The organism is Deferribacter thermophilus, assembly GCF_049472675.1.
Taxonomy (GTDB): Bacteria; Chrysiogenota; Deferribacteres; order Deferribacterales; family Deferribacteraceae; genus Deferribacter; species Deferribacter thermophilus.
This window is the reverse complement of the sequence record NZ_JAPNXM010000006.1, coordinates 1-57,671: the sequence shown is the minus strand read 5'-3', so window position 1 is coordinate 57,671 and position 57,671 is coordinate 1. Positions and strand designations below refer to the sequence as shown.

60 protein-coding genes, 1 tRNA gene and 1 pseudogene (1 of these 62 running past the window's edge) are annotated in these 57,671 nt (G+C 29.4%); 16 read left to right on the top strand and 46 right to left on the bottom strand.

All coding sequences use genetic code 11. The features are described 5' to 3' along the window. Positions 1–387, top strand: the end of a protein-coding gene (locus OWM07_RS06990; protein ID WP_423303058.1) for a PAS domain-containing protein. 663 nt of this gene lie to the left of the window's left edge; only the last 387 of its 1,050 coding nucleotides appear in the window; its start codon lies off the left edge, out of view; it ends in the stop codon at positions 385–387. 176 nt (positions 388–563) lie between these two features. On the opposite strand, the gene OWM07_RS06985 is transcribed toward OWM07_RS06990, so the two are convergent. The 11 genes from OWM07_RS06985 to OWM07_RS06935 all read right to left on the bottom strand — a co-directional run bounded on the left by OWM07_RS06985 (position 564) and on the right by OWM07_RS06935 (position 8,626). Beyond that, a complete protein-coding gene (locus OWM07_RS06985; RefSeq protein ID WP_423302964.1) occupies positions 564–1,013 on the bottom strand; it encodes a C-GCAxxG-C-C family protein in 450 nt (149 codons plus the stop codon). A 294-nt stretch (positions 1,014–1,307) separates the two neighbouring features. Beyond that, positions 1,308–3,086: a Na(+)/H(+) antiporter subunit D gene (locus tag OWM07_RS06980; protein ID WP_423302963.1), complete on the bottom strand. Its 1,779-nt coding sequence runs from the start codon at positions 3,084–3,086 to the stop codon at positions 1,308–1,310. After that, positions 3,076–3,324, bottom strand: coding sequence for a hypothetical protein (locus OWM07_RS06975; RefSeq protein WP_423302962.1), 249 nt, complete (start codon positions 3,322–3,324; stop codon positions 3,076–3,078). The genes OWM07_RS06980 and OWM07_RS06975 overlap by 11 nt, the downstream gene beginning before the upstream one ends. Position 3,325: 1 nt before the next feature. Next, positions 3,326–4,807 (bottom strand): monovalent cation/H+ antiporter subunit D family protein, encoded by a 1,482-nt coding sequence (locus OWM07_RS06970; protein ID WP_423302961.1) that lies wholly within the window; start codon positions 4,805–4,807, stop codon positions 3,326–3,328. Further along, positions 4,804–6,291, bottom strand: coding sequence for a monovalent cation/H+ antiporter subunit D family protein (locus OWM07_RS06965; RefSeq protein WP_423302960.1), 1,488 nt, complete (start codon positions 6,289–6,291; stop codon positions 4,804–4,806). Before OWM07_RS06965 ends, OWM07_RS06970 begins: the two co-directional genes overlap by 4 nt. Positions 6,292–6,308: 17 nt before the next feature. Further along, a complete protein-coding gene (locus tag OWM07_RS06960) occupies positions 6,309–6,671 on the bottom strand; it encodes a cation:proton antiporter subunit C (RefSeq protein ID WP_423302959.1) in 363 nt (120 codons plus the stop codon). Next, complete coding sequence (locus tag OWM07_RS06955; RefSeq protein ID WP_423302958.1) at positions 6,661–7,083, bottom strand: Na(+)/H(+) antiporter subunit B; 423 nt, start codon at positions 7,081–7,083, stop codon at positions 6,661–6,663. Before OWM07_RS06955 ends, OWM07_RS06960 begins: the two co-directional genes overlap by 11 nt. Beyond that, a complete protein-coding gene (locus OWM07_RS06950) occupies positions 7,080–7,610 on the bottom strand; it encodes a DUF4040 domain-containing protein (protein ID WP_423302957.1) in 531 nt (176 codons plus the stop codon). Before OWM07_RS06950 ends, OWM07_RS06955 begins: the two co-directional genes overlap by 4 nt. Further along, positions 7,594–7,902: a monovalent cation/H(+) antiporter subunit G gene (gene mnhG, locus OWM07_RS06945; protein WP_423302956.1), complete on the bottom strand. Its 309-nt coding sequence runs from the start codon at positions 7,900–7,902 to the stop codon at positions 7,594–7,596. Before mnhG ends, OWM07_RS06950 begins: the two co-directional genes overlap by 17 nt. Next, on the bottom strand, positions 7,899–8,156 hold the full coding sequence (locus tag OWM07_RS06940; protein ID WP_423302955.1) for an MrpF/PhaF family protein: 258 nt from the start codon (positions 8,154–8,156) through the stop codon (positions 7,899–7,901). Before OWM07_RS06940 ends, mnhG begins: the two co-directional genes overlap by 4 nt. After that, positions 8,153–8,626, bottom strand: coding sequence for a Na+/H+ antiporter subunit E (locus tag OWM07_RS06935; protein WP_423302954.1), 474 nt, complete (start codon positions 8,624–8,626; stop codon positions 8,153–8,155). Before OWM07_RS06935 ends, OWM07_RS06940 begins: the two co-directional genes overlap by 4 nt. 283 nt (positions 8,627–8,909) lie before the next feature. Here OWM07_RS06935 and OWM07_RS06930 point away from each other — a divergent pair. Beyond that, positions 8,910–9,164, top strand: a pseudogene (locus OWM07_RS06930) (IS256 family transposase); the annotation flags it as partial. 106 nt (positions 9,165–9,270) lie between these two features. Beyond that, the gene (dmpI, locus tag OWM07_RS06925; RefSeq protein ID WP_423302953.1) at positions 9,271–9,471 is read left to right on the top strand and encodes a 4-oxalocrotonate tautomerase DmpI; all 201 of its coding nucleotides are present in this window, start codon (positions 9,271–9,273) and stop codon (positions 9,469–9,471) included. Between the two features lie 8 nt (positions 9,472–9,479). Here the strand turns inward: dmpI and OWM07_RS06920 are convergent, their stop codons facing one another. From OWM07_RS06920 to OWM07_RS06805, 24 genes are all read right to left on the bottom strand, one after another. Further along, positions 9,480–10,385, bottom strand: a complete 906-nt coding sequence (locus tag OWM07_RS06920; RefSeq protein WP_423302952.1) for a formate dehydrogenase subunit gamma — start codon at positions 10,383–10,385, stop codon at positions 9,480–9,482. A gap of 36 nt (positions 10,386–10,421) precedes the next feature. Further along, entirely contained in the window at positions 10,422–11,009 is a 588-nt protein-coding gene (fdh3B, locus tag OWM07_RS06915) for a formate dehydrogenase FDH3 subunit beta (RefSeq protein ID WP_423302951.1), read from the bottom strand. Between the two features lie 12 nt (positions 11,010–11,021). Then, positions 11,022–13,805, bottom strand: coding sequence for a formate dehydrogenase subunit alpha (locus OWM07_RS06910; protein ID WP_423302950.1), 2,784 nt, complete (start codon positions 13,803–13,805; stop codon positions 11,022–11,024). An 11-nt stretch (positions 13,806–13,816) separates the two neighbouring features. After that, positions 13,817–13,996, bottom strand: coding sequence for a twin-arginine translocation signal domain-containing protein (locus OWM07_RS06905; RefSeq protein ID WP_423302949.1), 180 nt, complete (start codon positions 13,994–13,996; stop codon positions 13,817–13,819). Continuing rightward, positions 13,986–14,606, bottom strand: a complete 621-nt coding sequence (locus tag OWM07_RS06900; protein ID WP_423302948.1) for a TorD/DmsD family molecular chaperone — start codon at positions 14,604–14,606, stop codon at positions 13,986–13,988. Before OWM07_RS06900 ends, OWM07_RS06905 begins: the two co-directional genes overlap by 11 nt. Continuing rightward, positions 14,596–16,287 (bottom strand): 4Fe-4S binding protein, encoded by a 1,692-nt coding sequence (locus OWM07_RS06895; RefSeq protein WP_423302947.1) that lies wholly within the window; start codon positions 16,285–16,287, stop codon positions 14,596–14,598. Before OWM07_RS06895 ends, OWM07_RS06900 begins: the two co-directional genes overlap by 11 nt. Before the next feature lie 74 nt (positions 16,288–16,361). Continuing rightward, the gene (locus OWM07_RS06890) at positions 16,362–18,452 is read right to left on the bottom strand and encodes a CHASE2 domain-containing protein (protein ID WP_423302946.1); all 2,091 of its coding nucleotides are present in this window, start codon (positions 18,450–18,452) and stop codon (positions 16,362–16,364) included. A gap of 2 nt (positions 18,453–18,454) precedes the next feature. Continuing rightward, complete coding sequence (locus OWM07_RS06885; protein ID WP_423302945.1) at positions 18,455–19,480, bottom strand: FecR domain-containing protein; 1,026 nt, start codon at positions 19,478–19,480, stop codon at positions 18,455–18,457. Next, positions 19,461–20,327, bottom strand: a complete 867-nt coding sequence (locus OWM07_RS06880) for an ROK family protein (RefSeq protein ID WP_423302944.1) — start codon at positions 20,325–20,327, stop codon at positions 19,461–19,463. Before OWM07_RS06880 ends, OWM07_RS06885 begins: the two co-directional genes overlap by 20 nt. Next, the gene (locus tag OWM07_RS06875) at positions 20,324–21,346 is read right to left on the bottom strand and encodes an SPL family radical SAM protein (RefSeq protein ID WP_423302943.1); all 1,023 of its coding nucleotides are present in this window, start codon (positions 21,344–21,346) and stop codon (positions 20,324–20,326) included. Before OWM07_RS06875 ends, OWM07_RS06880 begins: the two co-directional genes overlap by 4 nt. Beyond that, positions 21,333–22,151: a hypothetical protein gene (locus OWM07_RS06870; RefSeq protein ID WP_423302942.1), complete on the bottom strand. Its 819-nt coding sequence runs from the start codon at positions 22,149–22,151 to the stop codon at positions 21,333–21,335. The genes OWM07_RS06875 and OWM07_RS06870 overlap by 14 nt, the downstream gene beginning before the upstream one ends. Then, positions 22,141–23,250: a signal recognition particle-docking protein FtsY gene (ftsY, locus tag OWM07_RS06865; RefSeq protein ID WP_423302941.1), complete on the bottom strand. Its 1,110-nt coding sequence runs from the start codon at positions 23,248–23,250 to the stop codon at positions 22,141–22,143. The genes OWM07_RS06870 and ftsY overlap by 11 nt, the downstream gene beginning before the upstream one ends. A 1-nt stretch (position 23,251) precedes the next feature. Further along, positions 23,252–23,551 (bottom strand): hypothetical protein, encoded by a 300-nt coding sequence (locus tag OWM07_RS06860; protein ID WP_423302940.1) that lies wholly within the window; start codon positions 23,549–23,551, stop codon positions 23,252–23,254. Next, the gene (locus OWM07_RS06855; RefSeq protein WP_423302939.1) at positions 23,544–26,912 is read right to left on the bottom strand and encodes an AAA family ATPase; all 3,369 of its coding nucleotides are present in this window, start codon (positions 26,910–26,912) and stop codon (positions 23,544–23,546) included. The genes OWM07_RS06860 and OWM07_RS06855 overlap by 8 nt, the downstream gene beginning before the upstream one ends. A 90-nt stretch (positions 26,913–27,002) precedes the next feature. Next, the gene (locus OWM07_RS06850) at positions 27,003–27,221 is read right to left on the bottom strand and encodes a hypothetical protein (RefSeq protein WP_423302938.1); all 219 of its coding nucleotides are present in this window, start codon (positions 27,219–27,221) and stop codon (positions 27,003–27,005) included. Positions 27,222–27,237: 16 nt separating this feature from the next. After that, positions 27,238–27,310, bottom strand: a tRNA-Arg gene (locus OWM07_RS06845). A 236-nt stretch (positions 27,311–27,546) separates the two neighbouring features. Beyond that, a complete protein-coding gene (locus OWM07_RS06840) occupies positions 27,547–27,810 on the bottom strand; it encodes a hypothetical protein (RefSeq protein WP_423302937.1) in 264 nt (87 codons plus the stop codon). 17 nt (positions 27,811–27,827) lie between these two features. Continuing rightward, complete coding sequence (locus tag OWM07_RS06835) at positions 27,828–27,986, bottom strand: hypothetical protein (RefSeq protein WP_423302936.1); 159 nt, start codon at positions 27,984–27,986, stop codon at positions 27,828–27,830. Next, positions 27,983–28,705, bottom strand: coding sequence for a FadR/GntR family transcriptional regulator (locus OWM07_RS06830; protein ID WP_423302935.1), 723 nt, complete (start codon positions 28,703–28,705; stop codon positions 27,983–27,985). The genes OWM07_RS06835 and OWM07_RS06830 overlap by 4 nt, the downstream gene beginning before the upstream one ends. Then, positions 28,695–29,930 (bottom strand): (Fe-S)-binding protein, encoded by a 1,236-nt coding sequence (locus tag OWM07_RS06825; RefSeq protein ID WP_423302934.1) that lies wholly within the window; start codon positions 29,928–29,930, stop codon positions 28,695–28,697. The genes OWM07_RS06830 and OWM07_RS06825 overlap by 11 nt, the downstream gene beginning before the upstream one ends. Beyond that, complete coding sequence (locus OWM07_RS06820; RefSeq protein ID WP_423302933.1) at positions 29,930–31,303, bottom strand: FAD-linked oxidase C-terminal domain-containing protein; 1,374 nt, start codon at positions 31,301–31,303, stop codon at positions 29,930–29,932. Before OWM07_RS06820 ends, OWM07_RS06825 begins: the two co-directional genes overlap by 1 nt. A gap of 14 nt (positions 31,304–31,317) precedes the next feature. Continuing rightward, positions 31,318–32,643 (bottom strand): TRAP transporter large permease, encoded by a 1,326-nt coding sequence (locus OWM07_RS06815; protein WP_423303057.1) that lies wholly within the window; start codon positions 32,641–32,643, stop codon positions 31,318–31,320. After that, positions 32,643–33,143, bottom strand: a complete 501-nt coding sequence (locus OWM07_RS06810) for a TRAP transporter small permease subunit (RefSeq protein WP_423302932.1) — start codon at positions 33,141–33,143, stop codon at positions 32,643–32,645. Before OWM07_RS06810 ends, OWM07_RS06815 begins: the two co-directional genes overlap by 1 nt. 53 nt (positions 33,144–33,196) lie before the next feature. Beyond that, positions 33,197–34,276, bottom strand: a complete 1,080-nt coding sequence (locus OWM07_RS06805) for a TRAP transporter substrate-binding protein (RefSeq protein WP_423302931.1) — start codon at positions 34,274–34,276, stop codon at positions 33,197–33,199. Between the two features lie 162 nt (positions 34,277–34,438). Between OWM07_RS06805 and OWM07_RS06800 the strand changes: the two genes are divergently transcribed. Both OWM07_RS06800 and ldhH read left to right on the top strand, forming a co-directional pair. Beyond that, positions 34,439–34,903 carry an LUD domain-containing protein gene (locus OWM07_RS06800; RefSeq protein ID WP_423302930.1) on the top strand — a complete coding sequence of 155 codons (465 nt, stop codon included), beginning with the start codon at positions 34,439–34,441 and terminating at the stop codon, positions 34,901–34,903. A gap of 9 nt (positions 34,904–34,912) precedes the next feature. After that, positions 34,913–37,039, top strand: a complete 2,127-nt coding sequence (gene ldhH, locus OWM07_RS06795; protein ID WP_423302929.1) for an L-lactate dehydrogenase (quinone) large subunit LdhH — start codon at positions 34,913–34,915, stop codon at positions 37,037–37,039. A gap of 28 nt (positions 37,040–37,067) precedes the next feature. Here the strand turns inward: ldhH and tpx are convergent, their stop codons facing one another. The 11 genes from tpx to OWM07_RS06740 all read right to left on the bottom strand — a co-directional run bounded on the left by tpx (position 37,068) and on the right by OWM07_RS06740 (position 47,284). After that, positions 37,068–37,574: a thiol peroxidase gene (gene tpx, locus OWM07_RS06790; RefSeq protein ID WP_423302928.1), complete on the bottom strand. Its 507-nt coding sequence runs from the start codon at positions 37,572–37,574 to the stop codon at positions 37,068–37,070. A gap of 74 nt (positions 37,575–37,648) precedes the next feature. After that, complete coding sequence (gene nusG / locus OWM07_RS06785; RefSeq protein WP_423302927.1) at positions 37,649–38,140, bottom strand: transcription termination/antitermination protein NusG; 492 nt, start codon at positions 38,138–38,140, stop codon at positions 37,649–37,651. Positions 38,141–38,148: 8 nt separating this feature from the next. Beyond that, on the bottom strand, positions 38,149–38,472 hold the full coding sequence (locus OWM07_RS06780; protein WP_423302926.1) for a DUF1634 domain-containing protein: 324 nt from the start codon (positions 38,470–38,472) through the stop codon (positions 38,149–38,151). Further along, the gene (locus tag OWM07_RS06775) at positions 38,472–39,290 is read right to left on the bottom strand and encodes a sulfite exporter TauE/SafE family protein (RefSeq protein WP_423302925.1); all 819 of its coding nucleotides are present in this window, start codon (positions 39,288–39,290) and stop codon (positions 38,472–38,474) included. Before OWM07_RS06775 ends, OWM07_RS06780 begins: the two co-directional genes overlap by 1 nt. A 42-nt stretch (positions 39,291–39,332) precedes the next feature. Further along, the gene (locus OWM07_RS06770; RefSeq protein WP_423302924.1) at positions 39,333–40,184 is read right to left on the bottom strand and encodes a zinc dependent phospholipase C family protein; all 852 of its coding nucleotides are present in this window, start codon (positions 40,182–40,184) and stop codon (positions 39,333–39,335) included. 38 nt (positions 40,185–40,222) lie between these two features. Next, positions 40,223–41,647, bottom strand: coding sequence for a pyruvate kinase (pyk, locus tag OWM07_RS06765; protein ID WP_423302923.1), 1,425 nt, complete (start codon positions 41,645–41,647; stop codon positions 40,223–40,225). Further along, positions 41,640–43,010, bottom strand: coding sequence for a protoporphyrinogen oxidase (gene hemG, locus OWM07_RS06760; RefSeq protein ID WP_423302922.1), 1,371 nt, complete (start codon positions 43,008–43,010; stop codon positions 41,640–41,642). Before hemG ends, pyk begins: the two co-directional genes overlap by 8 nt. A 21-nt stretch (positions 43,011–43,031) precedes the next feature. Beyond that, positions 43,032–44,147 carry a poly-beta-1,6-N-acetyl-D-glucosamine N-deacetylase PgaB gene (locus OWM07_RS06755; RefSeq protein ID WP_423302921.1) on the bottom strand — a complete coding sequence of 372 codons (1,116 nt, stop codon included), beginning with the start codon at positions 44,145–44,147 and terminating at the stop codon, positions 43,032–43,034. After that, positions 44,144–44,896: an SPOR domain-containing protein gene (locus OWM07_RS06750; RefSeq protein WP_423302920.1), complete on the bottom strand. Its 753-nt coding sequence runs from the start codon at positions 44,894–44,896 to the stop codon at positions 44,144–44,146. The genes OWM07_RS06755 and OWM07_RS06750 overlap by 4 nt, the downstream gene beginning before the upstream one ends. Further along, positions 44,896–46,527, bottom strand: a complete 1,632-nt coding sequence (gene argS / locus OWM07_RS06745) for an arginine--tRNA ligase (RefSeq protein WP_423302919.1) — start codon at positions 46,525–46,527, stop codon at positions 44,896–44,898. The genes OWM07_RS06750 and argS overlap by 1 nt, the downstream gene beginning before the upstream one ends. Positions 46,528–46,615: 88 nt before the next feature. Then, positions 46,616–47,284 carry a polysaccharide deacetylase family protein gene (locus tag OWM07_RS06740; RefSeq protein WP_423302918.1) on the bottom strand — a complete coding sequence of 223 codons (669 nt, stop codon included), beginning with the start codon at positions 47,282–47,284 and terminating at the stop codon, positions 46,616–46,618. A gap of 101 nt (positions 47,285–47,385) precedes the next feature. On the opposite strand from OWM07_RS06740, the gene OWM07_RS06735 reads away from it, so the two are divergent. From OWM07_RS06735 to OWM07_RS06685, 11 genes are read left to right on the top strand one after another with little or no spacing between them, the layout of a single operon-like run. After that, positions 47,386–48,978 (top strand): hypothetical protein, encoded by a 1,593-nt coding sequence (locus OWM07_RS06735; RefSeq protein ID WP_423302917.1) that lies wholly within the window; start codon positions 47,386–47,388, stop codon positions 48,976–48,978. Then, on the top strand, positions 48,978–49,997 hold the full coding sequence (locus OWM07_RS06730) for a DUF4388 domain-containing protein (RefSeq protein ID WP_423302916.1): 1,020 nt from the start codon (positions 48,978–48,980) through the stop codon (positions 49,995–49,997). The genes OWM07_RS06735 and OWM07_RS06730 overlap by 1 nt, the downstream gene beginning before the upstream one ends. A 9-nt stretch (positions 49,998–50,006) precedes the next feature. After that, positions 50,007–50,219, top strand: a complete 213-nt coding sequence (locus tag OWM07_RS06725) for a hypothetical protein (protein ID WP_423302915.1) — start codon at positions 50,007–50,009, stop codon at positions 50,217–50,219. After that, positions 50,216–50,884 carry a cell division ATP-binding protein FtsE gene (ftsE, locus tag OWM07_RS06720; protein ID WP_423302914.1) on the top strand — a complete coding sequence of 223 codons (669 nt, stop codon included), beginning with the start codon at positions 50,216–50,218 and terminating at the stop codon, positions 50,882–50,884. The genes OWM07_RS06725 and ftsE overlap by 4 nt, the downstream gene beginning before the upstream one ends. Next, positions 50,877–51,773, top strand: coding sequence for a cell division protein FtsX (locus tag OWM07_RS06715; RefSeq protein ID WP_423302913.1), 897 nt, complete (start codon positions 50,877–50,879; stop codon positions 51,771–51,773). The genes ftsE and OWM07_RS06715 overlap by 8 nt, the downstream gene beginning before the upstream one ends. After that, positions 51,763–52,938: a murein hydrolase activator EnvC family protein gene (locus tag OWM07_RS06710; protein ID WP_423302912.1), complete on the top strand. Its 1,176-nt coding sequence runs from the start codon at positions 51,763–51,765 to the stop codon at positions 52,936–52,938. Before OWM07_RS06715 ends, OWM07_RS06710 begins: the two co-directional genes overlap by 11 nt. After that, positions 52,931–54,238 carry a S41 family peptidase gene (locus tag OWM07_RS06705; protein WP_423302911.1) on the top strand — a complete coding sequence of 436 codons (1,308 nt, stop codon included), beginning with the start codon at positions 52,931–52,933 and terminating at the stop codon, positions 54,236–54,238. Before OWM07_RS06710 ends, OWM07_RS06705 begins: the two co-directional genes overlap by 8 nt. Continuing rightward, complete coding sequence (locus tag OWM07_RS06700; RefSeq protein WP_423302910.1) at positions 54,210–55,364, top strand: divergent polysaccharide deacetylase family protein; 1,155 nt, start codon at positions 54,210–54,212, stop codon at positions 55,362–55,364. Before OWM07_RS06705 ends, OWM07_RS06700 begins: the two co-directional genes overlap by 29 nt. Then, positions 55,364–56,353: a tRNA (adenosine(37)-N6)-threonylcarbamoyltransferase complex transferase subunit TsaD gene (gene tsaD / locus OWM07_RS06695; RefSeq protein ID WP_423302909.1), complete on the top strand. Its 990-nt coding sequence runs from the start codon at positions 55,364–55,366 to the stop codon at positions 56,351–56,353. The genes OWM07_RS06700 and tsaD overlap by 1 nt, the downstream gene beginning before the upstream one ends. Then, positions 56,331–57,308 (top strand): tRNA dihydrouridine synthase, encoded by a 978-nt coding sequence (locus tag OWM07_RS06690; protein ID WP_423302908.1) that lies wholly within the window; start codon positions 56,331–56,333, stop codon positions 57,306–57,308. The genes tsaD and OWM07_RS06690 overlap by 23 nt, the downstream gene beginning before the upstream one ends. After that, on the top strand, positions 57,292–57,612 hold the full coding sequence (locus OWM07_RS06685) for an HAD family hydrolase (RefSeq protein ID WP_423302907.1): 321 nt from the start codon (positions 57,292–57,294) through the stop codon (positions 57,610–57,612). The genes OWM07_RS06690 and OWM07_RS06685 overlap by 17 nt, the downstream gene beginning before the upstream one ends. Positions 57,613–57,671: the final 59 nt, after the last annotated feature.

The following is a 57,671-nucleotide window of genomic DNA, read 5'->3' as shown; positions in this document are numbered from 1 at the left end:
AGGATAAAAGAAGAACAGTTTTTCTTAAAAGTAAAAGAAAATATAATTTCAGAAATTTTTAATAAATACGGTATTACTGGCTGGTATTTTGATATAATAAACAACAATATTTATTTATCAAAAGAAACTTATAAAATATTTGATTTAGATGCTAAAAATATTAGAATTGATGCAAAAGATTATTTTAACAAAATAATAAAGCAGATAGATAACAAAGATAAATTTAAAAAATTATTAGAAGATGCAAGTAAAAAAGGGAAACCCTTTGATGAAGAATTTACATATAAAAAAGATGATAAAACAACTTTAAAAATCAAAATCACTGGTGAACCTATTAAAGAAAAAAGAAAAGTTATTGCTATTGTAGGTACAATAAAAATAATTTAAAACTTTTCATAAAAGGTTTGATATTTTGAAGGTGTTGCAAAATTAATAATTGCTCAAGAATCTCAGATTGCTTCGTCGCATTCTCCTCGCAATTACTGAGAAATTGGCCATTGCGAGCATTAGCGAAGCAATCTAAACAACCTAAGTAATTTTTCAATACATCGCCCCAAATTAATTTAGTTGATATAACCTTTTTCAGATAGTATTTTGTATAGGAGCCTTGCTGAAAAAGCTGTTATTTCAGGGCAATGTTTGTATTTACCAATACCAAGCACAATCTCACCTTTTTTTCTTAATGCTCTACAACAGGTTGTCCCATATTGTTTTTTAAATGCTGATATAAAATAGTTACCCAGTTTTTGAGAAGCTTTATCACTTTCTTTAGCACTTAATCTACCTGTAAAAAATCCAATTATCATTATAGCAGATGATACAGCTCCACATAAACAGCCACTACCACCAATTCCATCACCTAAAATCGTCATCGCCTTTTTAAAATCATCTGAAAAAATAACACCAGTAACATCCTCAAAAGCCCTTACTATTGCTTCTGAACAATAATAACCGCTCTTAAAATATTTAGCAGCCATATCACCTATAAGTTGCTCTTTTTCAAAATCAATCATGCAAACTCCTTAATCATTGAATTATTTAATACCATGATATATAAACAGCAAAATATTAAAATTTTTTAAATTCAACACATTTCTTGCCCGAAGTATTTTATCTCCTGTATTTTAATACAGTTAAATTAAAATTATTAATTGGTGTATATTTTCTTCTTTTGTATTTTAATAGTTATCAGTAGATTATAGATATTATATCACTTTTCCTGATACTTATACAAAATTTTTTACACTATATTTTTTAAAAATTTTTCTATAAATATGTTTAAAAAATTTAATATACTAGCACTGCTTTTATAAACTAAAATAAAAAATTAAAAGGTAAAAAAAGATAAAAAATGTAACCCAAATCATAGAATTTCCTAAATTCACTTCTGTCTTAACTGACCTAATGTCATCCAATTTTGATAAATTTTCTTCTAGCTTTTTTGGGTTATCTTCAAAAACTTTGTAGTATATAATATAGTATACAGTCTTAATGTATCCAGCTGGATTTGAGAAAAAGTATGCAGCTTTTGAGGGTATTTTTTCAAATAAATAGCTTTTTATATTACTTCCAATATAAATTACTACCTTGTCAACAAAAATTAAGAATAGTTTACCCCCTTTTCTATAAAACCAATCTGTATCAAGAGTAATAGTCTCAGTCCTTTTTAACATAGGTAACATAAAAAAGAATGCTGCTGCTGAAAACATAAGTATTTGTAGCTGCATTACTACATGAGAAGGAGTATACGGTTCATAATTAACCTCATACGGAAGAATATTGTATAATAATTCAGGCTTTACTCCTAGTAAAATACATAAAAAGCTCACAAACCCCATAGCTATAAGCATGTTCAAAGGAGCTTCTTTAGGTCTCAAGCCTGAATCTTTTTGAAAGAAAACAAAATAAGGAAATTTAATTCCAGCATGTAAAAATACACCAGCGGAAGCTAAAAGTAGTATATGATAAACAATAGTTTTATGTTCTTCTAAAGAAGCAGCAATTATAAGTGATTTTGATGTAAAACCACTTGTTAGAGGAAAAGCAGAAATTGCTGCAGCTCCAATACAGCTAAAGAAAAGAGTATACGGCATAGTTTTGTAAAGCCCGCCAAGCCTTGAAGTTTTACTAATACCTGTTCTATATAAAACTGCTCCAGCTCCCATCATTAAAAGAGCTTTATAAAGAATATGAGCAAAAGCATGTGCTGCTGCACCGTTTATTGCCATTTGAGTCCCAATCCCCACTCCAGCAATCATAAATCCCACCTGGTTGATAATACTGTATGATAATACTCTTCTCATATCATTTTCTAATATAGCGTAAATTATTCCATAGACAGTCATTATTGCACCAGCATAAAGAAGAATTTCTTCACCCGGAAAACTTCTAGCTAACACATAAACTGCAGTTTTACTTGTATATGCACTCAAAAAAACAGTACCTGTTACAGTAGATTCTGGATATGAGTCTGGAAGCCAAGCAGAGAAAGGTGGAATTGCAGCATTGACTGCAAAACCAAGCATAATTAAGAGTGTCGCTATATTTTGAAGCCCTATATATCCAAAATCAAGACTGCCTGTTTTAAAATAATATAGTATCATCCCAGCAAATAATAGCTGTCCACCAAAAGCGTGAACTAAAAGATATCTAAATCCAGCTTTTGTAGATTTATCAGTTTTTCTAGCAAAAATAATCATTGTAGAAAAAATAGCCATTAATTCCCAGAAAATAAATAATGTTAGTAAGTTGCCTGCGAAAATAACACCATAGGAACTTCCAACATATAATGTAGCATATACATTTTCTTTATAATCGTCGTTATGATATGCAAATATTGCAGATGAAAACGCCATAATAGCAAAAATATATCCCCATACTTTACTTAATTTATCTATAAAAATAAATTTCAAGTTAAGCCCTAAAAAAGTTCCACTAAATTCAACATTTATAGGTGTGTAGATTAGAGCTATAAAAGCAATAGCAGGAATAGCAATAAAAAGTGCCTTATGCACTTTACCTTTAGTAAAGGCAAGTAAAATAGCACCTAAAAAGAAAAATATAAAAATCGGTAAACTACCTATCATAGTAATCCTCTGGCTTTTGTAAAAATAATTTTCCTAAAAATTTTGATACGACAACAATCAATACACATGAAATAAATCCATAAATAGCATAAGAACCAAAATAACTTTCCCAAGTATAGTGAGGATGTTTGTGAACTACTAAATCCAACAACACTAAAACGACTAACACGATATAAAAAATAATTTTAAGTTTTTCTATATTTTCTTTTTTATCAAAAAAATCAAATTCTTTTTTCAATTTAACCTCCAATTCCAAGTGCTATTTTAGCCAAGTTTAAAAACATATCCGGATAAATAAAAATAGCGAATGTAAGTATAGAGGTAACAATTATTGGTAAAAGCATTATTAATGGTGCTTCATGTAAATGTTCTTCATGGGCATTTTGTGCTGGCTTAAGGTATGCATTTATAAATATTGGCACAAAGTATCCAGCGTTTAAAAGGGCACTAATAACAAGAATTCCTATTACCCAAGCTTTTCCAGCTTCGACCGCACCATTTGCAATAAACCATTTGCTGATAAGTCCAGCCATTGGAGGAAAACCTATCATAGACAGGGCACCGACAGTAAAAGCAGCCATACTGTATGGCATATACTTAGCTATTCCGTTAAGTTCACTTACTTTAGTTTTATGGTTAGCAACATAAACAGCACCTGCCCAGAAGAAAAGGGTTATCTTGGCAAAGCCATGAGCTACAATATGCATAATAGCTCCTATTGCACCAGTTATGCTAAGGAGTGAAACAGAAAGGACAATATATGACAATTGACTAATCGTTGAGTAAGCCAATCTTGCTTTAATATTATCCTGTCTGAGGGCAACCATAGATGCAACTATAATCGTAAATGCAGCAAAAATAGTAACTAAATTTGTGGTAAATACATCTTTTAAAAAGTCAATTCCATAAATATATACAAATACTCTAACAATAACAAATACACCAGTTTTAACAACAGCTACTGCATGTAACAATGCACTAACAGGGGTAGGAGCAACCATAGCTGAAGGTAACCATAAATGAAAAGGCATCACAGCGGCTTTTGCCGAACCAAATACAAAAAGTAATAACATGATTCCTAACACTGATTTGTCAACATTATTCGTAGAGTTTAATGCCCCCCCTAATGTAAAGTCCAAATTTCCTATTGTTGTATAGATATAAATTAGCGCAGGCAGAAAAAACATAACAGATGTAAGTAATAAATAAGAAAGATACCTTCTTGCACCCTGTATAGCCTCTTTTGTCTGCTTGTGTGCAACAAGCGGATAAGTTGCAAAAGTAAGTATTTCATAAAATAGATAGAGAGTGATTAAATTGCCAGAAAAGGCTGCGCTGATAGCAGCAAACATTGAAATAGCAAAGAAAACAAAAAATCTAGTCTGATTTTTTTCTTTGTTGCCACGCATATATCCAATTGAGTAAAACGTTGTGACAAACCATAAAAAAGAAGCCATTAATGCAAAGAAGACACCAAATGCATCCACTTTAAATTTTAATACAAGACCAGGTATAAATTCAATAAGCTGAAATTCAAGAATTTCACCATTTTTCACTTTTAAATATATATTGAAAACAACTAAAAAAGTCGTAAATGCACCTGCTACACTAAAAAAATCACGAATATTTGGGTTATTTTTTGTCAACAGGATCGGCAGCGTTATAAAAAGAGGAATAATAACGGCAATTAAAGGAATAGAAGAGTTAACTACTTCAGTCATTTAATTGTCTCCATAAGGAAGTTTGCTGCTATTTCAGTATATCTAATAAGTTTTACAGGAAATATTCCAAAATATAGAGTTATAGCTACAAGTGTATATGTTGGTATCAACATGCTCAAAGGCTCTTTAACCCTGTTTACCTTATCATCGGAGTTGATAAAAAAGATTCTATCAACAATTCTCCAAAAATAAATAGCTGTTAATAGGGAACTTATTAAAATAACTATTACTCCCAACCACTTGCCAGAATTTATTGCACCTAAAACAAGATACCACTTGCTGATAAATCCAGATGTAATAGGTATACCTACCATAGATAATGCAAAAATAAGAAAAGCAAATGAAGTAAATGGCATCCTCTTAAAAAGTCCATTTAGATTTTCAATCTTAGTGCAAGTTGTAAAATAAAATATAATACCTGCAACAAGGAAAAGCCCACCTTTAACCACAGCATGGGAAAGAAAGTGATACATAGAGCCAATAAGCCCATATTTATTTATTAAAGTTGTACCGAAAACAATATACCCAATTTGACCAATAGATGAGTATGCAAACATCATTTTTAAATCTTTTTGTCCTAGAGCTAAAAAAGAGCCTGCTAAAATAGCAATAAGAGAAATATAAAATAATACTTCAGTTAAGGGCAATGTTTTTGCGACAAAGTTAGGAGTGAGTATGGTATAAAAAAATCTGATAAGTAAATACGCCATCACTTTGGTGCTGGTAGCAGACATAAAAGCACTAATAGTTGACGGAGAGTGAGTATAAGCACCTGGCAACCATGTATGAAGGGGAAAAAGAGCCATCTTCATACTTAAACCTACAATTATAAAAACTGAACCAACTATAACGATTTTAGAGTTATACATAGGTACAAGTCTTTGTTGCATATCTAAAAGGTTCAGTGTCCCTGTTGCCATATAGAGATAGCCTATACCAAGAACTATGAAAGTAGCTCCAATTGTACCAAGTATCAAATAATTAAAACTTGCCCTGTAGGATCTTTTTGTACCACCTATTGCGATAAGAGCATATGCGGTAATTGATGAAATTTCTGTAAAGACGTAAATGTTAAATAAGTCACCAGTAATGGTTATCCCTAAAAGTCCTGATGCAAATAGCATTGTGACTGAGTAAAAGATATATTGCTTTGATTCTGGAATTTCTTTTTTAACACTATTTGGAAAATATATACTCATTACAAATAAAAGAACCGCTATTATGGTAATAAACAAAACATTCGTATAGTCTACATAATATTCTATTCCAACAGGTGGTACCCAATTACCAAAAAAATACCTAATAGGGCCACTTTCATAAACTTTAATTAATAACAAAATTGAAAAATATGCAGTTATAAGTGCAGTTACTTGAAACATTGTTTGAACTATTTTTTTATAAAATACACCTATAGCAACCATCAGCATTGCACTAAAAAAAGGAAAAACAACAACAAGTGCTGGTAAATTCATTTCCAAATTCATTTATTTTTCACCATATTTTATTCATTTTCATCTATCTCTATTATTTCATCTTCTTCTATAGTTCCATAAGTTTCTTTAATCTTCAAAACGACAGACAAAGCTACAGCAGTAACTGCAACTCCAACCACAATTGCTGTAAGCATTAAAACATGAGGTAAGGGATTATCATATCTTATAACATCATCTGCGTATATAGGTGCTGCACCATCTGTTACCTTTGAAATACTAATATAAAAAAGTATAACAGAAGTAGAAAGAATATTAAGACCAATTACCTTTTTTAAAAGGTTGCCATTTACTATAACACTATAAAGACCTATCAATATGAGTATGATGGTTGCCAGATAATTGTATTTGTATATTAAAAAATCAACTATCATTTTTTTTCGCTACCTCTATAAATAATAATATCATTACACTAAATACAGTAATAAACACTCCTGTTTCAATAAGAAGCAGACCTATGGAGTTACCTGATTTCATATCAAGTCCTGGCAACTTTGCGTATTCTAAAAACTTACCACCATTTAGCATGGTAATAAAACCTACACCTGTATAAATTGAAACACCAAGTGCCGTTAAGAAAATAACCATTCTTTTACTAATAATTTTATAAAACTCCTCAATACCAAATACCATTGCATACAAAATAAATCCTGCTGCAAATATTACTCCACCCTGGAACCCTCCACCAGGACTAATTTCTCCATGAGCTAAAACATATAAAGAAAACATTAGGATAAAAGGAACAATTATCCTCGTAGTAGTTTTTAATATTGTATCGCTTCTCAATTCTCACCCCTACTCAATATCAAATATGAGCAAAGACCTGCTATAAATATAACAGCTGTTTCACCATTAGTATCAAACCCCCTGTAACTTCCCAAAATGGCAGTAACAATATTATCAGCTCCTGTTTCTATTTTAGCACGTGCAATAAAGTCAGGAATAAGATATGTATTTGTAACCCAGTTTGGATCACCAAACTTTGGCATATCTGTAACACTTAATATGAGAAGATACCCTACAAAAAACAGTATTCCAATTGCAAGTATTTTTCTATCTTTTCTAACGAATGATCTATCTTCGTTTTTTACCTTTGTAAAAACCGCAAGAAATAGTACAGTACTTATCCCAGCTCCTACTGCAGCTTCAGTAAAAGCGACATCAATAGCATTAAGAGTAGTCCATAGCACCGCAACATATAAAGAATAAGCACCTAAAACAATAACAGAGTTAAGCATGTTTTTAAAATGTATAGATAAAAAAGCTGCTAAAATTAAAAATGTTAAGAAAACGATATCAATTAGAATTGTCACTTTGTCTACTCCAAAATTTTACACCTTTAATATAAGCAGCTCTAGCTAACGCATGAGTTGCTGTTGGATTTGCAATAAATATAAACGCAACAAGAATAATTAATTTTAAAGATATAAGAGAAAATCCTTCATAAAGAATTAATCCAAAAATAATTAATATTTGACCTAAAGTATCTGTTATGCCAGCAGCATGTATTCTTGTGTAAAAATCTGGCATTCTGATAAGGCCAATTGTTGAAACCAAAATTAGCAACGAGCCTAAAATAATAAAAAAACCCGTAATAAAGCTCAATCTAATTTCCCCTTTTCTTTAAGTTTTAAAATAGCAATAGTGCCAATAAAATTTATTAGGGCATATGTAATTGAAATATCAACAAATTCTGGTCTATTGTATAAAAAATCTATCAGTACCAAAAGGACAATGATTTTAGTACCTATTAGGTTTACTGTTAAAACTCTATCATAAAAAGTAGGCCCTTTTACTAGTCTGTAAATAGCAGTAAATGATGCAATTAGTACTATTATAATACTTAACTTAAAAATCATACAACTTTCTCTACTTCTTTAACCTTTTCTTGCAATGAATATATACCCGACTCAAAGTCTTTATCTACTGCATGAACCAAAAACTGTTTATCGCTTGCAAATATTGTAACAGTTCCTGGTGTAAGTGTTATTGAATTGCCAAGCAATGTCACCCCAATGTCAGACTTAACTTTAGGTTTGAATTCAACCATAATAGGGCTAATCGTATTTTTAATATCTTTTTTAAAAATTATTTTTAAGACTTGAATATTAGATGAAATAATTTCTTTTAAAAGAAAAGGTATATATAAAAATATTTTCAGCAGTAATCTTATGTTAACTTTTTTGTTAGGGAAAAATAAATCATTAGTTAAGTAAACTACAATTAAAGAGGATAAAAGAGCAAGAACTATTAAAAGTGTATGAAAATGTCCAGATAAAACTATCCAAAAACCAAGAAGCACTATAAAACTAAATATATAACTAAACACCCTTCCCACCTCATATGAAACAATGTTTTGATATATATGTAAACTACATATTTTGTCAAGAAATTATTAGGTAGTGTATAAGAATTTTTTGTAAAAATTGAAAAAGAGGCATACCTCCTGTAATCTACTAATGCACACAAAAAACAGAAAAAGGAAGTATACCCCAATGAATAATTATAATTTAGCTGAATTATTTGAAAAAAGGAAGGATATTCGAGAAATTTTTATGGAATTTATGTCGGAACAATGTGTTAGTTTTTTAGAAAAGCTTGGAGAAATTTAAGAATTAATGACATATTTGAAATATCCAGCTTTAATGAGGCCTTATAAAGAGGTTAAAAGGAGGACGAAAGTTATAGAGTTTTTTTATGATAAGAAAGCGTTAGGGAAGGTATTATTTTTAGTAATATTATAGAGGAATGGTAGTTACAAATCATGAAAGATGAGACATTGGGATTATTTTTTAGCAGTATTGAAAAATAAAAGGGCTGAAAAATATGGTAGATTACAGGAGGATAAAAAGCTTACACAAAATTAGTTGCACTATGTTGAAGTAAAAATTGTATATGTAAAAATTTACTTGAGTTAACAAAAAATATAAATTAAACTTTTTGAAAGTTTTGTACTAATTTATGAGGTGAATAATGCCAATTATTACAGCAGAAGGCCCAAAAATTAATGATTTAGAAAAAAGAAAAGAATTTGTAAAAACAGTCACAGAGGCTGCTTCAAAATATTTTAACTTGCCAGAAGAATCAATCATTATCCTAATAAAAGAAAATAGCCCTGAAAATGTCAGTGTCGGAGGAAAATTAATTTCAGAAAAAAATAAAGACAGCAAATAGGAAAAAACCTATTTGCCGCCCTTAACCTTGACATAATAGCGGTTGTGCATATATTTCAATTCATCCTCATGTTTGTATCCTGTAATCATAGATTTTAATGATCCTTTGATTGCAAAAAGCGACATATAAAGATGAACCAAAAACATTATCAAAAGCAACATCCCAAGAAAATTGTGAATAAGAGCGTATATTCTCAAATTATTAACATCTGTATCAAAACTATATAGAAAATATCCAGTAAACATCATTATCATACCACCCATGGTAGCAAGCCAAAACCAGCTTTTTTGTCCTGGATTAAATTTCCCTACTGGCATTATATTATCAAGTTTTTTACTGAGATACCCCCCAAACTTAATAATCCATTTTATATCCCCTGGAGCAATTATCATATCCTTTACCCACATCAAAAACATAACAATTGCAAAGGGTGTAAAAATAAATGCCGCTGGAGCATGTAAATATCTAAAAAACCTCACAAAAGAGCCACCACCAAAATATTTTCCAAACAACATAACGAGTCCAGAAATAACCAAAATAGTAAAAGCTGCAGCAGTTATCCAATGAACTAATCTATTTAATACATTAAAAATCAGAAACTTTTCACCATCATGTGAAAACCTTTTTGGACCAATTATTATGTAATGCAGAAGAAAAATTAAAGGGATTAAAATTAATATTAAAATATAAATCTTTTTCACATAGTTTTTTTGTAAAACTAAAAATGTTTTGCCATAATTTTTCCAATCCTTCGTAAACTCTTTTGATATCTGTTTATAAGAATCAGTTAATAATACTGTGTTGTAGCTCTCAATATTTTTCAAATCGTATTTTTCATAAGAGTAAAAATATGGATAAGCATAAACTGTTATTAAAACTAACATTATTAAAGACAAAAATATTCTTTTTGACATTTTGTCACCCTTTATAAAAAAAGGGGATATTACCCCCTATTTTCTATTGTACGCTTTATCCCATCCCCAAGCGTTTGCTCCAGAACCTCTGCGAAATACCCTCTCTCTGTAAATATTTGCGACTTTATCAGCATCACCAGCAAGAAGTGCTTTTGTGGCACACATACCTGCACAAAGAGGCACTTTACCCTCTGCAATTCTATTTTGTCCATAAAGTCTTTTTTCCTTATCGCTAAATGTTTCTGCTGGCCCACCTGCACAGAATGTACATTTGTCCATTACACCTCTTGCACCAAAATAATTCCCTTTTGGAAACTGTGGAGCACCAAATGGGCATGCAAAGAAACAGTAACCGCAACCTATACAAACATCTTTATTTACAAGCACAATTCCATCTTCTCTCTGATAAAGCGCATCAACAGGGCAAACAGCAATACATGGAGCATCAGAGCAGTGCATACAGGCTACAGAAATACTTTTTTCGCCTGGTTTCCCTTCATTTATAGTAATAACCCTTCTACGGTTTATACCCACTGGGACATGATGCCCTTCTTTACATGCTACAACACAACCGTTACAATCTATACATCTATCTACATCACATAAAAATCTCATTCTACCCATAACATTCCTCCATTAAGCTTTTGTTATACGACAAAGACCTGTTTTGGTCTCCTGCATTTGAGTAACAATATCATATCCATAGTTTGTAACAACATTTGCAGCTTCACCTAAAACATAAGGAGTTGTTCCTTCAGGATATTTTCCTGCCCAACTATCACCCATGAAAAATCCACCAAAATGGAATGGTAAGAAAATTGTTTTATCATCAACTCTTTCTGAAACTTTTGCCTTAACTTTTATTTTACCTCCATTAGGTGATTCAATCCAGATCATATCCCCATCTCTAATGCCATAATCGTTAGCTGTTTTGATATTTATTTCAGCAAACATCTCTGGTTGAAGTTCAGCTAAATATTTATTACTCCTTGTTTCAGCACCACCACCCATGTACTCAACAAGTCTACCAGTTGTAAGGATTAAAGGATATTTTTTAACCCAATCAAGTTTCTGCTCGCTCTTATACTTCGTATAAACTCTGTAATGATCAGGTTTGTCATCATAAGTAGGATATTTTTTAATCATTTCTGGATCAGGAGAATGAAGCGGCTCTCTATGAACAGGTATTGGATCAGGGAAATTCCATACATAACATCTTGCTCTTGCATTTCCAAATGGTGCCATACCACGTTTTATAGCTTCCTTTATAGTTTTTTGGCTTAAATCAGTTTTCCAGTTGGTACCTGGAACAATACCTTTAAACTCTGGATAACCACCATTTACCTCACTACCAGGATTCGCCACACCATCAGCAGCAAGAAGATTTTCCACTTTGCCATTTGGATATTTATATTCTGTGCCAAATCTTGCTCTAAAAGGTAAACCACCTTTTGCAACAGGTTTTGATATATCATATAGAATTGGGGTACCTGGATGCTCAGTAGTCCAGCAAGGCCATGGCAAACCATAGTACTCACCATCACAAGGCCCACCTTTTGCCTGCAATGTATTTACATCAAAAGTATGCCAATAATCTGTATGCTTTTTAATCCTTTCTGGAGTTTGACCATTATAACCAATGGTGAGAGAACCCTTATTAATTTCTCTTGTTATATCTTCTGGTATTTTCTTGATATTTTTAAAGAATTTGTCATAAAAGCCAAACCTTTTTACAAGCTCTTGCATAATAGTATAATCATCTTTACATTCATGCACAGGATCTACTACTTTGTATCTCCATTGAATTCCACGCTGGGTATTTGTAACACTCCCAGATGTCTCATACTGGCTTGATGATGGCAAAAGATAGACGTTATCTTTATCGCAAGCAGCTGCTGTCATAGTAGGGAATGGATCGATTATAACAACTAAATCGAGCATATCGAGCGCTTTTTTAAGTTTATGATACTGAGACTGAGAGTTTGATGAGCAACCCCAAAAAACTACTGCCTTTAGTGGTGAGTATTGAGTAATTTCGTCTTCCTGAATTACTCCTTCATACCATCTACTTAGTGTAAAACCGTTTTTTGACATGTAGCTTTCATCTTTAAATCTTGACTTGATCCAGTCATACTCTACATCCCAAACTCGGCACCAGTGCTGCCATGACCCTTTTGCAAGACCGTAATAAGCTGGCAAAGTGTGGGATAAAACACCCATATCTGTTGCCCCCTGAACATTATCGTGTCCTCTTAATATATTTGTACCGCCGCCAGATTTTCCCATATTTCCAAGCACAAGCTGCAAAATACAGTAAGCTCTAGTATTGCTGCTACCAATAGAGTGCTGAGTACCACCCATACACCAGATAACAGTGCCAGGTCTATTATCTGCAAGTAGTTTTGCAATTCTAACCACTTCTTTTGCAGGAACACCTGTAATCCTCTCCACCTCTTCAGGAGTATAGTTTTTTGCTACCTCTTTTAACTCTTCAAAACCAGCAACACGAGTTCTAACAAATTCTTTGTCATACCAATCATTTTGAATAATTACATTTATCAAACCCATAACAAAAGCTGTATCTGTACCAGAACGAATTCTTACATAATCGGTAGCTTTTGCAGCTGTCTTCGTAAATCTCGGATCAACCACTATAATTGGGGCGTTATTAACCTCTTTTGCATATAAAATATGTTGCATTGCTATAGGGTGAGCTTCTGCAGCATTTGAACCTATAAAGAATACACATTTTGAGTGCCTAATATCATTGATACTGTTTGTCATTGCACCATAACCCCAGGTGTTTGCTACACCTGCAACAGTTGTGGAGTGACAAATTCTTGCCTGGTGATCTATATTGTTTGTCCCCCAAAATGCAGCAAGTTTTCTCTGCAAATAAGCCATTTCATTTGATACTTTTGCACTCCCAATCCACATGACTGCATCAGGGCCATCTTTTTCACGAATATCGAGCAGTTTTTTTGATACTTCATCCAAAGCTTGTTCCCAGCTTATTTTCTGCCACTTTCCATTGACCTTTTTTAATGGATATTTTAACCTTTTTGGGCTTGTTACCATATCTATTGCACCGGCACCTTTACAACAGTGCCCGCCCCTTGAAATAGGATGATCTTGAGCTATTTCCTGTCTTACCCATACACCATTTTGAACTTCAGCATAAATCCCGCAACCCACAGCACAATGGGTACAAATTGTCCTAACAATTTTTGAGTTTGGATATGGTTTGCTTGATGCGTTTGCCTTTTTAACAAAAGTTGGGGATAAAGACATACTTGCAAAAGCTGCAGTTGCCGCAGAAAGTTTTAAAAATGTTCTTCTTCCTATTTGCGTATTAATACCAAATTTTGCTGATTCAATTTCAGAACTTTTAATCACTTTTTTCACTTTATTAGCTGCCATATTAAACCTCCCTAATCCCTAAGCGAAGCATAATACTTTTTAAAATCTTCTGTCTCACGATATAGAATCTCACTCTCAGCTGTATCAATACTCTTTGCCATTAACTTCTTCCCCCTTAATACAGTAACAGCTCCCACAGTGGCCAAAGCACCTAACTTTAAAAACTCTCTCCTGCTTTTTTTAGGCTTCATAAACACCTCCATTTAAGTTACCTTCTGATAAAAAACTTTTTTCTACATCCAATATAAAATCTATTAATACGCCACAGCTGGCGTAAAAATAAGCTTGAGGATGATTTTTTAGTGCTTTTGCAAATTCTATGAAAAAAGGTTCAATAAACTTTTCAAAAAACTCTATCTGATCAGAAAGTTCTGACTTATTTTTAATCAGATAAATCATCGTATCAGAAAGAAAAACTATTGAATCTTCAGAGTCTTTAAACTCTACATCTTTTACAATTCCCCTTTCCCACAAAAAATCCCTTAATTTTACAAGTGTTTCTCCAAAATTCTTACCATCAAGATAAAACGAAGCGTTTAGATTTATAAGATTATCTGAAAAAGGATTAACAAAAAGCTCATAATATTCATTTTTTAGCTTTTCATAATCATAATTTTTAAAAACCTCATCAAAAAAACTTAAAATCTGCTGAAACCTATCATCAAACAATAGCTCTTCACTTTTCATCGATTTAAAAATTTCAATCCATTTTTCATAAAGCTCTTCTGTGGGCTCGGCATAAAAAAACGATTTTATCAAGTCATAAAAAAACATTCTGGTGTTATCTATCTCAGCGGACATCAGCTCCCTCTTCAAAAAGTTTTTTCACTCTACAACTTTCACAGTAATTAAGATAAGTCCCTTTTGTTTCAAACAAACCAGCAGCTTTCAGCTTGACAACTACTGAGTCATAACTTTTCTTATTTCCAAAGACTTTCCCACACTCAGGGCAAACCATCGGCTCATCTTTGTTTAAAACTTTCATATTAAAAAACTCATCTGCCAATAAGAGCCCACTTGCTATTTCAATGGCATCTTCAGGGCAAACATATTCACAAATACCACACTGAATACAAAACGCAGGGGTATGATTTAATGAAAAATCTTCCTCTTTTGCAACCAATGCACCTATTTTACAATGATTTACACATGCAAGGCATAGAGTACATTTATCTTTATCAAGAAGCACATTTCCAAAAATATCTAAAATGTTGTCTTTAATAAGAATATTTGATACATTTGACTCTTTATACAAAAATTGTAAAATAGCAGCTAACTTTTTCCTTCTAGTACTAAAGCTAAAATTTTTATAAAGATTTTTAAGTGGATTAATTAACTCACTTTGCTTATTAAATTTATAATTATCTAAAATCGAAATAAATTCTTTATATTTAAATAAAAACTCAAGTAATTTGTTGCAAAACTTTATCTGTTCGTTCTCTTTTAGCCTTTCGTTTAAAATAAAAACCTTTGAAACACCAATTGCAAACAAAAATAGATAATGAAAAGTGTTAAAATATCTTGGTTCTAACGGCAAAAGTATTAAGTTTTCAAGCTTATTTATATCATTTACCCAGCAAAATTTTCTAAGATCTTCCTCCTCCCCCAAGACTACAGAGATATCTTTTGGTAAATCTAATGTCTGAAAGTATTTGATAAATGTATCATCCTTCAAATAGCCATTTTGCATAGCTCCTGTTGGACAAACCGATATGCATTTGCCACAACCAACACAATTTAAATGATTAACAATAATCCCCTCATCATCAGTAGAGATAGCTTCATATTCGCATGCTTCAATACATCTTTTACATCCGTAATCAAGTTTTAGAGAATATTGGCAGATATCATTGTCATGCTTTACAATTTCTAAAACATTAAACTCCCCTATTCTCTCAAAAACCTTATCAAGTTCATCTATGTCATAAACTTTTACCCAATCAGTTGTAAAATCTGATAAAATCTCTTTATCATCAGTAATAATAAATGAAGCATCAAATTCTATACTTTCTAATCTATCAATAGTTATGGCATTATCTTCACAAACTTGTTCACATTTCTTACATAGGGAGCAAAGGTCGTAATCGATGTTTAAATCTAAATCTATAGCATTTTCAGGGCATACTTTAAAACATTCACCACACCAGCTACACTTTTCAAAATCTATAGGTGCATAAGATTTAAGAAAAATTTTATATTTATACTCCCTACCTCCAATTTTTATATCATAAGAGGTATAAAACTCTTGAGATGTTAATTTTCCTATATAAATGGGGATTACCTCAAATAATCCTGAGTAACTTTCAATAGATTTATTTAAAAAATCAACACTGTTTGAAATAATAGCAATTCTTGGAGCAATCGTGATATTATATTCTCTAACATCTGTTAGTTCTTTGCGCAAAGTTTCAGCTTTTAAAAAAGAATTTTTTAATAGTCCAGATAGAAAATCTAAATAGTTACATCGTTCTATTTTCCCCATATATAAAATATAACACATACTTTAAGGAAGTCAAGATAACTTTATGAAATAATTTTATTAGGTTAATTTTAAGACTATTTTTTATCAAACACTGTCACATAATCGAAAGGTTGTTTAGAATTGATACAATTATTAATTCTCTCTAAATAAACCTGAGATACGGGATCTACATACTTTTCCACTAACATAGTAAATAATTTTATTGCACTTTCAAAGTCCTGCTCTCTGTATTTTTTAATAGCATCTTCAAAAAGCTTAATAAAATTTTCATCATAATTTTCATTTACTATCACTTCAAATATATCAACTGGCTCATTTTTCCCCTTTACTATTACGGTATCAATAAGCCTAATTTTAAAATTATTAATTAATCCATTTTTAGTGTATCCAGAAATTAGTATTTTAGTCCCATAATATTTGTTTAACCCCTCAAGCCTGCTTGCAAGATTTACTGTATCCCCTATCGCTGTATAGTCAAACCGCTTTTCAGTACCCAGATTTCCAACTACCGCATCACCACTATTAATACCTATACCGATATCAAGCTCGGGCAACCCTTTTTCTTTAAATGTTTTGTTTAGTTTTTGCAGGTTTTTTACAATTTCTATTGCTGATTCCACAGCCTTATCTTCGTGATTTTCTAAATCAATCGGTGCATTAAAAACTGCCATTATTGCATCGCCAATATACTTATCAAGCATTCCTCCATTTTTCAGGATTATATCCGTAGATGGACCCAAAAAAGAGTTGAGCAAGCTCACAAGAGTTTCAGGTTCAAGCCCCTCTGATATTGTGGTAAAACCTCTTATATCTGAAAAAAGAACCGTGATCCTTTTCTTTTCACCGCCAAGTTTCAGTCTATCAGGATCCTGTAGTATCACTTCCACAAGGTCTTCAGAAAGATAACTACTAAAAGCCTTTTTTAAATATCTACTTTTTTGCTCAACAATAATATTTTTATAAACTTCAATAAAGATAAACGATAAAATTACTGAAATAAAAGGGTAGATAACTGATAACTGATAATTATAAATATCAAACATTTTAAAATTAATGATAAAGTACAAAACGCAGATTGTGATAAATGAAATGAACGAGTATAAACCCTTTTTGAAAATAAAACTACTTACAGCAATCAGAATAGCCAAAACAACAATACTAATTAAGTCAATAATAAATGTTTTTTCATTTTCCACCAAATAAAAGTTTTGTAAAACATTTGAAGCAACTGTGCAGTGGATTTCAGTCCCTGGAAAATATGGATCAATTGGTGTTGCCTGATAATCACCCACCCCTGTTTCTGTAATCCCCACAAAAACAAGTTTGTTTGAGATATCAGATTCATTAATTTTATCTTCTAAAATATCTGCAGCAGAAATAGTTTTTATTCTCCCTTTTTTACCATAGAAATTTACAGGGAGTGAACCATCTAAATTTACTGGTATATCCATATTATCAAGCTTTAATCTTTCAATCCCAAGACTATCCACATAAACATAAATCTCTTTATCCAAAAAATGAGAAAGAGCTGCAAGGTTTAAAGAAGGCATTAAATAACCACTAAAATCAACTACCAAATTTACCCTTCTTAAAATACCATCCTTATCAGGAAACACTGAGAAAAAACCTTGAGAATAAGCTCCCTCTGATATTTCATCAATATTTGTCTCAGCACTTTTAAAGGAAGCAATAGGTAATTTATCTACCTCTTCCAGTAGTTTTACATTTTCTATTGAATAATCTGGTAGCCTCTCATTTGCCAGATCTACCTCTTCCTGACTTATTGTATCTCTAAAAAAGTAACCCAATATAACATTTTGCTCTCTATAAATTGCTTTTGATAATGCTAAATCAGAATCAGGATTGCTCGGCTCTGAAAATACGATATCTAAAGCTATGGTTTTAGCATGGTAATCATTTAACTTATTAATAAGTTTTGCAATTAATTTTCTATCCCAAGGCCATCTACCAAACTTATCAATACTTTTTCCATCAATTGCCACTAAAACGACATCTCTTGATGGCTCTTTTTCCACTCTCAATCTAAATTTTACATCCTGGATTTTAGTATCGACTGTTTTAATAAAATCGTACTGGTTTCTGTATAAATAGATTGTTAATACAATTATAATAAAAGAGATAACAAAATAAAAAAGCTTTTTCATTATTAGCTTTGTTCTGGTATTAGACTAAGAATCACATCAACAGTCGATATAAAACGACCTTCTGGAAATTGCTCTTTATATTTTTGAAAATACTCTTTGCAGCTTATATAATCCTTTTGCTCATAAGCAATAAAACCTAACTGAAAAAGAGCATATTCATAATACGTTGTACCTGGATATTGGTCAATTATTTGGTTTAATAAAATCTTTGCACCATTTATATCATTCATATGTTTTGATTTCAAAATAGATTTTCTATAAATAGCCTCTGATTTAAACTCTTTAGATTTAGCAAATAAAACAGCATAATCTAATGATTTCAAAGCCTCTTCATACCTTTTTGCATCAGCTAAATATTTTGAATAATTAATATTCCATCTTGCAATAATATCAGGCAACCTTTTACTTTTCTCTAACTCATCAGGGATTTCAAAATCTGTGATGGAAAGTAGTGTATGAAACATATCCTTTAAAGTTTCATCTTGGTCAAAATTTACCGGATTTAGTGGAGCAAGATCTCTTGAAGCCTGACTCATCTCTTTCTTTTTGGTTTCCACAGAGCCATTATCAGTGGAAACAGCCACAACACCTTCTTCTGTAAATACGCAAAGAGCATTTTCATTTGAATAAGCTATAAATTCTGTACCTTTCACACCAGCAACTGCACCTGAGGAAACAACATTATAACTATTTCCTGGTTTTAATTTTGTCACCAAAGATCTTAAACTACCCTTTTTAAGTTCAATCTCTGTTTTTTCATTATTTTTATCTGTTTTTGTTAAAATCACTTCACTATCAGGAGATATCACAAAAACAGTTTTATTTTTTAATTTTATTGAGATAGAAGATGAGGCATCCGTTACAATTTTATCTCCGACAAAAACTTTCTTTCTTAATCTTGCCTTTTTACCGTTTATTAATGGTGTTCCAGATAATTTGATTACTTTGCCAAAATAGACCTTAAGCTCTGCACTGGCAATATTTATAGAAAATATTAAAATTAATATGCTATAAAATATCCTTTGCATAAAAGTACCCTCCATACAGAGCAGCATCATTTTTTAATTTTGATAAATGTATTATAACATCTTTTTTGTATGGAGGATACAACTTTTCATTAAAAAATTTAATAAAATCTTTAAAAAACATATCAGAATAATGAGAAATACCACCACCCAAAACTACCTTTTCCACATATATTGAGTTTACAAAAGATGCTATACCGATTGCTAAATAATGTGCAAATTGTTTAAAAGTTAATCTTGCTGTCAGTTTTTTTTGTATTGCCAATTGATAAATCTTATTTACAGAATCAATATTCTCTTTGTAGTTAGACAAAGAATTATAAAGATTTATAAAACCTTTTTTACCGCAATAAGCTTCTAAACAGCCTCTATTACCACAAGAACATTTCCAACCATTATCAACTACTACAATATGGCCAATTTCAGCTAAGGAATACTTTGATTTTACAATTCTACCATTTAATATTAAACCACCACCCACACCTGTTCCTAATGTCACCATTAGTAAGTCTTTTACATCACTATGACATTTTTTATATTCACCAAGAGCAGCTAAATTGGCATCATTTTCTAGATAAACATTTTTTAAATTTAAGTGATTTATTAAATTTTTATATTTCAAATATGGCAAATTAGGAGAATAAACAGGGCACTTTTTCTCATAATCTATAATTGCAGGGATTCCAATTACAATTTTTTCGTAAGGCTCATTTACATAAGATTTGATCAATTCAATCAATTTTTCATAACTATCAGGTGTTTTTAGAGAATCCCTTGATTTTATTTCTCCATTATTAAAATAAGCATACTTAATATTTGTCCCACCTATATCAAAAACATATACATTCATATTTTATACCATGGAAAGTTTTTTTCAAAAACCTCTCTTTCACCTGGATCAAATTTAAACAATTTTTTCCAGATATCGTCCTGCTCCATACAAAAGTAAACAAACACATTTTTCCAATAACTTCTGATTTTATTGACAACAAAACGCAACATATAAAACCTTAATGCTTTAAAATATCTAAGCTTCCCATCACCTGCTTTAATAAATCTGTTTTCAAATAGCATTGTCTCAGAAAATCTTTCTCTTACAATATCATATAACTCAGGAATAAACCTAAAAGTAGAAATGCTAATAAACTCAACATTTTTTTCATCTATCTTTTCAAACAATTCATTTATAACTGAGGTATACCCATTTTCAAAATTTTCATAAAAGATTAAGGGATCAAAATGAAAAGATACTTTATAGCCATATTCGGAACATATTTTTGCTGCTTCAATCCTATCTTTGACTTTAGCAGCATAAAGTTCCTCTTTTTCTACAATAAACTCAGGATTTAAACTCCATGATACTACAATATTTTTAGGATTTAAATTTAGCAAATTCTGGATATTTTTTGACTTGGTTTTAAACTCAAATTGAATGTTTTCAAGATTATTAACAATATCTGCATAAAATTTTGAGAATTCAAAAATATTATCAAGTGCAAGACTATCTGATAACTCGCCTGTCCCAAGTCTGTATCTCCCCCTTTTGTTTAGCTCGATAATTTCTCTTCTGATTAAATCAGTTTTAGAATAAATTTTAATATACTCGTGATTTAAATAAACTTGCAAAATACAATATTTGCAGTCAAAAGGGCACCCTTCAATTGCATCTACAACTTGATAGTTACAACATCTATAATTTTTTGTCGCAGGGCAAGGATGCACAAACTTGTTTAATTTACTTGTTATAACAATATTTTTTTTAGAATCTTCAACTATAGACGCATCATCAATTATTTCAAAATTTATACCTTTTTTCTCTAATATTTTAACAGGTAATGAGTTTAGTGAATCTTTTTCAACATAAATCATATTTTTTCAGCTTTTCATAAAAATTTTTCACTTTATCTCTATTTTCACTCATAAATTTCATTTTTTCTGTAAAATCATCAGACGATTTTATTTCAAAATTCACATTTAAAATACAATTTTCAAAATTAGAAATACTATCAAACCTGATATTTTGAGCTTTAAATATTTTATTCAGTTCAGATAATTCATCAATTATATCATAATAATGGCGATTTTTTCCCTTAACAATTTCACTCAAATATTTTTCATCATAAAAATCGATATCTATTAACCTTGCGTAATCATAAAGCAGATTAAGTAAATTTCTAAAATCACCAACACTTGGCATAACTTTTTTTCTCAAAAAGTCATAAACTATCTTTTTATGATTATCCTTTAGATTAAAAAATATTCCTAAATATTTAAGTATTATATTTTTTTCAACTATATAATCTTTAAAAAATTCAGGCAGTTCTTTAATCTTTTTTAAAATCTCAAAGCTTTTCCTACCTTTTATATTTTTTTGTTCAAAAATATTTATCCCCTTGTAATCAAGATTATATTTATCAAGTACACTTAATAGATTTGATAATTCCACTAAATTGATATTATCCATTAAAGTAGTTTGAAAATTCAACAAATCTTTCAAACTTTCAAATTCAATTATAAAAACACTACTACCCAAATAGCTAAAATTATTTAACTGAAAATAATTATCATTAAATTTGGCTATTATAGGTGGATAAATATTTTTAAAGCTTCTTTTATAAAACCAATTAAAAGTTTCAGTATCTATATTCCCTTTAAAATTTGACTCAAATCTCATCTGAACTGTTTTTCACAAATAATGCATCTACGAAGGTCTTTGCATCAAATGGTTTTAAATCATCCATTTTCTCACCAAATCCTATAAATTTTACTGGTATTTTTAATTCATCTACAATACAAACAATTACTCCACCTTTTGCAGTCCCATCAAGCTTTGTTAAAACAATACCTGTTACTCCAACAGCTTCATTAAATATTTTTGCCTGATTTATTGCATTCTGCCCACTTGTGGCATCAAGAACTAACAAGATTTCATGAGGAGCATTTGGCATCTCTTTTTTGACTACCCTAACTATCTTTTTCAACTCATTCATGAGGTTATATTTTGTATGCAATCTTCCAGCAGTATCAGCAATCAAAACATCAAAACCCTTAGCTTTAGCAGAAACAACAGCATCATAAATAACTGCAGCAGGGTCGCTACCTTCTTTCTGTTTTATAATTGGTACTCCAACTCTATCAGCCCATACCTGTAATTGATCAATAGCAGCGGCTCTAAATGTGTCTCCAGCAGCAAGCATAGTTTTTAAGCCATTATCTTTAAACATCTTAGCAATCTTTGCAATGGTTGTAGTTTTGCCTACACCATTTACACCAACAACTAGTATTACATAAGGTTTTTCATCCACCTGTTTTAAGGAGTTTTCAATATTTAAGATTTCAAAAATTTTATTTTTTATAGAATTCTTTAAATCTTCTGGATTTTTTAATACTTTCCTAGAAACCTCATCTCTCACCGCTTCAATAATCTTTAAAGTTGTATTTATCCCTATATCTGAGGTAACAAAAAGCTCTTCAAGCTCTTCTAATAAATCCTCATCAATTTCCTTTTTACCTAAAAAGATAGTCTCAATTCCACCAACAAGTTTATTCGATGTTTTAGAAAGCCCCTCCCTTAATCTTCTAAAAAAACCTACATTCTCTTTAATTTGTTCATTTTTATTAATAACTATGCCACTTTGCTCTTTCTCTTCTATCTCATAAGCTTGAATTTCTTGAGACTCATTTTTGTCATCAACAATATCAACATCTTTTTTTTCTTCAGTTGTCTTATCATCAAACTTATCCTTCTTTTTAAAAATATCAAAAAATCCCATTTTACCCCTCTACAATTCTTCTTATTTGATCCTTTATCTGATCAATATTATGTTTAACATAAAATTTATTATAAAAAATCGCTAAATAATATTCACCAATTTTTGAAAAAATCAAATTCATACATTCAAACTCAAAAATACCATTTTCAAACATTTCGATATTTTTAACAGCATTATACATGTGATTTGCAATCATTAACAAATCATATCTTTCATCACTGTTTATATTTTTATCAAAAACCATTTCACCAATATTATCTATCAATAATAACTTATAATCTGACTCAACATTGCTAAACATTTTCCAGCTTAACCGATAATACTTTTGATATACCAGGTTCCTGCATAGTGATACCATAAAGTGAATCAGCACCTGTCATAGTCTTTTGATTATGGGTAATAATTACAAACTGGGTATCTTTTGATAATTTTTTTACTATTGTTAAAAACCTATCTATATTAGCATCATCTAAAGGGGCATCTACTTCATCAAGAAAACAAAATGGTGTCGGTTTATATAAAAACATTGCAAAAATTAATGTGCAAGCTGTCATAGCCTTTTCACCACCTGAAAGTAAATTCATATTTGTCAATTTTTTCCCAATTGGTTGAACAAATATTTCAACACCTGTCTCAAGAATATTATCTGGTTGTGTTAATCTCAATTCTGATTTTCCGTTTCCAAAAAGTAGCTTAAAAACATCATTAAAATTTCTTGAAACAATTTCAAAAGTTGCTTTAAATCTATTGACAGTATCTTCATCAATTTCATTTATTAGCTTTTGAATACTTTCGATAGATTTTTCGAGATCAGCTCTTTGATCTGTTAAGAATTTATATCTTTCATTAAGTGAATTATACTCTTCCTCTGCAGCCATATTTAATGGCCCTAAATCTTCAATCTCAGCTAACAATTTATTATATATCTCTCTATTTTTCTTCTGAGAAAAATCTTCATTTAAATATTCATTATAAAATTCATCAATATTTCTATGAAAGGTTTCAAAACACTTTTCCCTAATATTATCTAATTTTGCTTTTAATCCTGCAAGTTTGACTTCTATGTTATAAATTTCTTTTTCACACTCTTCAAATTCAGCCCTAATTTTTTTTATAGAATGCTCATGAGTACTGATTTGGTCTTCTAAATCTGATATTTCACTTTCTTTTCTCTCTTTCTGAGTTATAAGATTCATTTTTTCCTTTGTTAATTTATCTAATAAAGAATTTTTCTCTTTTAAAGATTCTTTCCAGTTTGTAATATCAACTGTAAGAAGTTTTGTAAGTCGATCCTGTTTATTTTTTAATTGATTAATCAAAGAGTTTAAATCCTTTTCGATATAAATCTGCTCTCTTTTTTTGGCATTTATTGACTCCTCAATTCTTTTATTCTCAATGAGATATTCAGTTAGCTCTTCTTTTTCACTGTCATATCTTTCTTCATAAAATGATAACTCTTCTTCCAAATCATTTTTTTTCTCGTCAATATCTTTCAATCTTTCAGCAAAAGATTCAATCTCATTTTTAAGCTCATGTATACTTTTCTCTTTCGTTTTTATAGTCTCTTTCAAAAATTCTTTTTCTTTTTCAATCAAGTCAATATTCTTTTCTATCTTTTCAACTAATTTTCTTTCAGTCTCCAGTTCATTATTCTTTTTTTCATATAAAATTTTTAGTTCGTTATAATGATTGAATAGTTTATTTTTATTAGTTTCATATTCCGTTAAATCACTTTTTAGTTGTTTGTTAGTTTCTTCTAAGCTTCTAATTTCATCAGATACCTTATTTATTTCTTTTTCTAAATATTCTAATTTACTTCTTAGTTCTTTTAAAATTATTCTATGATCTTTATCAGAATATTTTCTATATATCTTATTGATACTTAGTAATTTATCAGATATTTTCTCATATTGAGATGATATCAACCATTTTTCAATATCTTCTATATCTGACAAAAAAGTAAATTTTAAACTTACATCTGTATCGGAAATTATTTGAAACACCTTTTCTTTGTCTTTGTCATCAAAAACAATCACATCGGAAAACTCTGTTAATAACTCCTCATCTATCCCCTTAATAAAATCTATGAGAAAACCTTTTTGAAGATCTTTTAAAGATTTAGTGGTAGTTCCATTTCCAAAAGTGTAGTTATCTATCTGTTTTAAAATAAGACCGATCTCTTTTTCATAGCTATTTTTAAGTATATTCTTATCACTTAAAAGCTTTTCATTTTCCTTTATCTTATTAACTAAATTTTCGATAGTATTATTTAAGCTATCATACTCATTTTTTATAATCGCAATATCATCATTTATTTTCTCTATCTCTTTAATTAATCTGGTTACTAACTGTTTTTTCTCTTCCATCTCAATTTCAAAACTACTTCTCTCATTTTCTTTTGACTTAATGGACTTTTCATAATTTTCAATTTCTGTTTCATATTTAATTAATTGATTTCTTTTATTTGATAATATTTCAGCATTATTAATATACTCTTCATCCAAAATAGATATTTCATCCTTCAGATTATCAATCTTAATTTCAAAATCTTTTAAAAGCTCTTCCTTTTCACTAATATGAAATTCAACTTCTTTTTTACTTTTCTCAATCTCTTTAATGTCTGCAATTAAAGTGTCTCTTCTATTATTCAAATCCTTAATTCTATCTTCAAGTTCAGATATTTCTGACTTTAATGAACCTTTCCTCTTATCTGCAGAATCAATGTTATTTTGCAATAGTTTTATTTCATTTTCTAACCTAAAAATATTATTACTACATTCAATGAATTGTTCAGATAAGTCTCTAAGCTCACTCCGTTTTTCAGAAACTTCACTCTTAAGTTTTGCGTAATCTTTCTCCATCAAACTTATTTTATTTTGCAATGTACTATGTTGAATTTTTAACTTGTTCAATTTATCTACTAAATCATTCTGTTCAATTTTTAATTTATAATAGCTATTTGCATAATATTCTTTATCCAATAACTCAATTTTGGCTCTTAACTCTTTATATTTATTAAGCTTATTAACTTGACTTTCTAAAATATTACGGTTTTTTTCAACTTCACTAATTATATCAGCTAATCTCTGCAAATTATCTTTTGTTGAAGAAAGCTTACTTAAAGCTTCTTTTTTCCTCTCTTTAAATTTTGTAATACCAGCTACTTCATCAAAAAATAACCTCATCTCTTCAGGTGTTGCCTGAATAATTTTTTCCACTTTCCCCTGCTCTATGATTGAAATACTTCTTGCACCAATACCCGTATCATAAAAAAGTTCTTTTATATCCTTTAACCTGCATTTTTTTCCGTTTATTAAATATTCTCTCTCACCAGTCCTGTAATATTTTCTAGTAATAGCAATTTCCGAAAGTGTACCCCATTTTTCAGCTATATGCTCTGGCACATCTGAGACAACAAGAGTCACTTCGCAATATCCTGATGGTTTTCTACTTTCACTACCAGCAAAAATTACATCATCCATACTATCGCCACGAAGCTCTTTAGGGCTCTGCTCACCAAAAACCCATCTGATAGCATCAAGGATATTACTTTTTCCACTGCCGTTTGGCCCAACTATACAGGTAATACCATCAGGAAACTCAACAACAGTTTTATCTACAAACGATTTAAAACCTTGCAATATAAGCTTTCTAAATTTCACCTTTCCCTCTTACATGAAAATAACATAGACTTATACATGAAAAGTTAAAAATTTTCCATAACTTAATTACAGAAACAGTAAAATCAAAATTTACAAATAAATTTCATGTTTTGTTTTACATTTTGTGCATTCTACCGTCAATTTTCTTCTATCAGTACCCTTTTCATATTCACAAAAAAGTTCTTTATGATAAGTATTCCCCTCACACTTCACACAGTAAACTTTCCTAATACCTATATTACAACCATTAATGAAACAAAAGAGTAAAAAACAGGCAACAAATATAATAAACATCGCTATATAAATCATAAACTACTCCACCTAACGGGCGGTGGGAGACTCGAACTCCCACACCAGGTTCCGGAGACCTGCGCTCTATCCTGTTGAGCTAACCGCCCTAAATTGTGTATATCTTTTATAAATCACTTTTTTGGTTATATATAATTATTATCGAGAGTGTTGCACAATAATAATTGATCAAACACCTTAGATTGCTTCGCTAACGCTCGCAATGACAGTGCTTTTGGGTCATTGCGAGGCAACAAAAGTTGCCGAAGCAATCTCAAACCTAAAGTGATATAAAAAAATGTTCCATTGCGCAACGGCATCATCATCATTTAAAGATACATATTTACTACATTTCTTCAACAATATAAGTGCCGTTTATAATTACAGATTTTCCATCATCATCAATAAAATACAAACTGCTACCCTTTCTCTCTATATTAAATCTACCTTCCCATCTTTTAATAATCTGTCCATTATCTGCATACAATGTTATCACCCTTTTGATACCAATAGTTTCAGCTTGAAAATCTTTAATCTTCTTTTTTTGATTTTGTGTGCAACCAAAGAAAATTACAACAAATAAAACAGTAAAAACATATTTTTTTAACATTTAAACACTCCAAATGCTTATCTTTTATAAATATAATCAATAAAACTGTTAAATACTTTACTCAAAAATAGATAGAAAACAATAACTAATCTTACCAATCTTGGGATAGGAAAAATAAAAGCCAAAACCAAAATGAGATATTTTATAGATTTTTTTAAAAATTCAATAAAACTCATTCTATTTTAATATCCTCATAAACTATAGCTTTTAAAGAATCCATAACATAATTCATATGATTAAGCATAGCATTATATGCCTCTAATGGGTCTCTATTTTTTATTGCAGTAAAAATAGCTTTGTGCTGTTTGTATAACAGATCGTGTTTATAATAATCGTTATATAACCTTTTTCTCACCTCATAAGAAATCTTTTCTATCCATTGATATATTGTGTTCATTATATGGATTAAAAAGATGTTTTTTGTTGCATAACTAATTGTAGAATGAAAATCAGCATCTGAATCATAACCTATCTGCCCACCTTTCAATGCATCTTCCATCTCAGCTAAATACTGCTCAAGCTGATTAATCTCTTTTTCTGTAATTCGTTCTGCAGCAGTATAGGCTGCCCATGTTTCCAAAATTTTTCTCACTTCCATTATATCTAAAATAGCATCCTTTTTATTTGCAGCGTATTCTTCAAAAGCATTATCAACAATATCATCACCCAACGATTTAACAAATGTACCACCACCTTGCCTTTGCTCAAGCAACCCTTTTGCTTCTAATTTATTTATCGCCTCTCTCAATGTAGGCCTACTCACCCCCATCTGAGTAGCAAGCTCTCTTTCTGGAGGCAATTTATCCCCAGGCTTTAATTTACCCTGTATTATTAACTCCCTAATTTGCTCAAAAACCTCATCACTAATTCGTTTTGGTTTTATCTTACGAAACATACTTTTCTATAACCTCATATACCTTTTCTATTGGGTGCATCACAGAGCATTCAGCACCCACATGCATCACACCATCAGTCAAATTCATAGCACAACCTGGGCAAGGTGTAAACATTATCTTGATATCTTTCTTTTTTACCTCTTCCCCTTTATCTTTTGAAAATACCATTGATTTATCATAATGCTTCAAATTAAATGTTCCACCAAAACCACAGCAATTCTGATTTTCAAGAGGGGTAAAATTTGAAGATAGTTTTGATGTAAAAGATAACATATCATTTACATGCTCTTTTTTATAATGACAAGGGATATGAATAGTAACTTTATCGCTAATTATATTTTCAACCTTTACTTTTAATACTTTTGACAAAAATATTAAAATATCAACAAGTTCAACATTTGGTAAGTTTAATCCTAAGTTTATCCCCATATCAGCTAAAGAGTGATTGCAGGTAGGACAAGCCGTTATTACATAGTTCACATCATCTATACTTTTAAAATAATCATAATTTTTAATTAATAACTCCTTCATCATATCCTGCTTACCCATTGTGGCAGCAGGTATTCCACAACAGTAATTAGTTTCAGGAACAATCACAGTTACACCAAGCTTATTTAAAACTTTGACAATTTTTTCCCCCCAATCAAAATAAATCATGTTTATAGCACAACCAGGATAAAAAATGACTTTCATCTTTTCATTATTTGCTTTATTTACCCCTCCATACTCTTTTGTAAAAAATATCTTTTTTATCCCTTTCACATATCTATTTCCAAACCCTTCTAAAATAGGTTTATATATATCATCTTTTACTTTTTTAGTTCCTAGTTTAAAACCAACATGAAAAAGTGGTGCTAAGCTACTCATTAGTTCTGGCTTGCCAAGTAAAACTTTTAGTAGAAGTTTTTGATAAACAGGTAAGTCTGAAACTTTTCTTAGTGTTGATTTCCCTTTCAAAAAAATCTCAGTTGTTTTAACACCACTTGGACAATTAGTTTCACACCTACCACATAAAATACAGTAATCAAGATATTTCAAAATATTATCCACATCCTCAATTTTCCCTTCATAAATTGATTCAAGCAGTGTTATTTTCCCTCTTGCTACAGATCCTTCAAAAAAATCTTTCTGATAAAGTGGACAATGTGCTTGGCATGTTCCACATTTCATACATTTAATAATTAAATATTCTATCTGTTTTAACTCATCAATTATCTTTTTCATCATAACCCCATTTTATGTGGATTAAGCATATTATTTGGATCTACACCATTTTTTAGTTTTTGCATAAAATTTAAAGTCCCCTTCCCTACTTCCATCTCCATGTATTTAGCTTTTAATAAACCAACTCCATGCTCACCACTCAAAGTCCCCTCAAGCAAAATCGCTTTTTCAAAAATTTCATCAATTGCTTTTTCAACCCTTTGAAACTCTTCTTTATCCCTTTTATCTGTTAAAATTGTTGGGTGTAAATTTCCATCACCCGCATGACCAAAAGTACCAATAGTTATATCATATTTCTTTGAAATATCCTGTATAGTCTTCATCATTTCTGGTATTTTGCTTCTTGGAACAGTTGCATCTTCTAAAATCAAAGTGGGTTTCAGCCTTGCAAGGCAGCTTAATGCCTTTCTTCTTGCAGTCCATAATTTGTCCCTTTCTACACTATTAGCAGCAACCTTAACTTTACCATTATTTTTTTCACAGATTTTTTTAACTAACAGATAGTCATCTTCAACAACAGCTGGATGCCCATCTACTTCTATTAGCAATAAAGCATCAGCATTTATTGGTAAACCAATCTTTTCAGAATCTTCGACAGCTCTAATAGTAAAATTATCGAGCAGTTCAAGAGTAGAAGGGAGTATTTTAGAAGCAATAATTTCTGATACCGTATTACAAGCATCTAAAATCGAGTCATACTCTACAAGTAGTGATTTAGCAGCTTTAGGTTTTGGAACCAATTTTAAAACAGCTTCATAGATAATACCCAACAGCCCCTCTGAGCCAATCATTAATCCTGGGATATTAAAGCCAGTAACAAGTTTAACAGTTTTCCCTCCACCTTTAATATCATTTCCCTCTATATCAAACAGCCTTACCCCCATAACATAATCTTTTGTAACACCATATTTTAGCCCTCTCAATCCACCAGCATTTTCAGCTATATTTCCACCAATTGTAGAAATATTCATACTACCAGGATCTGGTGGATAAAAAAGTCCTCTCTTTTCCACTTCATTAGCAAGCTGCTTTGTAACAACTCCTGCTTCAACAACAGCATATAAATCGTTTTCATTTATCTCTAATATTTTATTCATTTTCGTCATAACAATTACACATCCACCTGCAACGGGAACAGTACCTCCACTAAGATTTGTCCCTGCTCCTCTTGTAACAACAGGAATACTATTTTCATTCATTAACCTTATAACATAGCCAAGCTCATCTTTTGCTTTTGGAAACACAACAACATCTGGCAAAACCTTCTCACCAAAGGCTGCATCGTAACTAAAAAGCGCCCTATCTGCTTCATTTATCAAAACATTTTCTTCCCCAAGTTTCCTTTTCAACTCTTTAATTAATATTTCTTTCATACTAACTCCCTACATTATTTAAACACAACAGATGGTAGCCATGTTATTATTTCTGGAAAAGTAATACATAAAATCAAGCCTATCAACTGTAAAATTACAAAAGGTGTAATTCCTTTATAAATATGACCCATTGTCATACCCTCTGGTGCTACACCCTTAAGATAAAACAGTGCATAACCAAAAGGAGGGGTTAAAAATGACATTTGCAAATTTATAGATACCAACATTGCAAACCATAAAGGATCAAATTTCAATTGTTCAACTGCTATTGGAGTAAAAATTGGCACACATAAAAGTAAAATACCTAACCAATCAACAAACATCCCTAAGATAAATATTATAAACATCATAATACTCAATATTATCCATTTATTTGAACTTATAGAAAAAAGTATACTTGTAAACACATCACCGCCACCAAGCCCCATAAAAATCGAAGTATAAAAATTTGCACCAACAAAAATCAACATAACCATGCAAGTAATTTTTAAAGTTGCATAACCAGCTTCTTTGAGCATTTTAAAATCTAATCTTTTGTTTAAAGCTGCTAAGACAAGTGCTCCAACACATCCCAATCCAGCTGCTTCTGTTGTAGTTGCTATACCTCCAGCGATGCTACCAAGAACTGCAAATATTAAAAACAGTGGCGGCAACATAGATTTAAAAGTCATTTTTATTTTTTGAACTGTTGTATGAGTTCTCTCATTTTTAGGAATAGGTGGGCCAGCTTGCGGATTTATAAAAGTACAATATATCCATGTGTATAATAAATATAAAGTAGACAATAATAAACCAGGCAAAAAAGCTGCCATAAATAATTTACCTACTGACATCCCTATTAAACCACCATAGACAACTAACATGATTGATGGAGGGATTAAAATACCAAGCGTTCCTCCTGCAGTTATGACGCCAGCTGTTAATTCCTTAGAATAACCTTTTTTCAACATAGATGGTGCAGCTAATAGTCCCATAGCTACCACAGATGCACCAATTATCCCTGTAGTGGCAGCAAAAACTGTACATACAACAATAGTAGCTAATGCTAGTCCACCTTTAATAGGACCTAAAACGATATACATAGTTTCATATAATTCCTCAGCAACACCAGATTTATCTAAAAATTGTGCCATTAATATAAAAAGAGGGATAGCAACTAAAACATAATTAGTCATTAAACCATAAGTTTTATTAGCTAAGATAAAAAAAGCACCAGGACCATATCCTAAAATTCCAAAAATTACTCCAAGACCTCCAAGAGTAATCCCTAATGGATGTCCTAAGAAAACAGCAATTAATAATACAATAAACATTGCAACAGATAAAAACTCTGGACTCATCATAACTCCTCCCCTTTTATTTTATAATAAGATTTTATAGCTTCAGAAATACCTTGTAATAATAATAAGATAAAAGCTATTGGCATAAATGTCTTAAAAGGATAAATTGGTGGAGCCCAGGGTGATTGACTATGTTCCAACCCCTGCCAAGATTGTAACATAAATATCCATGATGACTTTATAGCAACCAATGTAAATGGAATAAAAAATATAAAAAATGTTATTAAATCTAAAATACCCTGTATTTTTTTACTTAACCTAGAATATAATACGTCAATTCCTATATGCATTTTATGCTTTAAAGTATAACCAAATCCCATCAAAAACATTACAGCATAAAGCATATAACTAAGCTCAAATGCCCACATTGTTGGATTATTAAAAACTTTTCTCCTTATAACCTCAAAAACCACTACAAAAAGTAAAATATATGCCAAAATACTAGTAATTTTACCTATTAACTCATTTAAGTTATCTATAAATTTAACTATTTTTCTCACGCATACCTCCCATATAAAAAAAGGGGGATCACCCCCCTTTTTTTTTAGTCTATTTATTCATAATGTTTACCTTTTATATAATCCTCGTAAGGATAAGCAGAAACACCACTACGCAACTCTTTCCATTTAGCATACTCAGCAATAAAATCTTCTTGAGATTTAAGAACTTTATCTAAAAATGGACTATTTTTCCTTAAATTATCAAGATAAGCTTTTGTTGTTTTTCTAAGCTTATTCAATGATTCATCAGAAAGTTTATTAAATTTTACTCCATCTTTTTCATATTTTTCAATAGCTTTTGCATTATTGTACTCACTTCTAGCTAAATCCCACAATTGAGTTTCTCTAGAAGCTATTTCAAGTACTTTCTTAAGATGTGCAGGTAGTTTATCGTATGCTTTTTTGTTAACTTCAAACATTAATTGAACAGCAGTTTGATGCCATCCTGGAACCATAACATTTTTAGCAATATCTTGAAACCCCATTGGATAAGTAATAAATGGTGTAGAGAATTCTGCAGCATCTAAAACTCCTCTTTCAAATGCAAGATATATTTCACCACCTGGTAATGGTGTAACAGATACTCCCATATCTTTTAAAATATCAGCAGCCCAACCCACAGTTCTTACTTTCATACCTTTTAATTGGGATACTTCAGTAATAGGCTTTTTAGTAAAAAAACCCATTTCTTGACCAGAATTTCCACCTAAAAGAGGAACCAATCCATATTTACCGTAAAGTTCATTTGCGAGCTTCATCCCTTCTCCAGACATAAGCCAAATAGTATATTCCACATTATTCATTCCAAAAGGAACTGAAGCAAAAGCTACAAAAGCTTGATCTTTACCTTTCCAATAACCAGGCCAGTCATGCCCCATCTCAGCAACACCATTTCTAACGGCATCAAAAACCTGGAATGCTGGAACTATGGAACCAGCAGGGAATACTTTAATTTTTAATTGACCGTTTGATAACTCATCAACAGTTTTAGCAAAATGCAAAACTGTTTCATGCCAAGGAATACCCGTTGGCCAAGTAGTAACAAGCTTCCAGTGATAAGTTTTGGCATAAGCTTGACTAAAAACAACTACAGCAAATACACAAACAAAAAATAACCTCAAAAAACGTTTCATAAACGACCTCCCTTTTTAAATTCACCAAATATTGGTATTACCATTTAATAATTTTACCTATAAATTGTCAAGTCTTTTTTTATCTTCATAAACAAAACACAATTATAATATTGACAAACAAATTCTATAGATTATAATGGTCTTACCATTTTGGAGGTCATTATGCTAAATGAATTTATCAAGAAGTCTGAACTGGTTGGTAGTAAAAATGAAGTTTTAGATTTTGATAGTATGAAAAAATATTTGGAAAATAACAACTACGAATTTATTTTTCTGCCTTCCTTTAAATTAGAAAAGGTTATTGATATAGACAAAGAAGGGATTAGCTCTGCAATAGTGGAAGCTGATTATGGAATAGCTGAAACAGGAACAGTGGTTATAGATTCTAAAGATATTTTACTTAGAAAAGCTACATGTTTGGCTGAAAGATTGGATATTATTCTTTTTAAATCAAAAATTCTAAAAAAATTGGAAGACATCTCATCATTTATAAAAGAGAAAACGGAAAATGATGGATACATAGCATTTATCACTGGAGCAAGTAGAACAGCTGATATAGAAAGAGTGCTCACAATTGGTGTTCATGGTCCTTGCGAAACAAATATATTTATTATTGAAGACAAATAGGAGCTAGCTATGCTAAAACAATTAATAAAAGAAAAAATAAACGATAAAGTATTATCAGAAAATCTTAAGATTTTTGCTGAAAACTACAAAATTTCAAAAGAAAAAGCATTTACTGGGCTAAATTTTGAAAAAATAAGAGCAAAAATTAATGAGTTAAAAAGCTTTGAATATGATGAGATTATCAAACTTTATCATAAATTTAAAGAAACTGCCATAAATAAAGGCTGTCATGTTTTTGAAGCTTCAAATGCTAATGAAGCTAACAAATACATTTTAGATATTTGTAAAAAACACAACTCCCAATATGTTGTAAAATCTAAAAGCATGACTTCTGAAGAGATAAAATTAAATGAATTTTTAGAAAAAAATGGAATCACCCCAATAGAAACAGATCTTGGAGAATGGATTTTACAGCTTGCTCATGAAACACCAAGCCACATGGTCATGCCAGCAATACATAAAAGCAGAAAACAGGTGGCAAAGCTTTTTGAAAAGGTTACAGGGAGTAAAATTGATCCAGATAACATAGAAGATATGGTTAAAATAGCAAGAAAAGAGCTTAGAGATTATTACTTTAAAGCAAAAGTGGGTATAACTGGTGCAAATGTAGCTGTTGCTGAAACTGCTACAATAGGCATTGTTACCAACGAAGGTAATGCAAGGCTTACAACTACAATTCCTGATGTACATATTGTCGTTCTTGGTTATGAAAAGCTTGTTAAGACTTTTAAAGATGCACTTCAAATTATTAGAGCGTTACCAAAAAGTGCTACAGGGCAAATTATCAGCACTTATGTAACCTGGATTTCTGGTAGCTATCCAAGTGATGGTAATAAAAACAAAGAAGTACACTTTGTATTTCTAGACAACGATAGACTCTCTGTTTTTAGAAATGAAAATTTAAAAGAAGCATTAAAATGTATCAGATGTGGAAGCTGTGCAAATGTATGCCCCGTTTATGAAAAAGTGGGGGGGCATGTCTTTGGTGATACTTATGTAGGTGCAATAGGGCTTATTTTGACATCCTTTTATGGAGATGAAAAGAAAGCAAATGAAATTTTAAAGTTGTGTATAGGGTGTAGGACTTGCTCCGAAAACTGCCCTGCTGGTATTGATCTGCAAAGTTTAATCTCTGATATAAATGCTACTATTTCACCTAAATATAGAATCGGTTTTCCTAAAAATCTTGTTTACTCAAAAATAATGCCAAATCCAGAAATTTTTAAAACCGTAACTTTTATGGGGAAATATCTTCAAAAACCTATTGTCAAAAATAACAAAATCGAAAAAATACCATTCACATCTAAAGAAAAAAATTTTAGAGTGTTACCTTCCATAGCAAAGAAAAGTTTTTCACAGCTTTATAATGAGTATTTTAAAAAGGGATCGAATAAAAAATATAAAAAATCTGCAATATTTTATTCTGGATGTGCTATCGAATATTTTTATCCTGAAATAGGTTTATCTCTAATTAAACTTCTGGATAGAGCTGGTATTAAAATAAAAGTTCCAGAAAAGATGGTATGTTGCGGTCTTCCTGCAATACATGCTGGCGATGGTATAAACGGGCAAAAAACAATAATTAAAAATCTTGCCTATTTTGATGATAATATTCACGAAGATATTATTACACTGTGCCCAAGCTGTGGTATGGCCATTAAGGAAGAATTTCCAAAATATACCAAAACATCACCTAAAGATTTTGAAAAAAGTATAAAAATAGGTGAAAAAGTAAAATCACTTTCACAGTTTTTGCACGAAAACAATTTAAAACTCGTTTATGCTGCAAAATATAAGGTTACTTATCATACTCCTTGTCATCAAAAGAGGGGGTTATGTTTTTCTACTGAGCAATTTTTAAAAGATATCCTAACAGATCATTTTATCCCATTAAAAGATTCTGATAAATGCTGCGGTTTTGGAGGTTCATTCTCCTTTGATTATCCAGAAATTTCAAGCAAGATTTTACAAGATAAAATAGATAATATCAAAGATACAAAAGCAGAAATAGTGGTAACTGATTGCCCAGGATGTATTATGCAAATTGAAGGTGGTATCAAAAAACAAAATTTAAATATAAGAGTTTTACACCTTAGCGAATTTATACAGCAATATGTAAAAATAGCAGAAAGCTAAAGAGAAGGTATATAACCTTCTCTCTTTTTTATAAATTATCTAAAAAAGCAAAAAGCTTATCATAATCTGGATGATCAGTTACTTCTTTTACCAGTTCATAATAGATTATATTGTCATCCTTATCAATTACAAGAACTGCCCTAGCAAGCAACCTAAGCTCTTTAATAAGTAGACCGTATTTTTGACCAAAATCAGCATCTTTGTAATCTGATAACCCTTCCACATTTTCTATTCCAGCTGTTGTACAAAACCTTTTTATAGCAAAAGGTAAATCCATGCTAATATTCAATACAACAGCATCTTTGTATTTTGAAGCCTTTTCATTAAAAGTGCGCATTTGCATATCACAAACAGGGGTGTCCAGAGAAGGGGTAACACTTATAATTTTTAGCTTACCTTTATAATCTGACAAACTTTTAGGGGAAAGTGCCATATCCAACACTGTAAAATCTGGAGCTTTATCCCCTACTTTCACTTCATTACCAACCAATGTGATTGGATTACCTTTCATAGTTATTAAGCCAGTTCTTTCCATCTTAAAACCTCCAAACAGTTTTATAATAATTTTAGCATAATAAAAAAGGAAAACAATCAAATATAAAAAAATAGTTATTTAAGTTTATCATAATCTATTTCAAGCTTTAATTCACCAGTAATTGTTTTTAACAATATTAAAACCCTATCCCTTGGTTTTATCTCTTTTAAGAATACAGCTTCAAACCCTTTGAAAGGACCATCCTTTATTAAAACCTTCTCCCCTTTTTTGAACCCTTTTTCTTCTAAAACTACAAATCCATCCTGCATCCTACCTTTTATAGCTTCAATAATCTCATCATCAACAACGGCAGGTTCACCGTTATCACCTAAAACAACTCTTGATACCCCTTTTGTGTATTTTACTGTACGATAATCTTCTATAGAAAACCGCACAAACAGATAATTTGGAAACAACTCTTTATGAACTTCCTTTATCTTTCCAGCAACTTTTTTTTTCTCCTTAATTAAAGGGTAAAATATTTCAAACCCACCCTTTTCAAGATAAAACTTCGCAACCTTAGCCTCTCTCGGCTTGCAATATACACATCTCCAATTATGTTTCATTACAGCCCCTAACTAAAATACAAATATAACCCTAAAACAATAATGATAAAAAAGCACAACAGCGCCAAGCTATAATCATTTTTTCTTAATGAGTCAATTAAAATATAAAAAATAGCTATTAGGGGTGTAATGATAATTAGATATATTCCAATATAAATTAACACATAAAAATGTAAATTCTCTAAAGAATGAAAAATGTCAATTAAACTCATAAAATCATTATACATTTCAAAGTGGTTATGATTAAAAAAAAGAAAAATCATACCAATAACAATAAAAAACAGTGCAGATCTAACGCCATATCTGTAAATATTTGAAATAGCTTTATTCATTATTTTAAACCTCTTAAAAACATTTGAACTCCAACTAAAATCAAAAAAATTGTAAACATTAACTTAATCTTATCATCTTTTATCTTGGGGAAATATTTAACCCCTATGTTTGAACCCAGAAAAACCCCACTAACCACCAACCCAGCAATAACAGGATTTATCAAATTTGTTTTTAAATAAACAATTGAAGCTACAGCAGCAGTAAGAGACATCATAAAATTACTTGTAGTAGTAGCAACTTTTATTGGTATCTTAGATATCAAATTCATTGCAGGAACTTTAAACACCCCTCCACCTATACCCAACATACCTGACAAAAAACCTGCAATTGAAGAAACTAAAGTAGTTAGAAATAACCTATCAGGTGTATAAAAAACATGATTATTTAAGCTTTCATCATAATATGAACCGGAAAAATAACCTTTATTATTATTTTTGATACTATTTGTATTATTTTTACTTATTATATTTCTTACATAAAAATAAGCTGTAATAAAAAGAATAATACCAAAAGATATAAACAAATATTTTTCTTTTATACTCACAGATAAAAGACCGCCTAATATAGCAAAAATAACTGTAATTGTTTCAAGTAAAAGACCTATTTTTAAATTTGGTATCCCTTTTTTTATATATTCTGCAGAAGCATTGCTACTGGCAAAAACCACAGAAATAAGACTTGTAGCTATAGCTACATGTATAGGGATATGAAAAACTAAAGTTAAAACTGGAACTATTATAGAACCACCACCTATCCCTAAAAACGAACTCAAAAGCCCTACAAATAAGCCAGCAACAAGCAATGATACAAAAAACATAAGCTACTTATTATATTAAAAAATCAAACAATTCAAATTAAATTATTTAGAAGGTTCAAAAGATGGTTTGTGTGTATTTAAAAAAGTATTTTCTTTATCAAAATCTTTTAAAACCTTTTTACCTATATCTTTCATAAGCTTTTCTCTATTTAATTTTGCAAGAGACATCTTCTTTTTACCACTTGGATCAAATTTTATAAAATCGAAAAACCCTTTTTCAACAGAATGTTTAGCCATTAAATAAGATTGCTCACCAAAATAATCACAACGCTCTTTAAACTCCTTCACCCTTGTTTTCTTTATCTTTTTTGCAAAATCTGAAAGTCTAAAAATTTTTTGATAGCTTATCCCAGTTTTCAAAATTTTAATTTGTCTCGCAAAATATTTTTCTTCGATATTGAATGTATCTAAAAATAGTGATCCAAACTCAACAGCATGATCTAACAAATATCTAAGAGTATAATATATTTTCTTTTCATTATAAGATTCCTCTGCATATTCAATCAAAAAATGAGAAAAAAGCTTGTTTTTACTTACAAGAAGCATACTGTGAGGTACAAAATAGTTATGTGCTACAATATCTGCAGATAAATGAGCTGCATATCCATAAGCAAAAGATTTTTCCGATTGAGTTTTGGCATTTTTAAATAATTTTGAAACAGTTCCCCATTTATGTGTTTGTAAATTTTTTTTAAATGTGGATATATCCTTAAATAAATTAAAAAAATCTGGAAATATATTACCCAATAAAAAATGCACAGGATAATCTTTTATTAATGAAAAATTGACATTCTCAAGAATTCTAATCCCTATATTTACATGGGTTTCAAACCCCCAAGCAAAAGCAAAATCAGGTACAAATATTATTAATAGTAACAAAAACAAAATTTTCATATTTACTAATTTAGATTTAAAATTCAAAAATCAAAGGTTTATTTTAAAAAATATTCATAATCTTGTTTTCTAATCGTTCTGATAACATTTGTAGAACCTGGAATGCCAGCTGGATGGCCGATTGTAGCAATATAGATTTTATCAACACCGAAATCCTCTTTAGATTTTATCAAAAACTCTTTCAATAATTCATCTGTATCATCAGTATCTTGAGATTTCAAATAGGGTATTACTCCCCACGATACTGCCAGCCTTCTTAATATTTCATCTTCGGTTGCAACAGCATATATTGGTGCTTTTGGTTTTGACCTAGAAACTCTCCTTGCACTAGCTCCACTTTTAGTAAAAACTACAATACCATCAGCTTCCAGCTCTGCAGATAATCTAACGGCAGTTTCTGCTAAAGCACTGCTAATTTTACCTTTTATATGATAACCATAGTACCTATGAAAATCGTAAATCTTTTCAGTTTCTACAATTGTTTTTATCATTACTTTAACAGCTTCAAGAGGGTATTCTCCAACTGTTGTTTCATCAGATAGCATTACAGCATCAGTTCCATCTAAAACTGCATTAGCAATATCAGAAACTTCTGCTCTTGTAGGTCTTGAATTTTTAACCATAGTTGTCAACATTTGAGTTGCAGTAATAACAGGTTTTGCAGCCTGATTAGCTTTTCGAATTATCATCTTTTGAACAACAGGCACCTTTTCCATATCAATCTCTATACCTAAATCCCCCCTTGCAACCATTATACCATCACTGACTTCAATTATTTCGTCAATATTTTCCACCGCTTCAAATTTTTCAATCTTAGAAAAAATTGGAATATCAGCATTTAACCTCTTTAAAATTTCTTTTGCATTTAAAATATCTTCTTTATTTTTAACAAATGATAATGCAATCAGGTCAAAACCTTTTTTAACTCCAAATTCAATGTCTTTTAAATCCTTATCTGTTAAAGCTGGAATATTCAATTTTGAATTAGGAAAATTTAACCCCTTTTTTGAGGATATTATCCCAGGCGTTAATACTTTTACCGAAAATTCATCTTTAAGTTTTTTAATAACTCTAAGTTTGATAGTTCCATCAGCAAGATATATGTTTTCTCCTTCTTTTACTGCATCAAAAACTTCTTGAATCTTTAATGATAATACCCCTTTCTCACCAACAAAATCACCATATTTAAAAACAAGCTCATCACCAATAGCTACAGCAAAAGGCTCCTTTACTTCACCAATTCTGATTTTTGGTCCAGATAAATCAAGCAATGTTGCTACATATTTATTTTTGTTTGAAGAAATTTTTCTTACTCTATCAAAAAGTAAAGAATGGTAGTCATGATTTCCATGGGACAGATTAAATCTAAATACATCAACCCCTAAATCAATCAAACTTGAGATTATATCTTCACTTTCTGTAGAAGGGCCTAATGTCACAACTATCTTTGTTCTTTTAATCATTGCCACCTTCTATTATATCTTTAGCAATTTCAATTGCTCTTTTTGTACAATCATTTATCCCTATCCCATATAATAGATTACCAGCTATATATATATTTTTTACCTCTTTACAAATTTCTTCAATACTTTTTACTAAATTTTCATGACCTTGATAATATTGAGGTATAGCTTTTTCCCAGTAAAAACTTTTTTCAACAATCGGTTCCCCTCTTATCTTTAAAATATTCTTTATTTCTTCAAAAGCAATTTCTCTTAACTCCTTTTCTTTTCTTTCAAGTATCCATCTATTTCTATCCCCTCCAAGCATCACCCTAATTAACTTATGACCTTTTGGAGCTCTCTCTGGAAAAATTGATGAAGTAAATAATGCCCCTAAAATCTTCTTATTTTCATTATGAGGTATTAAAAAGCCAAACCCATCTAAAGGATCTAAAACATCTTCACCCTTAAAACCAAACCCTACAACATACATAGGAGCATAATTTATCTGAATTAACTTATCATAAAACTCATTACTTAAATTTTTTAAAAGCTCAGCACTTATATAAGCTGGTGATGATATTATTACATAATCAAACTTATCATTTAAATTATCACTGTTTACTAAAAAACTACCATTTGATTTATCGATATTTTTAACAGGAGCATTATAAATTATCTTCGTAGCAGTAAGCTTATCTGCTAATGCATAAACCCCTTTGATTAAACCATTTTTGTAAGAAGTCAAATTTCCACCAGGACCTGCAGGGCCACTCTTTTTACCCCTTTTTTTCAATAAAGCTTTAAATAAACCACCATAATTTTTCTCTAGTTCATAAATTACTGGAAAGCATGACTTTAAACTCAATTTTGAAGTATCACCAGCAAACACCCCTGATACCATAGGAGAAATAAGATAATCAGCTGCTTCTTTACCCAATCTTCTATACGCAAACTCTTCAATTGTTTCATCATAATCATCCAACTTTGGAGGGATAATCAGCTCCATCATAATCCTTAATTTACCTTTAAATGATATCAACTTAGATTTAAAGAATTGATTAGGTTTTTCAGGTAATCTATGTAAAATACCATTTCGCATTATATATCGTTTTTTAGCCAACTCATTACTTCTAATTAAATTTTTTCCCAATCCTGCTTGTTCAAAGGTATCTACAGTATAAGGTTTACTATCTAAAAACCCATTTGGACCAGATTCAATAGTAAACCCATCTTTATAAAAAGTATTTATTGTCCCTCCCAATCTATCATTTTTCTCGAATATATTTATATCAATATTTTTACCTTTATCTTTTGCAAATTTTTCTAACCAAAAGGCAGTAGCTACCCCTGAGATACCTCCACCAATAATTGCGATTTTCATATAGCACCTCTCAAATCAAATTTAATTACATATATATTCTAAATCATCTAAATTTTCAAAGGGAACCAATATATAACTAACATCATATTTTTTTACTAAATTGCAAACATTATTAAAAAATTTTTTATCAATAGGTTGCTTATTATCAAATCGTCTAATTTGAATTTTTGCTATAAATCTATGAGCATTATCAAGCAGATTAGTCCATTTTTTTAATGTGTTATCTAAGAAAGATAGGTATTCTTTATTATTAAAATTCATCTCCTTTTTAACCTGCTCACTATAAAGCATATTTGCAAAATAACTAAACCCTTTTTTGTTATAATTTTCTATACTTTGTCCATACCATCTCTCCCCTTTTTTCTTATCAATAAGTGTTTCATAATAAATATTTACTGCAAATTTAAGCTTTGGGTTAATCTTTTTCATATCCCATTTTATATCATTTAATAAATCAGATAATGCCTCTGTTTTCCATGAAAAAAACAGATCTGGAATCTCATTAACATTCAATTCACCATCTAAATAAACATCATAATCTGTATTAAAATTATTTAGGGTAAACACCGATGAGGATTCATCTATCCTCAAAATAAAGTCATCTTGAAGTAATACTCCATCTATTTCGTATTTAGCCAAATCTAAAAATAAATTTTTTAAATCATTATAAACTTCTTTTCTAAAAACATCAGCACCATAACCTACTCTTTTTGAAACTTTATTCAATTTGAATGTTTCACTAACACCATATTTATCAATAAAAAAAGTAAGTTTTCTTGTACCCATCCAAGCAAAGATTTTTATATTATATTTTTTACCATATTCTATAAATTCTGGTAATATATCATAAACCGTACATGCTTGATCAGTTTTAAAATAAACACCACTTTCACAAATACTCTTAATGCCATAATGATATCTATCCCCTTTATTTTGAAAAACTCTAATAAATACAGCATTTACACCTTTTGATTTTAGTGTTTTAAAATAATAATCTAAATTTTTATAGTATTCTTTTGATAAGTTAAAAACTTGAACTCCAATTATTTTTTGATAATCAAATTTAATTAACTTAATTTCAGCAAAGCTACATAAATTATATAAAAATATTATCAATAAAATAAATAATAATCTCATTTAACTTTAACTATAATAGGATTTACTTTTAGCTTATCTTTTAATTCTTTTACCTTATTTTTTGCTTCCTGATAATCATCAACAAAACAACACCTAACTCTATGCCACACCCCCTTTTTCCCTAAGTCAATAGTCATAATAAACGCATCAGAATAATACTGCTTAACCTTTTTCAGTTCTTTTTTGGCAACATTTAAATCTCTAAAAGCCATTAACTGTAATACATATTTACCTGATGATTTAGGAGTTGCTGTTACTATTGACACACTCTTCTTTTCTTGAGTTTTAACTCTTGTTTTTGCTCTTTTGATATTTTCATTAACATTAACCTTATCTATATCTTTAACATCTTTTACTTTACTGTCATTATTTATTCCTTTAGCAACTTCACTCTTTTCTTTACTTTTGTTATCATTCTTTTTTGCTTGTTCGTTATTTTCTTCAACTTTTAAAGCATCACTAATCTTAATTTGTTTAACTTCCTTTTGTAAATTTTCTACTTTCACTGAATTAGATTTATTTGCAGAAATTACAATTTTCTCTTTGACTTCATCAGGGTTAGTCAGTGTTGACTGAAGAGCTTTTTCTGTATCAACAAGCTTCTCTTTAAGCTCCATATACTGATTTGTTAATTGTATTATAATAAAAACAATCAAACCAACAGCCACAATGAAAATTAAACCTATAAAAAGAACACCTTTGAAATCATCTTTTCTGTTTCTTTCTTTAATCTTATCAAAATCGTTCATTACATCCTCTCCGGCGCTTCTACCCCTAATATTTCTAAACCAAACCTAACAGTTTTTGCCACCGCTTTAGCAAGATTTAATCTTGCATTAGTCAATTCTTTATCTTCAGATATTATTTTATGGTTATAATAATAGTTATGAAATAATGATGCTAACTCTTGAAGATAATAAGTTACTCTATGTGGCTCAAGATAGGTAGCTGCAGCTTTAATTATTTTTTTAAACTCTTCAATCTTCTTTATAATCTCCTTTTCTTGCTCTAAAGTCAGTTTATCAAGATTTTTTGCCAAATCAAACTTCACACCCTTTTCTTTTGCATTTTCAAACAAGCTGTTTACTCTAGCATGTGCATACTGTACATAATAAACTGGATTATCCGAAGATTTTGATTTTGCTAAATCTATATCAAAATCAAACTGAGCATTGTGATCTCTCATTAGATAAAAAAATCTTGCAGCATCCGAACCAACTTCATCTATAAGCCATCTTAAAGTAATAAATTCTCCTGCTCTTGTTGACATAGATATACGCTCTCCACTTTTTACAAGATTAACCATTTGAATCAAAACTATTTTTAATAAATCCTTTCCCCCTCCCAAAGCTTGTAAAGCACCTTGTAATCTACTTACATAACCATGATGATCAGCACCCCATACATTTACAAGTAAGTCATACCCTCTTTCAATTTTATTTAAGTGATAAGCTATATCTGAAGCAAAATATGTATACGAACCATCAGCTTTTTTTACAACTCTATCTTTTTCATCCCCAAATATTGTCGATTTAAACCATAATGCTCCATCCTTTTCATATAAATAACCATTCTCATCTAAAAGATTTATCGCCTTATCAACCATTCCAGATTCAAACAACGATTTTTCACTAAACCATCTATCAAATTCAACCCTAAAATCCCTTAAATCTTCAGTAATTGAATTCATAATATCATTTAAACCTGTTTTAAAACATATTTCAAAGCATCTTTTTGAATCATTTACGAGTGAATCACCATACTCATCATAAACTTTTTTAGCAATATCAATAATATACTCACCTCTATAACCATCATTCATTTCTTCTATCTTACCATTAACTAACTGCTTATAGCGAATAACAATACTATCACCCAACATTTTCATCTGATTTCCAGCATCATTAATATAATACTCTTTTTCTACCTGAAATCCTGCAGCCTTTAAAACTCTTGCTAAAGTATCACCATAAGCCGCTCCTCTACCATGTCCAATATGAAGAGGCCCAGTTGGGTTTGCACTTACAAACTCTACCAACACTTTTTTACCTTTACCATAATCTATCACAAAATAATCATCATCTTTAAGTACTTGTTCAATAATTTGTTCATAATACTTGTTATTAATAAAGAAATTGATAAATCCAGGACCAGCTATTTCAATTTTTTCAATTAAATCACCCTTTTTTATATTTTCCACTAAATTTGAAGCAATCTCCCTAGGATTTTTTTTAAGTATTTTTGCCAATTTCATTGCAACATTTGTTGCAAAATCACCATTTGAACTATCTTTTGGTACCTCCACAATAAAATCATCAAAATCAGTTATATCTAATTTTTTCAAAGCATTTTTTAATATGTCTTTGATTATATTTTCCAATTCAACCTCCAAAAACAGTTTTTAGTGAAAAACTCTAATACATCAATTAATACATTTTTTCAATTCATGATTAAACAAATCTTTAGAATCAATCTATAACATCACGCAAAAGAGCTGGAATAAACCCTTTTCTTTTAATAAACTCGTAAATCTTTGGAAATGTCTTATAAGTATTATAACCCCTTCCATTTATATGAAATATTATAATATCCCCACCTTTTATATTTGCTGAAATATATTTTACAATCCGTTCTGGATTCAAGTTTTTATCAGGATCTCCACTGATTAAATTAGCATGAACAACCTTATAACCAAGATTTTCAACAACCTTTAGACTTCTACTATCATAATTAAAACCTGGAAATCTAAAAAATTTTGTATCAATTCCTAATTTTTCTAATAAAAACTTCTTATTTTCTAAAACTTCTCTTACAATTGTGTCATTATCAAGTCGTTGCATATATAAATGATGATTAGTCGAGTGGTTCTCTATCTCTATAAATTTTAAACTACTTATTTCTTTTAACCTTTTTATATTCCTATTTGCAAACTTTTTATTTACAAATATTGTTACTGGTATTTTATTTTTGATAATATAAACTAATATTTTCTCATCAAAATAAGCAGGTGTCTTAGTTTCACATGCATCAAATGTAAAAGCAATATATCTATTATTGTCCAGTCTATTGATAACTTTTGGATTAACTAAAATTGGTGTAAAAAAATAATAAATTAAAAATAATATAAATATTCTCATTCCCACACTTTACCAAATTTATCTTATATTTAAAATAGTTTTTTATTAAAAAAATTTAACATTTTATTGAAATTTTAAGCAAAATATTCTATAATTACCTCATGAAAAAAATAATTTTATTTTTAATCATAATTTTATTTTCTTCCAATTTACATTTATTCGCATCAGTATACAACGACAACATTAACAAATCACTAAACCAGTTAAAATCTAACTTTAATTATGAAAACATTGTTAAACTAATAAAAGAGTTTTTAGAAGACAACGGAATTTTTGACAAAGAGTTAGCCTATACATTAGTTGATATAGCCTTAAAAAATAAAAACAAAATCAATAATCAAATTATACATGAAATTGCTAAATTTTACCCACAAGATGAAAAGATTATAAAAAATTTATTATCAGGAAATTACTTTAGCCTGATACCCTACTTCTTAGATAGTTTTAGTATTTATACTTTTTTTTATTATGTAAGCTTTTTCTTTATATCCTTAACTTTCCTATACCTATTGATAAAAAATTATAAACTTTTTCTACACAACCATGATGAAGTAAAATTTATTGGGCTTATTAAGTTAGTTATCTTTATAACAGCATACATTACCTTAATAGTTTTTAAACCTCAATTTTTCTTTCAAATCACAGTTTTTTTCATAATCTTACTACTATCTTATGAGCAGAAAAATACTAAAGTTTTTATAATTGTGGTTATATCAATTTTTAGCTTAATAACTTTGATAGAAATTAAAAAAGATAACAGTTTAAGAGATTATTACACCTTATCTGCTAAACCTCTTTCGTATTTAGACAAGAATTACAAAAATTCAGTAGAATATTACATAAAATCAAAAGAAATATTAAATAACTTTAATATTAATAATTTACTAAATAATCAAAAAAACTCAAAAATTAACAAAATAAACACTGCTATACTGTTTCTTAAATATGACAACTTGGATAATGCTACCAAGCTCATAAACGATTTTAATCTGATCAACAACCCTGTAATTCTCTATAACTTAGCAGTTTACTATGTAAGGCATTTTGAGCTGGCAACTTATGAAAAAATCGTAGATGAATTATCAAATTTTAAACCCTACTATCAATATTATCAGGAACTACAGTTATTAAATATTCAACCAAAATATCAACCATACTTTGAATTTAATAAAATATCTTCAAGGTATTCTTTTTCAATAAATAGTAAATTATTAGTTATTTCTTTAATTATTATTGTGTTTGGTATAATTTTAAATTTAATTTTATCAAAAAAACCGTACTTCATCTGTAAATCTTGTGGTAATACTTTTTGCTCAAATTGCGACGAAGGTTATTTTCATGACTACAAATGTGATAAATGTAGAAACATTGACAGCCTTGAAAGCACCATTGATGCAGTTGAGTTAGTTACCCATCAAGCATTAATTGAATACAATCAATTAAAAAGTCAAAGACTGCACCTTTTATACAAAATCATTTTCCCAGGGCTTTCAAATTTAATCAAGGGGAACTTATTTCTGTATTTTTTCATAACAATCATTTATTCAGTTATTTTATACATACTTACATTCAAATATGAATTGATCGCAACGCAGAATACAATAGGATATCAATTTATTTTCAGTACAATTTATATAGTTTATGCAGTTATTTTCTTTATTTTATATTTATTAAATATACTGAGGAATAACTAATGAGCTTAAAAGGGAATATCAAAGACTTTGGTTTATTAGATGTTTTACAATTAATTTCACAAAATCAAAAATCTGGAATTTTGCATATTTTTATAGATAATAATAAATTTGCAGAAATTTATTTTACCCAAGGAAAACTTATAGATATTAAATTAACTACTGAAGAAGATAATTTTAAAATTGGGAATTATCTCGTCTCTAAAAATATAATCACAGAAGAAAGATTAAACGAAATATTAAACATTCAAAAGAAAAAACCAATTAGACTTGGAAAATTGTTAGTCGAGGAAAATATTGTATCTGAAAAAGAATTTAAAGATATTTATAAAAACTTAAATATAAATAAGTTAGAAAAAATTTTGAGTTTGGAAAATGGCACTTACGAATTTATATCAGCAAATATCGACTTTAATATAAAAGAAATTGAACCTATATCAATTGATAGTGTTATTCTCGATGCTTTAAAAAATATAGATGAAATAAAACTTTTTAAAAAGAAACTAAGCAATTTTGATATTGTGTATCAAAAGAATCAAGAACTATTAGATAATATTTTGTTATCAAATAAAGAATTGGAAGAACCAGTAGTAAAAATCAAAGATAAATTTTATCTGAATCAAGAAGCATTTGCAATATTTAACATGATCAATGGTTCTAACAACTTAAATGAAATTCTAAAAAAAAGTGGTTTTAACGAACATTCTATTTTAAAAGTAGTTTATCTATTTCTAAATTATGGTTTAATTAAACCTGTTAATAATATCCAAAAAGAAAAAAAGACTTTTAACAATTTATTTGTTTATTATGTTTTAATAATAATAATTTTTATTCTTACAATGAGCCTGTTAACATTAAATCTCACATCTCTTGATGTAGTGAAAAATTATATAATTTCTAATGAAAAAATACAAAGTGAAGTAAAAAATAGAAACAGATCCTATCACGATTTAATTAATTCAATAAAAACAATTGAAAAAGATGACCCTATATTGTATCATAACCCTAAAAAGTTGTATTAGGTAATAATTGTGGCAAAATCATTTAACACAAATGTAAAATTTAACGATAAAATCTATCATGTTCAGACAGAAATTGTTAATGACAAAGTGACAATATGTGTTTTTTATAACGGCATGGTTATTTATAGAAAAGATGCTAAATTTGAAGATTATAAAACAACTTTAGAACTACATAAAGAGGTTGAAAATAAAATTAAACTTGGTCAAATATCAAAGCAATGATTGATTTTCACAATGTTACCGTTAGTTTTTTCGGCGATAAAAAAGCTCTTAACAATGTCTCATTTAAAATCAATCGTGGTGAATTTGTTTATATTACAGGAAAAAGTGGCGCAGGGAAATCTACTTTACTCAGATTAATTTATGCTGATTTGTTACCAACTTCAGGAGTAGTCTTAATAGCTAAAAAAAACCTAAACTATATCACAGAAAGTAGTATCCCATATTTGAGAAGAAATATAGGTGTTATTTTTCAAGATTTTAAACTTTTGGAAGATTACACAGTTTATGAAAATATTAAAATCGCATTAGAAATATTTTATTTAGAAAAAAAATCTATGGAAAATAAAATAATACCTCTATTACATCAATTAGATATTTTTACCAAGAGAAATACAATAGTGAAAAAACTCTCAGGTGGTGAAAAGCAAAGGGTAGCTATAGCAAGAGCCCTAATAAACGAACCATCAATTATATTAGCCGATGAACCAACTGGTAATTTAGACCCTGAAAGGGCAGAAATTACGATAAAATTATTACAAAATATTGCAAGAAATGGCTCTACAGTAATAGTTGCAACACATGATAAATACATGATTGAAAAATTCCCTGCTAGAGTAATAGAATTAGAAAATGGTAAGATCGTTAGGGATTTAAAAAATGATTAAATTTCTTTTTCTAATTAAAAAAGGGGTAATTTTTTTCAAAAGAAATTTTAAAAATAATATTACAAGTATTATTTCAATAACCACAATTCTTTTACTTTTGAATATAATTGGGACATTAATATATTCTACTAATAGTTTTTTCAATGAACTATCAAAAATAGAATCAATTAGGATATATTTAAAAAACAACGATAACCAAACTATAACAAATATTTTAGAAACATTAAAGAAGTTAGATGGGATTAAAAGTGCTAAATATTACTCAAGTCTTGATGCTTACAAAATATTAAAAAACAATGAAGAAATAGATGAATATACAAAGACAATCCCTCCAGAACTTTTTCCAGAATTTATTGAAGCAACTATAAAAGAGAAATTTAGAGATTTAAATTATATATATAAACTAAAAGAAAATTTAGAACAATTAGACGGTGTTCAAAAAACCTCTATAGGAGAATCATGGATTATTAGTTTTGCAAAAATTAAATATTCTATAAACTTCTTTTTTATTATCTTAACAGTCTTTATTTCACTCTCTATTGCATCAATTGTATATAACACAATTAAGTTAAATATGTATAAATTTAAAAGAGAAATTAAGATTTTATCTTTGGTAGGAGCAACAAAAGCTTTCATTATTGTGCCAATCATTTTTTCATCACTTATTGAAGCACTAATTTCATTTTTATTGTCAATATCTATGTCATATTTAATAGTAAATTTTTTAATTAATAAGTCTTTGTTAAGTTTGAAAATACATTTTATCAAAACCCCAGATTTTAATTTTATAACTATTTACATTATATTTTTCATTCTATTGATAATATGTTTTAGTTACATCAGTTCGAATAGTTTTATTAAAAGGTCTGGTTCCATTTATGATTTATAGACTTATATTCTTTTTGTTTTTTATTATTTATACACAATTTGGCTATACAATATTAATTGAAGATTATGATAATATAAGTAAATATCTTAAAGAAATTCAAAATGAAATTAAAAAAGAAAATAAAAAACTAAATTTAGTAATTAAAAGCAAGAAAGATCTATCATCAAAAATTCAAATTTTAGAAAAACATATAAATGAACAATATAAAATACTTAACTCTATTAATAAAAAAATAGATGAAATAAACAAAGAAAAAATAAAAATTGAAGAAAAAATTAAAGAAAATACTCAATTAAAAAAAGTATTAGAAGAAAAAATCAAAAGTTTTAATAGTTATCTTATTGATAATCAAAAATTTATGAAAATCAAACTCTTACTTTTTACAAAAAGATACTATGATGTTAAATCAACTCTTGACTTAATAGATATAGTAAATTCAAAAATATTTAGCTTAATAGAAGAATACAACAAAATTAATGAAAAACTAAACAACTTAAAAAAAGATTTAAACCAAAAAACAAATGATTTGCAAAAAATCAGAAAGCTTAAATTAAGTATTGTAAATAAACTCGAAAATGAATCAATCCAAAAAAAACAGTATCTTGCATTATTAAAAGAAGACGAGCAAAATTTGAAACAATATTTAAATGCTTTAGAAAACAAAAAGAAAGAATTAGAGAAAAAATTTGAAAAAATAAATAAATCAATTGAAAAAAGTGGTGAGAAAAAAATTATTGAAAGCAATTTTTTTAAGAATAAAGGGAAAATTATTTGGCCAGCAGAAGGGAAAGTTGTTGAATTTTTTGGCCCTAAAAAAATCAAAGGTTTTAAAGGTGTAATTAATAACAACGGAATTAAGATTCAACTAACTGGTGATGGCTATGTTTATGCTGTTTTTGATGGAGAAGTAAAATATTTGGACTGGGTAAGAGGCTTAGGAAATATAATTATCATTAACCATGACAAATATTTTTACACATTGTACGCCAATATAGATGAAGTATTAGTAACACTCGGACAAAAGGTTAAAAAAGGTGACAAAATTGGAATAATAGATGTTGATTTATATAATAATTCATCATATCTTTATTTTGAAATTAGAAAGGAAAGTATTGCTGTAGATCCTTTAAACTGGCTTATTAAAAAGGAGGAAATGAATGAGTAAGAAAAAAATACTTTTAGTAACTTTTGGGTCATTTTTTACAATATTACTATTTTTATTTCTCATTAGTTTGAAAATAAATGATGTTTATGCTGCTAAAAGTAGCAAATATGAGCTTTTAGAAAAATTTACCAATGTAATGAGTATTGTTCAGGAAAATTATGTTGAAAAAGTTGATACTGAAAAATTAATTAATGGAGCAATAAAGGGGATGCTTCATGAGCTAGATCCACACTCTAACTACTTTGATAAAGATATGTTTAAAGAGTTCCAAATTGAAACAAAAGGTGAATTTGGAGGTCTTGGTATAACCATAGGAATAAAAGATAATATTTTAACAGTTATCGCCCCATTAGAAGATACTCCTGCTTGGAAAGCTGGACTTAAAGCTGGGGATAAAATAATTAAAATAAACGGAAAATCTACAGCAAATATAACTTTAGAAGAGGCAGTAAAAAAGCTAAGGGGTAAACCTGGTACAAAAGTAACAATAACAATTTTTAGAAAAGGGGTTGATAAACCTTTTGATGTTACCATTACAAGGGCAATAATAAAAATTAAAGCTGTAAAATATAAAACTATAGAGGATTTAGGTTATATAAAATTAACCCAATTCAAAGATAAAGCTTCTGATGAAGTAATCTCAGCTTTAAAAGAATTAAAAAATAAAAGTATAAAAGGTCTAATTTTTGATCTTAGAAATAACCCTGGAGGCTTATTAAATGAAGCAATAAAGGTTTCAAGTATATTCTTGCCTGCAGGAAAAACTGTAGTATTTACAAAAGATAGAGATGGTAAAGAGAAACATTATAAATCTTACCTACTTTCTTATAGAGATTTAGATATCCCCATGGTTGTACTTATCAATGAAGGTTCAGCTTCTGCATCTGAAATCTTTTCTGGAGCAATGAAAGATTACAATAGAGCAATAATTGTTGGTGAAACTTCATTTGGTAAAGCCAGTGTTCAGACAATTATACCTTTAAATGATGGTTCTGCTATAAAAATTACAACAGCTAGATATTATACACCAAATGGTCACTCAATACAAAATGTTGGTATTAAACCTGATATCATTATTCCAGATGGAAAAATTGTGATTGAAAAGGATAATCATGTGATAAAAGAAAAAGATTTAGAGCATCATTTAGATAATGACCAATTAAAAGAAGCTGGTTTCAATATCTCAGATAACAATACAAATATAGAAGAAGAATTGAATAAGGATTTACAACTAAAAGTTGCTGCAGATATACTAAAAGGGTTAATCAAATATGGCAACAAAGAAAAAGCGAACAAATAAAAGAAAAAAAAGACAAAAAAAAGTTCCACCAACAGTTATTGTTGGTGGAATTTTTTTTGTTCTAATTTTACTAATCATTATAGTTACATTAAGGATAAAAGTTGAAAATGTTAAATCTAATATTGTTTCAAAACAAAATAAGTTAATACAAATCGAAAACATAAAAAAAGATATCAAAACACTGTTTTTCGATTTAGAAATTGATAAATCCTCTGTAAAAGAAAGTATATTATATAAAAATAATAAAGTTTTTTTAAATTATAAAATTACTACAGATAATTCAGAGTTTTTATACACCCTTTCTACCTACTTATCACAAAATGATTATAAAAATATATCTTTAAATAAAAATCTAATAACTGCACAAAAAGGGAATATTTTACTTCAGTTTTATATTAACAATATAAGTCATAAAGATAATATAAAAAACGCAAAGAAAATTTTGCCAAAAAATCACAATAAAGAAAAAAAACTGGCAATCATTATAGATGATTGTGGAAATAATCTTAAATTAGCTGAAAAATTAGCTTCAATCCCTTATCCTATAACATTTTCTATAATACCTTTCTTAAAGTATAGTAAAGAAACTGCTGATTTAGCTCGCAAAAATAATAAAGTAGTATTTCTACATCTACCAATGCAACCTAAAAGTTATCCATCTGTTGATCCAGGTATGGGAGCAATATTTTTAAATACTCCTAAATCATTAATTGAAATAATATTGAAAAAAGATGTAGAATCTATTGGAGTTATCGATGGGGCAAATAATCACATGGGATCTGCTTTAACAGAAAATCGAGTAAAAATGAATGAAGTTTTAAAAGAATTAAAAAAATATACAAAAGTTTTTGTTGATAGTCATACAAGCTCTAAAACTGTTGCTTATAATGTATGCAAAAATTTAAAAATGAAATGTGGCATTAATAATAAATTTATCGACAATATAGATGACAAATCTGCTATCAAAGAGATGCTTTATAAGGCATTAGAACTTTTTGAAAAAAGAAATGAAGTAATAATTATAGGTCATTTAAAGGAAAATACTGTTGAAGTACTTTCACAAGAGCTACCAAATATTGCTAGAAAAAATATCAAAATTGTAAGTATATTAGAGGTGGTTAATTAATGATTGTACTAGGTATTGAAACATCTTGCGATGAAACTTCTATGGCTATTTACGATTCTAATACAAATAGTATTCTATCAAGTAAAATATCTTCTCAGGTGGAGCTTCATAAAAGATTTGGTGGAGTTGTCCCCGAAATAGCCTCAAGAAACCACCTAATAAAGTTAGAAGAAATTTTCAATGAGGTTGTTAATGATGCAAAAATTGATATTGAAGATATAGATCTAATAGGTGTTACAAATGCCCCCGGTTTAATAGGTTCTTTATTCGTTGGAGTATCATTTGCAAAAGGGCTTTCGTATAGTCTAAAAAAACCATTAATAGGGGTAAATCATCTTGCTGCCCATACACTTTCTACAGAATTAGAACATTTAGAGCTCTCACCTCCTTATATCTCATTAATAATCTCTGGCGGACATACGCATGTTTATTATGTGGATAAAGCCTATAATTTTAATCTTTTATCTTATACAATTGATGATGCAGTTGGAGAATGCTTTGACAAAGTAGCTAAAAAATTAGGTCTTCCTTATCCAGGTGGACCAGAAATAGAAAAAATGGCAAAAAATGGTGATGAAAACAGATTAGTTTTCCCTATCGCATTGAAAAATGATAAATTATTTTCATTTAGTGGTATAAAAACTGCTGTTATAAACACTATTGATGAAAACAAATACACTGCTGCAGATATTTGCGCCTCTTTTCAAAAAAGTATTTTAAAAAATCTAACACACAAATTCGATATTATATTAAAAGAATACAAAGTAAACAAACTGGTTGTAACTGGAGGGGTTTCTGCAAACGGTTATCTCAGAGATAAACTAACCAAATACTATCAAAAAAAGGGTATTAATGTCTATTTCCCTTCTAAAAGATTATCTACAGATAACGGTGATATGATAGCATATACAGCGTATAAGTTTTTTAGCAAGAAGATATTTATGGGATTAAGAGAAACGGCCTATGATGTTAGACCAAATATCGACTAAAGATTATATTATAGATGTTATAAAAAGGTATAAAATGGTTGGAGCACCACTTGCAGGTATTACTACTCCCCCTTTTAGACAAATAATTAGGATTTTCTTTGATGGTTTAATTTTTACAGAAATGGTTTCAGTCGAAGGTATCAAAAGAAAAATTAAATCTACATTAGAATATACAAAAATTTACGACTTTGATAGACCTATATTTATCCAATTATTTGGTAATAATCCTGAATCCTTTTACGAAGCTATCAAAGTTTGCGAAGAAATCGCTTCTCCAGATGGATATGATTTAAATGCAGGCTGTCCAGTTAAAAAGGTAATAAAATCTAATGCAGGCTCTTACTTACTCAAAGATTTAAATAATTTGAAAGAGATAATTAAAAAAATGAGAAAAGCAACAAATAAACCAATAAGCGTAAAAACAAGGCTTGGTTGGGATAATAATTCTTTGGTATATAAAGAGATACTTAAAATATGCGAAAATGAAGGGGTTGATATCTTAACTATGCACGCTAGAACTAAAACTGAAATGTTTTCAGGCAATATTCATTATGAAGCTCTTAGTGAATTAGCAACTTTAAGAAAAAATATAACACTCATTGGTAACGGTAATGTTATTGATAGAAACAGTTTTGAGCGATTACTATCAACAGGTGTTGATGCTGTTATGATAGGTAGAGGCATGATGAAATCTCCTTGGATATTCAAAGCTATAAAAGAGAATATCAGTACTCATGAATATCTTAGTTTAAGTGAGAAAATTGACTTAATTTACAAATTACTCAATTTGGAAAAAAATTATAGAAACAATTATTTAGATATTGTAAAAAAATATATAGTGTGGTTTTTAAAAGGTTATAAGGGTTCAACAGAATTAAGAAAAAAAATCTATCAATCAAATGATGAAAATAAAATGATAAAATTATTGGAGGAATTTGTTGAACAAAACAGTTGATACAATAGTTTATGATTGCGATGGTGTCTTATTTGATAGTGAAGAAGCAGTCCTTGCATATTACGATTTTATTTGTGAAAAGTTTAATTTACCTAAAATAAAAAGGGACAACCATGAAGATGTAAAAAATGCACTAATGAAAACAAATGAAGAGATAATAAGAATGCTTACAGATGATGAAAACCTGGTAGAGGAGATTTTAAAGTTTGCTAATAACATGAATTTTAAAAACTTTTTAGACTTAATGAAACCCGAAAAAAACTTAAAAGTCACATTAGAGAAACTTTATAGGCTCTGTAACTAAAACTGTGTAAATCCTCCTGAAAATATGTTAACTAAAGAACAAACAGGAGGATTTATATG

What these genes read in the sequence shown, in the direction of transcription:
- OWM07_RS06985 (WP_423302964.1), bottom strand. Translation starts at nt 1,013, where the DNA reads ATGATTGATTTTGAAAAAGAGCAACTTATAGGTGATATGGCTGCTAAA.
- OWM07_RS06980 (WP_423302963.1), bottom strand. Translation starts at nt 3,086, where the DNA reads ATGATAGGTAGTTTACCGATTTTTATATTTTTCTTTTTAGGTGCTATT.
- OWM07_RS06970 (WP_423302961.1), bottom strand. Translation starts at nt 4,807, where the DNA reads ATGACTGAAGTAGTTAACTCTTCTATTCCTTTAATTGCCGTTATTATT.
- OWM07_RS06965 (WP_423302960.1), bottom strand. Translation starts at nt 6,291, where the DNA reads ATGAATTTGGAAATGAATTTACCAGCACTTGTTGTTGTTTTTCCTTTT.
- OWM07_RS06960 (WP_423302959.1), bottom strand. Translation starts at nt 6,671, where the DNA reads ATGATAGTTGATTTTTTAATATACAAATACAATTATCTGGCAACCATC.
- OWM07_RS06940 (WP_423302955.1), bottom strand. Translation starts at nt 8,156, where the DNA reads ATGATTTTTAAGTTAAGTATTATAATAGTACTAATTGCATCATTTACT.
- dmpI (WP_423302953.1), top strand. Translation starts at nt 9,271, where the DNA reads ATGCCAATTATTACAGCAGAAGGCCCAAAAATTAATGATTTAGAAAAA.
- OWM07_RS06920 (WP_423302952.1), bottom strand. Translation starts at nt 10,385, where the DNA reads ATGTCAAAAAGAATATTTTTGTCTTTAATAATGTTAGTTTTAATAACA.
- fdh3B (WP_423302951.1), bottom strand. Translation starts at nt 11,009, where the DNA reads ATGGGTAGAATGAGATTTTTATGTGATGTAGATAGATGTATAGATTGT.
- OWM07_RS06910 (WP_423302950.1), bottom strand. Translation starts at nt 13,805, where the DNA reads ATGGCAGCTAATAAAGTGAAAAAAGTGATTAAAAGTTCTGAAATTGAA.
- OWM07_RS06905 (WP_423302949.1), bottom strand. Translation starts at nt 13,996, where the DNA reads ATGAAGCCTAAAAAAAGCAGGAGAGAGTTTTTAAAGTTAGGTGCTTTG.
- OWM07_RS06900 (WP_423302948.1), bottom strand. Translation starts at nt 14,606, where the DNA reads ATGTCCGCTGAGATAGATAACACCAGAATGTTTTTTTATGACTTGATA.
- OWM07_RS06895 (WP_423302947.1), bottom strand. Translation starts at nt 16,287, where the DNA reads ATGGGGAAAATAGAACGATGTAACTATTTAGATTTTCTATCTGGACTA.
- OWM07_RS06890 (WP_423302946.1), bottom strand. Translation starts at nt 18,452, where the DNA reads ATGAAAAAGCTTTTTTATTTTGTTATCTCTTTTATTATAATTGTATTA.
- OWM07_RS06885 (WP_423302945.1), bottom strand. Translation starts at nt 19,480, where the DNA reads ATGCAAAGGATATTTTATAGCATATTAATTTTAATATTTTCTATAAAT.
- OWM07_RS06880 (WP_423302944.1), bottom strand. Translation starts at nt 20,327, where the DNA reads ATGAATGTATATGTTTTTGATATAGGTGGGACAAATATTAAGTATGCT.
- OWM07_RS06875 (WP_423302943.1), bottom strand. Translation starts at nt 21,346, where the DNA reads ATGATTTATGTTGAAAAAGATTCACTAAACTCATTACCTGTTAAAATA.
- OWM07_RS06870 (WP_423302942.1), bottom strand. Translation starts at nt 22,151, where the DNA reads ATGAGATTTGAGTCAAATTTTAAAGGGAATATAGATACTGAAACTTTT.
- ftsY (WP_423302941.1), bottom strand. Translation starts at nt 23,250, where the DNA reads ATGGGATTTTTTGATATTTTTAAAAAGAAGGATAAGTTTGATGATAAG.
- OWM07_RS06860 (WP_423302940.1), bottom strand. Translation starts at nt 23,551, where the DNA reads ATGTTTAGCAATGTTGAGTCAGATTATAAGTTATTATTGATAGATAAT.
- OWM07_RS06850 (WP_423302938.1), bottom strand. Translation starts at nt 27,221, where the DNA reads ATGATTTATATAGCGATGTTTATTATATTTGTTGCCTGTTTTTTACTC.
- OWM07_RS06840 (WP_423302937.1), bottom strand. Translation starts at nt 27,810, where the DNA reads ATGTTAAAAAAATATGTTTTTACTGTTTTATTTGTTGTAATTTTCTTT.
- OWM07_RS06835 (WP_423302936.1), bottom strand. Translation starts at nt 27,986, where the DNA reads ATGAGTTTTATTGAATTTTTAAAAAAATCTATAAAATATCTCATTTTG.
- OWM07_RS06830 (WP_423302935.1), bottom strand. Translation starts at nt 28,705, where the DNA reads ATGTTTCGTAAGATAAAACCAAAACGAATTAGTGATGAGGTTTTTGAG.
- OWM07_RS06825 (WP_423302934.1), bottom strand. Translation starts at nt 29,930, where the DNA reads ATGAAAAAGATAATTGATGAGTTAAAACAGATAGAATATTTAATTATT.
- OWM07_RS06820 (WP_423302933.1), bottom strand. Translation starts at nt 31,303, where the DNA reads ATGAAAGAAATATTAATTAAAGAGTTGAAAAGGAAACTTGGGGAAGAA.
- OWM07_RS06815 (WP_423303057.1), bottom strand. Translation starts at nt 32,643, where the DNA reads ATGAGTCCAGAGTTTTTATCTGTTGCAATGTTTATTGTATTATTAATT.
- OWM07_RS06805 (WP_423302931.1), bottom strand. Translation starts at nt 34,276, where the DNA reads ATGAAACGTTTTTTGAGGTTATTTTTTGTTTGTGTATTTGCTGTAGTT.
- OWM07_RS06800 (WP_423302930.1), top strand. Translation starts at nt 34,439, where the DNA reads ATGCTAAATGAATTTATCAAGAAGTCTGAACTGGTTGGTAGTAAAAAT.
- ldhH (WP_423302929.1), top strand. Translation starts at nt 34,913, where the DNA reads ATGCTAAAACAATTAATAAAAGAAAAAATAAACGATAAAGTATTATCA.
- tpx (WP_423302928.1), bottom strand. Translation starts at nt 37,574, where the DNA reads ATGGAAAGAACTGGCTTAATAACTATGAAAGGTAATCCAATCACATTG.
- nusG (WP_423302927.1), bottom strand. Translation starts at nt 38,140, where the DNA reads ATGAAACATAATTGGAGATGTGTATATTGCAAGCCGAGAGAGGCTAAG.
- OWM07_RS06780 (WP_423302926.1), bottom strand. Translation starts at nt 38,472, where the DNA reads ATGAATAAAGCTATTTCAAATATTTACAGATATGGCGTTAGATCTGCA.
- OWM07_RS06775 (WP_423302925.1), bottom strand. Translation starts at nt 39,290, where the DNA reads ATGTTTTTTGTATCATTGCTTGTTGCTGGCTTATTTGTAGGGCTTTTG.
- OWM07_RS06770 (WP_423302924.1), bottom strand. Translation starts at nt 40,184, where the DNA reads ATGAAAATTTTGTTTTTGTTACTATTAATAATATTTGTACCTGATTTT.
- pyk (WP_423302923.1), bottom strand. Translation starts at nt 41,647, where the DNA reads ATGATTAAAAGAACAAAGATAGTTGTGACATTAGGCCCTTCTACAGAA.
- hemG (WP_423302922.1), bottom strand. Translation starts at nt 43,010, where the DNA reads ATGAAAATCGCAATTATTGGTGGAGGTATCTCAGGGGTAGCTACTGCC.
- OWM07_RS06755 (WP_423302921.1), bottom strand. Translation starts at nt 44,147, where the DNA reads ATGAGATTATTATTTATTTTATTGATAATATTTTTATATAATTTATGT.
- OWM07_RS06750 (WP_423302920.1), bottom strand. Translation starts at nt 44,896, where the DNA reads ATGAACGATTTTGATAAGATTAAAGAAAGAAACAGAAAAGATGATTTC.
- OWM07_RS06740 (WP_423302918.1), bottom strand. Translation starts at nt 47,284, where the DNA reads ATGAGAATATTTATATTATTTTTAATTTATTATTTTTTTACACCAATT.
- OWM07_RS06735 (WP_423302917.1), top strand. Translation starts at nt 47,386, where the DNA reads ATGAAAAAAATAATTTTATTTTTAATCATAATTTTATTTTCTTCCAAT.
- OWM07_RS06730 (WP_423302916.1), top strand. Translation starts at nt 48,978, where the DNA reads ATGAGCTTAAAAGGGAATATCAAAGACTTTGGTTTATTAGATGTTTTA.
- ftsE (WP_423302914.1), top strand. Translation starts at nt 50,216, where the DNA reads ATGATTGATTTTCACAATGTTACCGTTAGTTTTTTCGGCGATAAAAAA.
- OWM07_RS06715 (WP_423302913.1), top strand. Translation starts at nt 50,877, where the DNA reads ATGATTAAATTTCTTTTTCTAATTAAAAAAGGGGTAATTTTTTTCAAA.
- OWM07_RS06710 (WP_423302912.1), top strand. Translation starts at nt 51,763, where the DNA reads ATGATTTATAGACTTATATTCTTTTTGTTTTTTATTATTTATACACAA.
- OWM07_RS06705 (WP_423302911.1), top strand. Translation starts at nt 52,931, where the DNA reads ATGAGTAAGAAAAAAATACTTTTAGTAACTTTTGGGTCATTTTTTACA.
- OWM07_RS06700 (WP_423302910.1), top strand. Translation starts at nt 54,210, where the DNA reads ATGGCAACAAAGAAAAAGCGAACAAATAAAAGAAAAAAAAGACAAAAA.
- tsaD (WP_423302909.1), top strand. Translation starts at nt 55,364, where the DNA reads ATGATTGTACTAGGTATTGAAACATCTTGCGATGAAACTTCTATGGCT.
- OWM07_RS06690 (WP_423302908.1), top strand. Translation starts at nt 56,331, where the DNA reads ATGTTAGACCAAATATCGACTAAAGATTATATTATAGATGTTATAAAA.